The organism is Microcoleus sp. AR_TQ3_B6, assembly GCF_036702785.1.
Lineage (GTDB): Bacteria > Cyanobacteriota > Cyanobacteriia > Cyanobacteriales > Microcoleaceae > Microcoleus.
In genome coordinates, this window is the sequence record NZ_JAUBVJ010000019.1 from 1 (window position 1) to 57,535 (window position 57,535).

The following is a 57,535-nucleotide window of genomic DNA, read 5'->3' on the forward strand; positions in this document are numbered from 1 at the left end:
TTTCTTGATAGTTGACCTTCATAAAATATCCCTTATTTTTCTGGCATTGTAGCACTTATTTGGCAAAATGGTATTAGTATACAGTGATTGAAGGGCTCCTTGGTATCAAGAAATATTAAGACTCTTGATTCGCTGCTCCTCGATCATCTAGAATCTGAATCAAAAGCCGTCCTAGAAGAACGGGGCTTTAAACCCAATTTTTCGGTAACTTTGGGTCAACCAGAGTAGAAATTAACTTTCAGTTGCAACCCCGTCCCTCAGAAGTGGCAGACTTAAGAAAAAAGTGCTGCCCTCCCCCAAAACGCTCTCCACCCACATCCGACCACCGTGCTGCTGCACGATACTGCGACAAATAGCCAGTCCCAAACCAGTACCTCCTTTCTGGCGAGAATCTGAAGCATCAACCTGTTGAAAGCGTTCAAACACCATCTCCAGCTTGTCTGCCGGAATACCCCGCCCTTTGTCTTTCACAGCAATCACGATGTACGACGAGCTCGTCCCTGGCAAGTGCGGATGGGCTGCAGCAGGCTCAGCAGACAACAAAGACGGAGACGACACCGACTTCAACCCAGCTTTTTCTGTCAAATCCCGATTGTGGGTCAACTCCCCGCTCAGCCAAACCGTAGCCCCGGAGGAAGAAAATTTTATAGCATTGCTGAGCAAATTTGTCAAGGCTTGAATGATCCGATCGGGAACAGCTTGCAATTGAGCGCCCACAGGTCTCACCGACAGAGTAACTCCCGCCTGCTGAGCCATTCCCTGCATCTCGTCAGCCGCCTGCAACATCAGCTCAGCCACATTGCAAGTTTGTTTGATGGCAGTGTTGTAACTCGACTCCATCCGCTCTAAATCCAGGATGTCGTTGACCAACCGCACCAAGCGGTCAGTATTAGTGACAGCAATCTCCAGCATCCGCTTGGCTTTCTGGGGGTAAGCGTCAAGCAGGCCGCTGTTGAGGAGGCCCAGGGCCCCGTGAATCGAGGTCATGGGCGTCCGCAGTTCGTGGCTGACAACAGAGATGAATTCATCTTTCATGCGCTCGACGGCAAGCCGTTCGGTGATATCCTTAAAAGTCACCACAGCTCCAATAATTTCGCCTTCTTCTCGCATCGGAGCGACAACGTACTCAACCGGAAAACTGCTGCCGTCTCGCCGCCAAAAAACCTCATCGGTGACGCGCCGCGCCTCTCCGTCTTCCAAGGTGGCTAAAATTTGAGAACTTACCCGAGACGGCAGCAGTTTGCCCGCCTGCGGTGCGGCGCAGTGCGGGACAAGTTCAGAGCCTGAATTGATTTGTGTTGCAGGTGACAGTTGATCGATCGCCTTGCAGCATTTTTCAGGTGAACGGTGTAAGCTTTCATAAACTGGTCGATCGATCAATTCCTTCGATTCGCACCCAGCCATTCTCACCGCCGCCGGATTGACAAAAGTTACTTTTGCCTCTTTGTTCAACCCGCAAATTCCTTCTCCGGCGGAAAACAAAATCATTTCTGTTTGGTGGCGGAGTTGTTCAAAGGCTTTTTCGACTCGCTTGCTGTCGCTGATGTCTCGAGCGATTGTGGAAACGCCCGTTAAGGCTCCTGTGGCGTCTTTAATCGGAGAAATAGTCAGGGACACATCTATCTGTTGGCCGTCTTTCCGCAAGTGCACGGTTTCGTAATGGTCGATGCTGGCTCCAGCCCTAATATTTTCCAGAATTTGGGGCATTTCCTTGGGGCGTTCGGGTATTGCTAAAATCTCGATCGACTTCCCCTTGATTTCCGCCGCACAGTAGCCGTAAATCTTCTCTGCTCCTGCGTTCCAGCTCTGAATTGTCCCGGTGAGGGTTTTGCCGACGATGCCGTCGTCGGAAGACTCGACAATCGAAGCCAAGCGCACGAGTTCGTCTCTAGTTTGCTTGTATTCCGTGATGTCGCGGCCCAAAATCACGATACTTTTGCGTCTGCCGTCCGGGTGAAATACGGGTACTTTAATCACGTCGTAGATTTTCACAGTACCGTCCGATCGGGGAATCATTTCTTCCCCCCTAGAAAGCTTACCTTTTGCCCACGCTTCTCGATCGCTGACCTCGCAAGCCTGTAGGGCCTCGCGGTAAAAACTGCTGAGTTCTCCTAGCTCAAAATCTTTAAGGCCGCGGTAGTCTATTTTTTCTAGCTCGAAAACTTCCAATATCGCTTGATTTGCCTCCTGCCACCTGCCCTCGCCATCTTTGAAGCAGACAATATCTGGCATGGCATTCATCAGCAAGTCGAGATAGGAGTTTTCTCGCCGTGCAGCTTCTACCTGTGCCCGCTTGGCGATTTCCCGTTGCAGGTTTTCGTTTGCCGTTTGCAGCGAGTCGATTAACAAACTTTGTTTAAAAGTCCTTTCTTTAATTACTTCCTGAAGTCTGTGGAGTTCTAGCGACAGTCGCCTGCGGGCCAACAAATTCTCTACCCGCAAGTGCAGTTGGACTGGTTCGGCGGGACTTACTATCAAATCGTCTATTCTGCCTTTGAGTTGTTTTGCCTGCAGCGAAAATGGCTGCTCAGAAAGAGCAGGCGTTGGGGATTTACTCAGAAGCAAAAACGGTAAAAATATCGGCTCGGCGGCAGCTTTTAATGCTTCTAGCAGTGGCCCGAGGCGATCGAAAGAAGCCTCGTCGAGAATGCACAAGTCAAAAGCGATTTGGGGAATGGGAAATTCCGAGCTGGTATCTAAAGCGGGATCGACTACGATCACCTCATGCTCGGTGTTGAGGTGTGCGATCGGCAAATTAGGTTGTTGGTGGCGATCGACCAAGAGTAAAATGCGGCTCATTAGTTTTTTTATTTCCCAATGACTAATGATATGATGTCCGGTAAGTTAAGCATGATCTGGTTTGTAGTGAGGACTAAGGTTCTCTTTTTTATGAGGACTTCAGCCCTCACTAAAAACAAATTTTATAGCGCTCGATCGACCGGATGCGATCGGAATGATGAAGGCCTTATACAGCCCGAGTAGAAGCCCCTATTCAATAAAAATTGATAATTATTTAATTGTTTGTTCCTTCAAAAAATGACTAATGACTAATGACTGTTGACTGATGACTGATGACTGATGACTGTTGACTAATGACTGTTGACTGATGACTGTTGACTGTTGACTGATGACTGATGACTGTTGACTGTTGACTGTTGACTGATGACTGTTGACTGTTGACTGTTGACTGTTGACTGTTGACTGATGACTAATGACTGTTGACTAATGACTAATGACTAATGACTAATGACTAATGACTAATGACTTTTTACGGCATTCCGATCGCAATCAAAGCATCTTCCGGCATAGAGGTAGAGTAACGCTCCCCTTCCGATAAAACTGCAATCAGCCTCACCTGCCAGTCCGGCATAATCTGCAAATCCGCCCAAGGCACTGCTAGCTCCAAACATTTATCCAATCCCACTTGGGCCCGGCTGAGGCGGGGCTGCCACTCATCGCCCTCTCCTGCTTCGTGAAAAGCAATCGATTTCGTCAGCAAATTAATCTCTAACTGATGGTGGAATCGGTAGTTTAGCGGTGCTTCGTCGGGCAAACCCGACAGCGGAATCAGACTGTTTTTCATCGTGCGATCCGGATAAAACCAGAACAAATTTAACTGTGGAGGGCAATCAATTCCCGGCCGCACCCCTGCCTTAAAGTCGGCGCGAATGTAAAAATTCAAGTGGTCAACCCCGTACCAAAGCCGCTGAATTGCCGAACTCCGGTGCATCGTACCCCTTGCTCCCCCAACTTCAATCCGGCCGGCTTTGTCCCAATCCTGTTCGTTGGCGATACCGTCAATCACCGGGTGAATAAAGCTCAGCGGCTGGTGGTCGCCTTGAACCTCATGCACCTCTACTTGCCGCCGCACTTCCGGGGGTACGGGCTCGCCAACAGCTTCGTAAATCCCCGCTACGTGTTCGCGAAATAGCTGGTCGAACATGGCATCTTGGTTCGACGTGTGACCCTCGCCAAACCACCAGAACCAGTCGGAACCTTCGGCCGCATAAAGCGCTTCCCAAGCTTCTGGGTTGCTTTCTTCTGTGGCCTCTGGATGGTTTGCCAGCATTTGTCTGGCGGGTCCTAATATATCCCAAGCGCGATTTTTCGCGGGGTCGCCGATCCAAGTTGTGAGGGAACCGTCCACCCAGGAACCGGTGTGCAGTTGGGCTGCGGGAATTGTTTCGGTTGCTGGGAACTGGTCGAGAAATTCTGAGACTGTGACTAATTTAATATCTGGATTATCGCTGAGAGTTTGATAGAGGGATTCTAAAAACGGTTTGCCGTCTTGGGGATAGAATTCCCAGCAGTTTTCGCCGTCTAGGGCGATCGTAACTAACCAGGGATTTTCTAAAGCTGTTTGGCCGTCGGACTGTCGGTGTTTGAGAGTTTTGCCGATCGCTTCTAAGTGTCCCACTAAATCTGATGCTGCTTTTTTCGGTTCCATCGAACCGTAAGTAAACCCGATCAAGTCGGACAATCTGTGGTCTCGAAATACTATTGCTAAATCGCCGTCAGGAGTTTCTAAACGGTAAGGGCGATATAACAATTCTGGTTCGCAGACATTCCCCGCCCCGTCGCGGTTGAAAAAGTGTTTAATTGTCCACCCCAACACTGCTTCGTCCGAGACTATCCATTTAAAGCCTTGTTTAGCAATGTAGGGCAAAATTTCCGGGCTGACTGCTTGTTCCGATGGCCACAAACCGCGCGGTTGGCAATCAAACCGGTCTTGATACATTTCCCAGGCTTTTCTCAGGTGTCGGGGAATATCTTCTTCCCACTGAAACCGGTGTTGTGGCAGCGTCATGTTGGGAATGGCTATGCGCCCGCCGTTGGTGTCGGCAAGCAGCGGTAAAATCGGGTGCGTGTAGGGGGTTGTGGTGACTTCCAACTGTCCCTCAGCTTGCATTTTACGGTGCTGGGGAATGATGCGAGCCAGGATTTCTTTTTGTTTTGAGTAGATGTTTTTTCTGTCTGCCAAACTAAAATTTTGTTCTTGTTTGAGCCACCCTGCAATCTCCGGGTCATCCCAAAACAGCGGGTCAATCCAAGCTAAATTGTGCCACGCCAGCAAGTCGCTAAAATCCTGCAACTTCCAGTTTGCCAAACACCACTGAATGCCTTTTTCCTGCCGCTGAGTGTAGAGTTGAGCGTAGCGGGGATGCGGCTGAATCAGGGTGTGGTAATTGGCGTCAAAGAAGTGTTCTAAAATAAACTCTTGTTCTTGGATGTTTAAAGTTTCTGTTGGCTTTAATGTCACCGCCAAGTAAGGATCTAATGCTCTGTCTGCGATGCAGTCTTCTATCTGCAAAATCAAGGACGGAACCAGGTTTACGGTTTGATGCAGTTTCGGATATTTTGCCAGAAGGAGCACTAAATCCAAATAGTCCTTGACTCCGTGCAAGCGCACCCAAGGCAGTCGGTAGTCGGGTGCTGCTGCGGTAGCTGATACTCGGGATTTGTACAGCGGTTGGTGTTGGTGCCAAATGAAGGCTACATAAAGGGGGTGAGGCATTGAATTTGGTACTTGGTAATTGGTAATTGAATTTGGTAATTGGTAATTGGTAATTGGTAATTAAATTTGGTAATTGGTAATTGGTAATTGGCAATTAAATTTGGTAATTGGTAACTGTCAACTGGTAACAGTCAACTGTCAAACGTCAACAGTCAACAGTCAACAGTTAACAGTCAACTGCCAATTGCCAACTGACTAATTACATTACCTGTTCGACTTCGGCAATTTCTGGGATGGCCTCGCGCAGGCGGCGTTCAATCCCCATTCTCAGAGTCATTGTGGAACTCGGGCAAGAGCCGCAAGCTCCTTGCAGCCTCAGGTGTACGACTGGGCCGTCGATTTCTACGAGTTCGACGTTGCCGCCGTCGGATATCAGGTAGGGGCGCATTTCATCGAGAACTGTTTCGACGTTATCTCTGGTTAGTGCTAGTGTCATATTTCGCCTCTGTGATGATTTATTGCAGTTGATGAAAGTTCGATTTGACTCAAGGACAGCATTCTCAACCGCGCGAGATTTAAGAAACCGGGTTGCTTGACAAAAGACTTGCGCACTCAGGTGAGCTGGCTGCAGGAAACCCGGTTTCTGTCACGCTGATGCTAGATCTGAATTCGGTGTCTGGTTCGATCGTAGCGTTACTTGCTGCCAAATCAAGTTGATTCTGATACGTTATCCAAAAAAACCCGTTTTATTTAAGAAATTCGGTTTTTTGGTTAGCGCTATACTACTGCTGGTTCTAGCAGTTTGACGTTGGAGTAGTTGAACTCGGTTGTTGTCAATTGACCTTTTTCTTTCGATCGAACTACTTGCTTGGTCATGACATAATAGTCGCCTATCTTGTCAAAGGTATCTTCAAATTCGAGTTCTCGGATGATTTCGTCGGTTTGGGGGTTGCGGAAAACGGCGTCGTAGTGAGTGGCCAAAGAACCCTCGGGTGTCTCTAAGCTGTTGTGCGTGTCAATTACGAAAGCCATGCGCCCCATCACCCGGCTGACTTGACAAATTGAGAGACCTCGGACTTTATAGTTAGACCCCATTGAGTCGCCGGACACTAAAATATCCACAGCGCCGGTGCTGTCCTTCTCGCCCAGGGTGAAGCTATTTTTGCCGTGAGATTTTTCAAATGTCGAGCGCTTGCGGTGGGTAACAATGTCCCGCATTTGGGTGTAAACGCTCTGCTGCACTTCCTCATCTTCAATGCCGCTGACTTCCACGCTCATGTCGGGTTTGATCCAAACATGACCCGTATATACTTCGTCGCCCTGTTTGAGTTCAATATCGGCACTGTAACCGGGAAAATTGGCATCCCAGGTGTAGCGGTGTTCGTAAGCAGCGCGAAACAAATCGCGAGCGTTGCCTTGCTCTGTCATAAATCCCTCTTTCTCTTGACACCCATCTAGTTTAGCTTAAGCGCGAGAAGCCCCACCTTCGCTGGATAGGGGAGTTACCCGCACTCAGAAGCGAGCACTTATACGGGGTGCTGCTGGGCTGGCAATTCGATGCCAGAAAAATTTACTTTCTGTATCGGTTGCTATGATCTGAAAATAAAGTCACAGAATGCATGGTGATTGAGATCGCGATCGGTCGATCGCCAGACACCAGTCTTAGTTATGGGTTATCTTGCAAAAACTTGTGTCCGCTTATTAGGGGTTGCACCCCCAGGCAACTATTAGATTCCGCCCTTACGAAAATGCTAGAAACTGTCTACAAACACTTAGAAACATTGCAGGAACAAGCTAGGGAATTGCCACCTCCGCAACAGGCAATTTTCACAAAAAGTCTGGAAGAATTATCAAATTCTTTGCAGGAAATTGCCGCAAAATCCGTCATTGAAAGCGCGACAATTAAGGCGACAAAGCTGGTTGAAATCGAAAATATTAATCGCCTCTTGCAACGCACTGTCGCGCAGCAAGCATCGCAAATCAGACAGCTACAGGAGCAGTTGGAAAAAGAAATCAGCCAGCACCGCAGGGACAATCAAGCATTAACTAAAAGCGAAGCAAAACTGCAAGCTGTGCTGCGCAATTCTCCGGATCTAATTAGCATTATCGGCTCCGACGGGCGAGTTCGATACCACAGCGAATCCCTACAGCGGGTTTTGGGTTACAACCCAGAAGAAAGAATTGGCAAGTTTCACGGCGAGTTAATCCATCCAGACGATTTGCTGGCTTGGCAGGCGTATTTTAGCAAGTTGTTAGAAGCTCCCGGAATTGCTGGAACGATCGAATATCGGCAACGCCACGCTGACGGTTCTTGGCTCTACATGGAGTCGATAGGTAACAGTTTGCTTTACGATTCTAGCGTGCAGGGAATTCTAATTAATTCGCGGGAAATAGGGGAACGCAAGCAAGCAGAAATCGCAGTCCGGGAGTCGGAACTGCACTACAGAGTGATGTCGCAAATTACTTCGGATTTTGCCTATTCTTTTAAGGCACTGCCAGACGGCAAGTTCGTCTGCGAGTGGGCGACAGAAGCTTTTGAGCGCTGCACCGGCATCGTTCCTGAAGAGTTAGAATCCTTTGGTTGGTGGAACTCCCAGCTCGTTCATCCCGACGACCGGGAAATATTAATGAAACAATTAGAATGCTGTAGTTTCAGCCACACGGGAGCCAACGAGTATCGCATTATTAATCAAAAAGGCGAGGTGCGCTGGGTGCGGGACTACTGGCAAGTGGTGTGGGACAAAACTGCTGAACGGGTTGTCCGTTTGTGGGGCGCTTGTCAGGAAATTACCGATTGCAAGCAAGTAGAATTGAAACTGCAACTCGTTAACCAAGTTTTGCAAGCCCAGATAGCATCGGCGCCGCTGCCGATTAACTGTACCAGCAATGAGGGCAATACCGTTGTGTGGAACCGCGCCGCCGAAAATTTTTTTGGGTGGACTGCGGCTGAGGTTTTAGGGAAACCTTTACCGAATATTCCTTTAGGCCAAAACCAAGATTTTTACGCGCTGCAGAAGTCTGCGTCTAATGGCAAACCGCAAAACGGTTTGGAAGTATCTTTGTTGAAAAAAGACGGTAGCTCGATCGATGTTTGGCTTTGGGCCGCACGCGTGCGAGATGCGGGCGGCCACACTGTCGGCAGTATCAACATATTTTCTGATATTTCAGAACGCAAGCGCCTAGAGGAAGAGCGCCAAAAACTAGCAGCGATGAAAAAAATGGAAGAACCTTTTTGGGCTCGCTATGTCAGCCCTCCACACACCCATAAAAAACATGGCGATCGCTAATCTCATCAAGCACAAGTTAAAAGCATTAAAAGTGTGAAAAGGTTAACAAACTACACAATCAAATTCAGCAGCACGGAGAAGCCGATCGATGGGGTGTAGGCAATTGGATACTCAAAATCTCCGAGGCTGTTGCAGTCGAAGATTTACAGATTAGAAACATGATGAAGCGGTATCAGCCGATTAAGTATGAGGCTGGGAGATTTTTGTCTAATGGTCAATCAGCCAAATGTGGTTTGAACTGTTCAACGGCAGATGCTAGGTGGTATTCTTTAACTCAAAAGCTTGAATATCTGGCGGCTAGCGTCAGGAAATAGGCTTTATAACGTTAAGCAGAAGTAGACCAGCAAAACTTCCAGTAAGTGCAAGCACGTTGATAAAGATAGTCCTAATGGTGAAAAGTTTGTTTGCATTAATTGCGGACATATCGACGATGCCAACTTGCAAGCCGCAAGGAATGTAAAAGTTAAGGCAATAGAGGCTTATGGCTTGAATATTGTTAATAAAATTAAATCAAAAATGGTACGGGGGGACTCCTAGAAACCAGTACAACTAAGTCTTTTTGAGATTGAATTGTACGAAGGCTTGTCAGATAATACTAGGCGCCCAGAAGGCTCTGGGGCTTGTGGGCAAGAACTCAGAGAATATTCAATTGTCTCTCTGGGATATTAAGGGCGAAATCTCTTAAGAAGCCCATCCCCTACTGGAGTGGGAGTGTCAACTTTATTCACGAAACGGAACTCACGGATAAACAAATATAGCAATTTTTCAGTGAGTAAGGTACAGTTTGGTAATTGGTAATGGGTAATTGGTAATGGGTAATAAAGCTGGCGAGTACCTCACGAAAGTTGAGAACCGAAGAAGCTGTTTTTTTCCTAATTCCTGATATCAAATCCGTTAGAATCGGAATAGTAAATTCGAGTTGACTGTTGACGGTTGACTGTTCACGGCGTCAACAGTCAACCGTCAACCGTCAACAGTCAACCGTCAACATCACGGACGGTGTAACCGGAAATGATATGATTCCTGATTCCCTCTGGCTTCTTGCTTCTTGCTTCTTGCTGATTACTTCAAGGTCCCGATGATTGATGACCGATGGTTAATTTTTAAATAGTGGTTCTTGATAAAGCGGCACAGTAAAAGTAACAGTAGATCCGAGTCCTTCCCCCATACTGTAAAAATTTACTGTACCCCCCATTGCTTCTACCAGTTTTTGAGAAATAGCCAATCCCAAACCGGTGCCGCCGTATTGCCTGGTACGATCGCCGTCCACCTGAAAAAACGACTCAAATAATTTATCTTGCTTGTCGAGAGAAACCCCAATGCCAGTATCAGCGACTCGCATTTTTACCATTCCGGGGAACTGCTGGTTGTGAACAGTCACCTTTTTCTTAATAACTTCGGCACTGATGCGAATTCCCCCTTCCCCGGTAAATTTAATGGCATTGCCCGTGAGGTTCAAGATTACCTGAAGCAGGCGTTGGTAGTTGCCATACAAAATAATATCGCCCTCCACAGCGGGTTTTTGGATTTGAAATTGCAATCGCTTTTGCTGGACTTGAAGCCGTGTGAAATCCTCAACTTGTTGCAACAGTTCGCCGAGTTTGACGGGAGCGAGGTCTAACTGCATTTTGCCAGCTTCGATTTTAGCGACATCCAAAAAATCGTTAATCACATTCAACAAATGTACTGCAGAGCGGTAAGCTTCTTCGATAAATTGGTGCGCTTCTTCGGGGTCATCTGCCATGCCGTCCACAACCAGTTTCAGGAAGCCGAGGATGCCGTTGAGGGGGGTGCGGAGTTCGTGAGAAGTATTGGCAAGCAATTGACTTTTAAGTTGGGAAAGAGCTACGGCTTCGGCGCGGGCCTGTTCTAATTCTTGGTAAAGTGTAGCGTGGGCGATCGCACTGCCAACTTGAGCGACTAATTCGTGGGCGAATTCGAGTTCGAGAGGGCTCCATTTCGGGGAACTGCCACAGCGGTGCAAACAGATCAGTGCATTGGGTTGGTCTTCATAGGAGGTAGCTGCTACGATGACGGAATGGCGGTGGAAGGGATCGCCGATGGGCGAGGTGTAATCGATTGCTACTGGTTTTAGGGTGGCTAATGTTTGAATCCACCCTGGCTGTTCGGCTGCGCGCAGTTCTAATCCCAGCATAGAAGAGTAAGGTTCTTGGCGGTATTCAGCTACTACTTTTAAAGTTTTCGAGTGGAGATTTTTGATTTGAGCTGGGGAAACCGGGGGCGAGCAGTCGCTGGCAATTGACTGTTGTAATTCGGCTGCTGCGGCTGAATAATTTTGATGGTTTTCCGAGGCGAGGAAGGAGGAGACTTCGAGATTTTTGCTGTCTTTTTTGTAGGAACAGATGATGCAGCGACTCGCGTTCAAGACTTGACCCAAGCTGTTAGCTGTTAGCTGCCAAATTATCTCTACGTCGAGGGTTTTGTGCAGGTTTTGAGCGATTTGCGAGATGGTTTTGCGGTCGATTTCCGAGTAGGGAGGGAGCGATCGACCGGGGATGCCGCTCGCCGAAAGCACCATTTGTTGGTGGGCGTCCGAGGGGGATGGCAAAGCTCGATAGAGCATGAATTCTGGGGAATCTGGCGGTCTGTCTGTGGGTTTGTCAGACAGCAGCCTTCCCATAACTAAGACTTTTGCAGCTTTGCCGTTTGAGTCGATCGCCGGAGTGAGTGTCAAATCGAAGAGAAAATATTGTCCGGCGTGGCAAAATGGATAGCTGAACCGTTGCGGTACGAGGGTTTCGAGCGCCCGCTGCAGGATATCGAGATAAGGCGCAGGGGCGATGGGTTGCAGGGTTTCGCTGAGGGGGCGATCGACTATTTGTTCTGCTGTGAGGTTGTACTCCTCGGCTTTTTGCCAGTAAAAAGATAGATATCGACCCCTTGCGTCTTGGGTAAATACTAATTCTGCCCCTAACTCTTGAAAAAAAACTGTAGAGGCGAGGCTCGAGCTCCGGAAATCTGTGTTAGAGTCCATCAGAGTAGAGGATGAAAGTAGTTCTGATTTTGGAGTTTTGAGTTTTTAATTAAAAACTCGAAACTCCAAATTGTTTTGGGCTTCGACCGTTAAGTTGTGAGTTATTAATCAACTAAAAATTTGTGGGATTTTTAATTAAAAATTAACCGATCACAACTCACCATTCGCAAGTATTTTATGCTTTTACCGATTTTTGAGTTATTAATGAACTCAAAAAATATTAATTATTTAATTCTGAACTAAACTCTAAACTCAAAACTATTTGTTGTCAGCCGTTTTGGGTAATTTAAAAATAACAATTAAAATTTAGGAGTTAGGAATCTGCACAGATTAACAATCGAGTTTGAAAATTACGCCAAAATCTGAGGCTGGCAACAACTCAAGTCGGGGACTGGCGATCGCATTTTTTCCTTCACCTTAAAGAGTTCCGAGGTTGTGAGGCGAGCCTAGTTCGCTCCGAACAACCTGTAGCTTTCGCCGCTTCATCTGCAGCCGATCGCGCGGGCGATCGAAAATGTCACAGCCAGAAAGTTTACAGCCAGAAGATTTGCGCCCGCCGTCTCCTACCCGGGAACCTCAGTCGTTCCACTCACCGCGGGGCGGGACTGGGGGGTTGCGGCGCAAACTTAGAGCCAGCTCGTCTTCGCGGCGCTCGCCTCTTAGCCATTGCTTGATTGCTGTTTCAATGACTTTGCTGGGGTCATTCGTCAAGTGCTTAATTTGGTCTAGCAGTTCCGAATCTATATGGATAGATAGTTCCACTTTTTCTGACGAACTGTGGGAGGGTATATGCGATTCGCTCATAGTTAAAAAATCCTAGTTTTAATTCTTAAGTTTCAATTCTTTTGATGACAACCAGTCCGACTAGATATTTGAAGTCCCTGATTTGCACCCAACCTTTCCTCAACCGCTTAACCGCTTTCTGTACAATGAGAGAGAGAAAAGTTTTTTCCTTTTGGGTGTCCGGGCTCGGTCGGACACTTGAAAGGCTAATAACTGATACTCTTGAGGTTTGCCTCAGTTGTGGTTTCATCTCAATCCCCAGTAAGAGGTTGAAGTAAGCACTCTACTCTTGCTTGTGTAATCATACAACAAAAAGTATCCCTTGCCGATTGGCTCTTCGATAAAAAACATGACTAACGTCCCTGTATCTCGCATTCGCAATTTTTCGATTATTGCTCACATCGACCACGGAAAATCCACCTTGGCCGATCGCCTGTTGCAGGCGACTGGGACTGTGCAGGCACGGGAGATGAAGGAGCAGTTTTTAGACAATATGGATCTCGAACGCGAACGCGGCATTACGATCAAGCTGCAAGCGGCTCGGATGAATTACACTGCCAAGGACGGTCAGGAGTACGTGCTCAATCTGATCGACACTCCCGGACACGTGGACTTTTCTTACGAGGTGTCGCGATCGCTCGCTGCTTGCGAAGGGGCGCTGCTGGTGGTAGACGCATCTCAAGGCGTGGAAGCACAAACCTTGGCAAATGTCTATCTTGCTTTGGGAAACAATTTGGAAATTATTCCAGTTTTAAATAAAATTGACCTGCCGGGGGCAGAACCGGAACGGGTAAAAGGGGAAATTGAAGAAATTATCGGTCTCGACTGTAGCGGGGCGATTGAGGCTTCGGCTAAGGAAGGAATTGGTATAGATGAGATTTTGGAGTCGATCGTGGAATTGGTGCCGCCGCCGCAGGATACTGTGGACAAACCGCTGCGGGCGCTAATTTTTGATAGTTATTACGACCCTTATCGCGGGGTAATTGTGTATTTCCGGGTGATGGACGGAAGTGTCAAAAAGGGCGATCGAGTTTTGTTGATGATTTCGGGTAAGGAATATGTCATCGATGAATTGGGCATACTTTCACCGACTCAAGTTCAAGTAGACGAACTGCACGCGGGGGAAGTTGGTTATCTGGCCGCAGCAATTAAAGCCGTAGCTGATGCTCGCGTCGGCGATACGATTACTTTGGTCAAAAAGCCTGCACCGGAGCCTTGGCCGGGTTATACAGAAGCAAAACCGATGGTTTTTTGCGGCTTGTTCCCGATCGATGCTGACCAATTTCCCGATTTGCGGGAAGCTTTAGAAAAACTCAAACTCAACGATGCGGCGCTTTCTTACGAACCGGAAACTTCGAGTGCGATGGGGTTTGGTTTCCGCTGCGGTTTCTTGGGTTTGCTGCACATGGAAATTGTGCAAGAAAGACTGGAGAGAGAATACAATTTGGATTTGATTGTTACGGCTCCTTCTGTGGTTTATCAAGTCACAACAATTAAAGGGGAAGTGTTAACAATTGACAATCCCAGCCACTTGCCCGATCCTCAGTATCGCGAGAAAATTGAGGAACCTTATGTGCGGGTAGAAATGCTGTCGCCGGAAACTTATGTGGGCGCGCTGATGGAACTGTCTCAAAGTCGGCGGGGCATTTTTATGGATATGAAGTATCTGAGTCAAGGCCGAACAACGCTGGTTTACGAGTTGCCTTTGGCGGAGGTGGTGACGGACTTTTTTGACCAGATGAAATCGCGATCGCGCGGTTATGCGAGCATGGAGTATCACATAATTGGCTACCGCGAAAATCCGTTGGTGAAAATGGACATTTTAATTAATGGCGATCCGGTTGATGCTTTGGCGATGATCGTACACCGGGATAAGGCTTACAATGTGGGCCGCGGGTTGACTGAAAAACTCAAGGAGTTGATTCCTCGCCACCAGTTTAAGGTGCCGATTCAAGCGACAATTGGCGCGAAGGTGATTGCTTCGGAGCACATTCCGGCTTTGCGGAAGGATGTGTTGGCGAAGTGTTACGGCGGTGATATTTCGCGGAAGAAGAAGTTGCTGCAAAAGCAGGCGAAGGGTAAGAAGCGGATGAAGTCTGTGGGTACTGTGGATGTGCCGCAGGAGGCTTTTATGGCTGTGCTGAAGCTCGATCGAGATTCGTAATCTGTGTGGCTTTTTGTCAGGAACAGGCTTCCCTAGCCTGTTCCACAAACAGTCATTTTTCTTGTCGGTTCTAGGAACCGGCTTTCCGGTATGTTCCATAAATGAGGTTCTAGGAACAGGCTTTCGGGCCTATTCTACCTGTTGCAGATTAAGGGCGATTCCCTACGGGATAGCTGCGCTTCACGCTCTTGACCAAAGAAATTGGTTGAGCTAAACTAAAACTTAGTTTAAATTTCTTATAGTAGATGCACATAATCAGCTACAAACGGGTGCGTGAATACAGCGAAACTCATGCTGATTGCGGGGAAGCTTTGGATAACTGGTTTAAAATTGCTAGCAAGGCTAAATGGTCTAACTTAATTGAGGTACAATCTGTTTTTCCGAAAGCCGAAGCTGTTGGGGGGTTTACAGTTTTTAATATCAAAGGTAACAACTATCGATTAATAGTTAGTATTGATTATGAGAGCAAATTAATTTATATCAAATATATTCTCACCCATGCTGAGTATGATAAGGAAAAATGGAAAAATGACCCTTACTTTTAATGCAGATAAATACAAAGAGTTATTGTCTCAGTACCAGCCGAAAATAATTAGAAATGAAGCGGATAATGAGAAGGCTCTGGCTATGGTGGAAGAGTTGATGCACCGCCGCGATCGCACTCCTGAAGAAAATGAGTTATATGAATTGCTGATTGCATTGATTGAAAAATTTGAGCAGGAATATTACGCACCAGGAACCACAGCAACGCCTCATTCAATACTGCTGTTTTTGATGGAACAAAGAGAGTTACAACCTGCTGATTTGGTAGGAGTTATTGGGTCTGAAAAAAGAGTGTATGAATTGGTTAATGGTGAGGGAGATATTGGCAAAGAGCTGGCATTGATTCTGGGAAGTTTTTTTCATGTAGAGCCGAGTTTGTTTGGTAATTAAGGGAAGTAGAGTATAATAGAAAAATAAGAAGTTGAAATGAGTGAAATTAGGGCAGCAGCGTGAGGGGCGATCGCCCGCTCGCATCACAGCTTACTACAACTTAAACAAGAATGCTTTGTTGAAACTCGTGCTGAATTTCATCTACAACTTTGCGATCGCTCAAATCGCGATGCCACCAGTGGCTACAGCCATCTTGACAATATTTGCAGTACCTGCGCCCATCGGCAATTGCCAATAAACTCATTAACAGGAAAAAGGTTTTGATAGATTCTGAGGGCGGCAGTTTCAAAAGCTTTGCCATTTGTTCTTTTAATCGCCCTCTACTCAGCAACACACAAGGGGTGTAAGTTGGGCGAAGTTTTGATTTGGCAATAGCTAGGGAAACATCTTCTTCTCGCGCCCCTGCTTGGAGGGTAATGTAGAATAGCCGCTGTAATATTTCCTGCTGGTATTCGGTTGGGAAGCTTAAAAACCAGTTTTTTGCATCTTCGTGGCTAATTAATTCTTGTTGAATTTGATTGATTCTAATTTCATCGGCTAGATTCATTGGCCTTTCCTAAGTCTGGCTCAAATATAACGTGAGGTTCTCCTTTTAGTTTCAGCCATCTGTTGATTTGAGCTTGCCGGATGCTTTTGCTCGATCAATCGCCTCTTGAATCAGAAGGTAGACAAAGTTGGAGATCGATCGCTTTTCGATCTCGCACAACTTTTCGAGATCCTTTTTAGCCTGTGTTGGCAAAACCACTGAAATCCGCTCGCTGTCGCTCATGCCTTGCAATCTGTTGGAAGTTTCCCCTATTGTGCCACCTCGCCCGTCCAGGTCGTGCATCCACAGTCAGCTTTATGCTTACTTATGCACACTAATGCTTACTTTGTGTTATTTTTATGGGTAATGTCAGAAGCCAGCGCATCCACCGACCAAGTTTCTGCGCTGGCTCTGGCTCCGTTTAGCAATGGAGACTCCTCTATTATGAAATACGAAGGATACTTGAAGCCGTGGGCAGTTGCCCGCTTGCTTCCCAGCTTGCAATGGGCGATCGTCGGTCGCTATCGCAGCCGATCGGATGCGGAGGGACATCTTCAGTTGTTTCGGCAACGAGTGCCCAACATCCGCTTTCAAGTGGTGTTTGATTTACCCTCTCGCCGAGGATAACTTTTTTGAGGGACTGTTTTTGATAATTTAACAGTCAAATTATCGAGGGCGATCGCACTTTTGGAGCAAAAGGGCGATCGCTTTTCAATTTAAAGGGATAGGTGAAGGGGCAACCCACACTCATAAAGGTGAATCAAAACACCCATTCATGGTCTGGATCATTAAGTGCAGCTTTTACTGATGCTAAGTTTGCAAGGTCTTGGAAAGGACTCGACTTAGCTATTTCTGTAATTGAATGTAAAGCTAATGCTAACTGTTCATTATTGCCAGTAGCTATTGCCGAATCCACTACGCTAAAAAGATCGCGAAAATTTTCTGCACGCTCATCAAATGAGCGATCGAGGTACTCCATCATCCAATCGCTCTGGGCTTTAATCTGAGCGATGGTTGTTTTCTCCCATGCATCAATTTCACGCCGTTTAGTCTGCTCCTGCTCTGCCACCATCTTGTACTCAGTGTAAGCTGAGACAAGTTCCTGTAAGCATTCAGCAGGACTGGTGATTTTTGAGAGGCCTCGCGAAACTTCTTTTGCTATCATGTCAACTTGCCTCAAATAGTACCGTATTTAGCTTGGATTTTAGCAGTCGCAGGGTTGAGGTTTCCTTCGCTATCTAAGACAGGGGTCTTCATAATTTCTGCAAGCGATTTTACCAGAAGCGCTACCTGTTGCAACTTACGCACATCTGCATTTTGATTTCGCTCGAATGCCTGGGATTCAAGTTCGTTAAGTCCGAGAACAGCACGAGAGTTCAAGTTATTCACCACATAGTTAAGTTCATCAATCCGTCGCTGGACTCTTTCCAAAAAGTCTTTAGCAGCATCAATTTTAGCGATTTCTGTATAGACCTTGGCTTCATATTCTCGTGCTTTTGTCAAAGCTTTTTCACCTTCACCAGCAAGCATGAAGCCACCAATTGCTAAGGCTGGATCAACCATAATACCTCCAAGTACAACTGTACCAACTGCCATGCCACCGCCACCAGCAGCCAGAGAACCACCTCCCAGCCATGCAAGAGTCGCATTCCAAGCTGCTGCACCGCTGAGCCCAGCGATCGCAGTGCCGGTACTTGCTGTCCCAAACAGTCCGATCAAGCCAACTGCACCTTGACCTGCCGCTACTGCTGCCCCAGCAGCTTTAAAACCACCTTTGACAAATTGTTCTGCTTCTAAAGCCGCAGCTTTGTACTCATTAATCTGCTGAATAGAAATGCCTTCTAATCCCTCCAAAAACTGCTTGTCGCTTAGAGAACCACGCTGACCAATACGCTCAATAAATTTGACAAATCGCCCAATTGTACGAATTTTGATATTTAGTTGCAGTTGACCGTACTCTTCTGCAAGATTTTGAGTGCATTCCCATTCGTTTTTCAAACGATTGCAAGCACGTTCATGCTGTTCTTGAGCGCTCTTGCCCATGTTCTTTGCATCGTTCATGTCGGAAACACCTGCAATACCAGCTCCAATACCAAGAGCGGAAGCAGCTATAGCAGCAGCACCCAAAATAATCGGGATTATAAAAATCATAAAATTGTCCTCAAAACTAATGATTCAGCAATGCTCAATGAGTCTAGTTATTAGCTACTTCAAGCTAGCTCTCTCGTCATTTTGACTCATTGCACGTAGATCGGGATATTCTACTTATAATAATCTAACTAACCATAGCTTTTATCTTACACTCATCAGTAATTATGTTAGACTTATATCAGGAATTTTCACCCCACTCCGCTATGCCGCCAGCCGACGAGCAATTTACCGAAGCCGCAAACCACTGGGACTTAGAAAACCTCTACGCAGACCTGGCCTCAGCCAAGGGAAAACGCCTCACCCCGAAAAGCTTCACCTGCGGGGGCTTCTGTGCGGTCATAGTCCCGGAGAAATAGCGGAAAAACGCCAAAAGAACCCCAAGGGAGTGGAAACTGACCTATGCGCTACCTTATATAAGTACGTCAAAAGTCTGGTGGGTAAAGGCGTTGAAAAAATAGAAAATTGGAGAAATATTGCTGAATGGCTTGAGGATGCTGGATATAAAACTAAGCCACCTACTAAATTCCCTATTCAAGACGGTGTATCTGAAAATAGTAAAGTTAATGTAACTAATATAACTTTTGAGAACAATCAAATAAAAATTGGTGTATACCTACAAATAACTGTACCGCTACCTTCAGAACTCTCAATACAAAATCTCGACATCAACGATAACAACGGTAACTAAAATTTTGCCACTATTCAACAGATTGGTAGCGTGAAGCGACTAAAATCAGGAATCGCGATCGCACCTTTACCCGATCGCGCGGGGCGATCGCACACTGCATTTCTCACAAAAGGGCGATCGCACTTCTATTGTGCTAGGATTCAATGAGAGCGTCAGTCACTAAAAAACATGGCAACAATTACCCTTCAAATTCCCGACGAACTGGCTCAACGTCTAGAACCTCTGCAAAATCGCTTGCCAGAATTGCTTTGGCAACTTCTAGAACTAACTAAAAAGCCCACAACTATCGAGCAGGAAATCACTACTCCTAGTGGGGATATTCCTACAGTTTATCAAGAAGTCCTTGACTTTTTGATAAAGAGTCCAATTCCACAAGACATTGTTAATTTTAAGGTTTCACAACAGGCTCAGACACGCCTCCAAACTTTGCTTGACAAAAACCGCGAATCGACCATAACTCCAATAGAAATAGCAGAATTAGATGTTTACGAACAGCTAGAACATCTGATGATTTTACTAAAAGCAAGAGCCTATTCAGCGATTTGATAAATGACTTCTAGTTTAATTCCTGCTGAACTCCGCAGATTAGTTATTGAAAGAGCTTCAGGACACTGTGAATATTGCCTGATTCATCAAGATGTTTCAATCTACAGCCATGAAGTAGACCATATCATTGCCTTAAAACATGGGGGTAAAACTCGTGCTGATAATCTCGCTCTTTCTTGTTTATCTTGTAACCGCTATAAAGGTTCCGATCTAGCTACTATAGACCCAATTAATGACGAAATTGTCCCTTTGTTTAATCCACGCCGTCAGGTATGGGACGAACATTTTCTTCTTAATGGTGCCAGAATAGAAGGCATCACTCAGATTGGTCAAGCTACTTCAAGATTACTCAAACTCAATGCTCCAAATCGCATACTTGAGCGTCAAGTTTTGATTAATCAACGACGGTATCCTTAAACATTGAATTTGAGTTATAAAATTTTGAGTAAAAGTTGAACTACAATTATGCCAAATATTTACATTATTGGCGGTTATAACGGTTCAGGTAAAACTACAGTTTCTCTGAGATTATTACCCGATTTTTTAGAATGTTTTGAATATGTAAATGCAGATGCGATCGCGGCCGGAATGTCCTAACTCACTGCCGAGTCAGTTGCATATCCTCGCAGGACGCTTAATGATACACAGACTGCGAATTTTATCATACTCTGCCACCTATTCCGCCTCCCTTGACAACTTTAGCCGATCGCAACTTTGCTCGATTCTTGAGAAACTGTAAAACTCAAGGCTACACAATCAACCTGATTTACTTCTGGCTGCAATCTCCCAAAATCGCAATTGAACGGGTGCAACGCAGGGTTGAAAGTAGCGGACATTCTCGTGGCGAAATCGACATAACTTCTCTCATATTGCTTTTGAAATAAATCGACCCTTGTTTTTTCCAACCAGCCCGTCAAGCGCAGATATTCCGTAGGGCATCGCCCAACCTCACACCGAAGTCATCAAGTAACCACAAACCACAAACCAATAACTGAACTCTTGTCAACAGTATTTTTTCGGAAATATTGAAGCTTAAATAAAAATTGCTAGCTGATATTTGCGAATTATAGCACTTTGTTCAAAGTCTGGGCAAATGCTAAGTAAATTAAAGATTTTATGAAGTTGAGGTATAAGTCTTTACATTGTCGATCGCAATTTTGTTATTCTATAGAGTAAGTTTCATGCGAGCGACTGAATTTTTCTACCCCAGTCCTACCCCTAAACAGAACGGCAGTTTCCACAATGAGAATTTTAGTCACAGGCGGTGCAGGTTTCCTCGGTTCCCACCTAATCGATCGCTTAATGGCCCAAGGACATGAGGTAGTCTGCCTCGATAATTTTTACACCGGGACTAAACGCAATATCCTCAAATGGCTGGACAACCCGTATTTTGAGCTGATCCGCCACGACATCACGGAACCGATTCGGTTAGAGGTAGATCAGATTTACCATCTGGCTTGTCCCGCTTCCCCCATACACTATCAGTACAACCCTGTCAAGACAATTAAAACAAACGTCATCGGCACGATGAATATGCTGGGGCTGGCTAAACGGGTGAAAGCAAGATTCTTTCTGGCTTCCACTTCCGAAGTGTACGGAGATCCTGACGTACATCCACAAACAGAAGATTATCGTGGCAACGTTAATTGTATCGGCATAAGATCGTGTTACGACGAAGGGAAGCGAGTAGCTGAAACCTTATCATTTGATTACCACCGTCAAAATGGGGTAGACATTCGAGTTGTGCGAATCTTCAATACCTACGGTCCCCGGATGTTGGAAAATGACGGCAGAGTAGTGAGCAATTTTATTGCTCAAGCTTTGCGAAACGAACCGCTGACTGTATACGGCGACGGTTCCCAAACACGGAGTTTTTGCTACGTTTCTGATTTGGTGGAAGGATTTATTCGCTTGATGAATAGCGACCAAATCGGGCCGATGAATTTGGGTAATCCCGGCGAATACACTATCTTGGAATTGGCACAGAAAATTCAAAACATGATTAATCCAGAGGCAGAAATTATCTTTAAACCGCTGCCGCAAGACGATCCGAAACAGCGACAACCGGATATTACTCGTGCTAAAACTTGGTTGGGGTGGGAGCCAACTGTGCCGCTGGATAAAGGTTTAGAGTTGACTGTAAAGGATTTTCGCGATCGCATCGAGGGAAACCAAAAGTAGAGACCCATAAAGGAGGAGACTGGGAGAGGGGGAGACTGGAAGAGTGGGGGAGGGGAAAAATCTTCCGAATTCCCAATTTTCGATTCCCAATTCCCAATTCCCAATTCCCATCTGATTGATTTACCAACTTTGAGGACATTTGTATGCATGTTTGCGTCATCGGTACAGGATACGTTGGTTTAGTCACCGGCACTTGCTTAGCCCACATCGGCCACCACGTCATTTGCGTAGACAACAACGAAGAAAAAGTGAAATTAATGAAGTCGGGACACTCACCTATTTTTGAACCCGGACTGTCTGAATTAATGTCTTCTGCATCTGAATCTGGCAATCTAGAGTTTACTTCGGATTTAGCAGCAGGAGTGGCTCACGGGGACATTTTATTCATTGCCGTGGGGACGCCTCCTTTGCCTACTGGGGAAAGCGATACTCGCTACGTGGAAGCCGTTGCTCGGGGAATTGGAGCTCACCTCGAGGGCGATTACAAAGTAATCGTAAACAAATCGACAGTACCCATCGGTTCGGGGGATTGGGTGCGAAGAATTGTACTAGACGGTTTAGCAGAACGTCAAAAACCTCACAGCGGTGACGAGGTTACTGGTGAGGAAGTAGCAGCAAAAACTGGTGTGGAATTTGATGTGGTTAGCAACCCGGAGTTTTTGCGGGAGGGTTCTGCTGTTTACGATACTTTTAATCCCGATCGCATTGTTCTCGGCAGCAATTCTCAGCGGGCTATGGATATGATGCTACAGTTATACAAGCCGATTGTCGATCGCAAATTTGCAGAAGATCCGTCTTTGCCTGTAGTGCCTGTGGTGATGACTGATATCAGTTCAGCGGAGATGATTAAGTACGCAGCTAATGCTTTTTTGGCTACGAAGATTAGCTTTATTAATGAAGTGGCTAATATTTGCGATCGCGTCGGTGCAGATGTTAGTCAAGTAGCCCGAGGTATCGGTTTAGATTCGCGGATTGGCAACAAGTTCCTGCAAGCTGGCATAGGTTGGGGCGGTTCTTGTTTCCCCAAAGATGTCTCGGCTTTAGTTCACACTGCTGACGATTACGGCTACGAGGCACATTTGCTGAAAGCGGCGGTGGAAGTTAACCAACGCCAGCGGTTGATTGCTATTGAAAAATTGCAGCAAGTTTTGAAGATTCTCAAAGGTAAAACTGTCGGACTTTTGGGTTTGACTTTCAAGCCGGATACTGACGATTTGCGGGATGCCCCGGCTCTGAATTTAATCGATAGTTTGAATCGCTTGGGAGCGAAAGTTAAAGCTTACGATCCGATTGTTTCTCAAACTGGGATGCGTCACGGTTTGTCGGGAGTTTTGGTAGAAACTGACCCGGAAAGACTGGCTGATGGTTGCGATGCTTTGGTGTTGGTGACTGACTGGGAACAGTTTAGCAATTTAGATTACCAGAAAATGGCGAAGTTGATGAACCATCCGGTGATGATTGACGGCCGTAATTTCTTAGACAAGAAGGTTTTAGAAGCCGCTGGTTTCCAATATGTGGGGATTGGAAGGTAAAGAAGAGTTTTGAGCAGATTCTCTATCCCGTAGGGTGCGCGGCGGGTGCGCACCTTACCAAAAACTTGGGTAAAAGCCCCGTGCTTCTAGGACGGCTTTAATTTAAAAATGCTTGCTCAACTTGCCGAGTCTTATCCTTCTCTATGGTATGGTGCAGTAATGATACAGGTAGAATACCCGCCGATACACATGGTGAAAATCCTTTCGACAGGTCCCAAAACAACAATATCTACGCTCGTGGCGAAAACCAGGAATTAAAAAAGCTAGGCAATCTAATAGATGCCAAAAACCAGAAACCTTAAATCTTAGCCGATTTCGTACCCTAGGCATAGGGAAACGCAACGCTTGGGGAGATATCGCCCTCTGGGATTGTTTAAATTAGGCTCGATGCTTGGTTCAATTGAACGGGTATCTGGTTTAAGTATTGCCGCCAGGATAGACAATTTTAAGGCAGGTTGCTGAACCAAGAATCCCCGCACCTTGATAGTCGGGGAGTGTCAAAAACTAGAATCTCTATCCCGTAGGGTGCACCGCGCGTGCACCTTACATTTGCTGGCGACTAACAATGGCGGGTCGGTCCGCCACGCCTGCTTTAAAAATTTTCCATCAAGGTTTTTTCTTGAGCGTAAACATCTCGTAGCTGTTGCAGCGCTGAGGCAGAAATTACCGATTTAACTGTAGCGACTAATTTACCCCACTCAAGCAAGCGGTCAACTGACACAGCCGCTTTGAAGTTGTACGTATAGAATTTAGTCCAAAATTCAGGTGCTTGTGTGCGTTTCCAGCGTTTGTACCATCCCACAAAATCTTGAGAACAGGGCCGTTTTACTTCTAAGATTGGGGGGAAATCGGCGTAGCTGACAAATCGACTGAGGCCTTTGGCGTGTACGTACACCATGTTGTGACAGCATTCGATCCGGTAAATTTGGTGGGGTGAGATGTTGAACAGCAATGCCACTGTTTCTTCTGTGACAAATCTCGATCGCGGATTGACTCTAGACGATTTGTGAATAATTTTTGATTCGCCGATCGCTGACGATCTTAACTGATTCTCTGATATCATTGTAGTTGAATCTGGTGGTGGTAGGTACATCTATCTGCTAGGTGCGATCGACAGAAATTATCGGTCGGGATTAATTATAACTGGCGATCGTCTTTAGTTTCGTTGACTCCGCCGCAAAACGGAGACAAGCCCCGACTTCTGCCATGAGAGGCGCAAAATTTTAGACCAACGTTCAAGCTCCCAAATACATCTTTAGAGTCAATCTAAAATCTCAAATCTCAAATCTCAAATCGCATGACCGGGGCGATCGCTTTTTGATATATTATACTAAATCCAAAATTTTGTAAATAGTGAATATGAGCAAAGGCTTAGTCAGATTGCGGGTTCGAGAGTTGGCGGCCCAGAAGGGATGGACGCTCAAGGAGGTTGCGGAGCGATCGGGCGTGGGCTACAGTACGATTAGCAATTATGCCCGTTCTCAGGGGATGGCAATGGTTGACTTTGCAGCAGTGCACAAGTTGGCTCGCACTTTTGATGTGATGATTGAGGATTTCGTAGTAATCCTAGAAAAATAGTTGAACGTCTTGCCTAAATTCAATGTTGTAGCGATCGACTTTTGATGTGACGATCGAGGATTTGGTGGACATTATAGCAGTTTTAAATCGGATAAACAACCGTCCCAATATTTGGAGAAGGCAGTGCCGTTTTCCTACCCGATATTTGGAGAAGGCAGTGCCGTTTCCCTACCCGATATCTGTTGAAAACCGCTATATTGAAGAATCGCCCTCCGCCAACCAAACTCGATCGCCTATCATTAAAGTAACTCCCTTGCAGCCTGAAATTAGGAGAACCGTCAAATGCTAGATGCTGGGCTATTGGGATATCTTCTCAAGGTCGCTTTCGATGGAATAGTGGGTACTCAAGCCAATGAAGCAGTCAAGCACCTGTGTGTGAAGCGGATAAAAAGATTCTCACAAAACGGTAAAATTGTCAATTACGATTTAGAAAAAGCGCTGAAACGTTCTTTGCTGAAAGCTCAGCAACAAATCGCCTCAGAATGTTATGAAGAATTGGTTGAGCCGTCTCGCAGGGCTTCTAAAGCACTCCTGATTTACTTGCCTCAAGACCGTCCTTATTTAGAATGGCTAAAGAAGAAGATTAAGCAGTTAAAATCAGAATTAAAGCAGGTTAACAAATAAACCGCGCCTTTAGGTCTTCCCCGAGAAAGTTTAGATGAGATATAATTGCTGCTAAGTTGCCGCCACAAGTTAAGCCAAAATCGATTGCAAGAAGTTGAAAATAAACTGCTAGAAGTTGCCCTCAAAGATTGTGATGTCACACTTTATAAAGCTAAATTAACCTAAATTTTTTTTAGCAAAGTATCTGCATACTTTGCCGAGGAAATCAAGGACAATGAAAAGGTGTTCCAGATTTTTACAGCGCAAAGTTTAACGCGGAATGATACCCAAACCGCCGACACTCACGCTTTGATGGAACAGCTAAAGGCTTTGCTTGAGGAGATAGTTGAAAAGATCCGCATTGCTTACCGACCGATTGACTGGCAAACTATTTGCCAGCAGATTTTAGAGGAGAAATAACAGCAGCGGCTTAGTAGCAATCAGCTAACTTTTGGCAACCATCAAATAGATGATGTTTATGTGCCGCTGAGATTGGTGGAACGGCAGAAAGTGACTCAGCGATGCGAGGATGTTGCGGCTGAGGAAGGTTCGGATTTGTACCGGGAAAAAGAAGTTGCTCAAAAATTTTAACACACGAGTTTATTGAACAAGTTATCCAGCAAGGAATTACCTCGAAAAGCAATGACAAACGGTTAGGAATTATTTGGGAAGCGGGGGCGGGGAAAAATAGACCAAAATAACCCAGTGGCGATCGCATATTTAGTCGAGTTAATCGGCAATTCAGGTGATGAAGATACCCGGAGAAAAGCGGCAGATAGCTTAGGGGCAATAGACAAAGATAACCCAGTTGCGTTCTCGGCTTTAGTCGAGTCTATCGGTACTTCTCAGGAGAACAATAACCGGAGGCAAGCGGCAGAAAACTTAGAGAAAATATGCCAAGATAACCGAGTTGCGGTCGTCGCAGTCTCAGGTTTGAAAGATTGCCTAACTTCCGAAATCTATGAAAACGATTTTATTCGCTATGAAATCTGCTACCAAGTCATCTGGGACTGGGCCCAAAATATGACTTATCCAGACTTTGATCGAGCATGGCACACTCAACCCACCAATTCCCCAATACCCAACAACCACCCACAAAATACAGATATCCCCACACTCCTCAAACAACTCCAACCCACAGATAAAACCTTCCCCGTTCCCCTCAACATTCGCGCCCTAGAAAGCGAAACCGATACAAGCGCCATTGCCCAAGAACTCTGTACCCAACTATATCAAGCAATCTTCCCCGCAGATGCAGACATTCCCGCAATTCGCAACGCCCCCGAATTCAAGCGATTAATTCCGCAACTCAAAAATCGGCTGCACAAACAGCACATCGCCTTAATTTTGCACTTTTGTCCCTGCTGCGATGCGCTTTCATCTTTCACCCACAAACTCGCCGACACTCAAATGGGAATTCATATCGCCTGGATTACCGATACACCGCTGGAATTGCCCTTAACAGGTTTTCCGGTGGAGCGAGAGGATTTGTTGGATGCGGTACAGAATTGGCTTGGGGGGATTGGTTCGTGAGATTGGGGCCGGACACGGCAGTGCCGTTTCCCTACGGATATATTACAAAAACGTGCGATCGACCAAAAGCAGATGCGAACCAATCCTTTAACCTACAATACTATTTCTAGAGATGCCATCACCGAGCCTCCCAAAGACTCCCTCAAACCATGCCCAAGCCAAAAAAGACCCCCCCCAAAACCTACACTGAAATCAACCTCAGCGACCCCCAATACTACTTCAACCGAGAACAAAGCTGGCTAGAATTCAACAACCGCGTGCTCCACGAAGCCCTCGACCCCCGCACGCCCCTCCTCGAAAGACTCAAATTTCTCGCTATTTTTAGCTCCAACCTAGACGAATATTTCATGGTGCGCGTCGCCGCCCTCAAACAGCAAGTACAAGCAAAAGTCAGCAAATTGACTTCCGACGGCCGCACTCCCCAAGAACAGCTAGATGCCATTAACAAGCGGCTTTTGCCGATGGTTACTCAGCAGCACTCATATTTTGAGCAAACCCTGCGGCCGAAACTAGCAGCAAGCGAAATCTACATTCTCGACTACATTGACCTCAATCAAGAACAGCGCAATTACTTGCACCGCTACTTCAAAGAACAAGTATTTCCCGTACTCACTCCCCTAGCAGTTGACCCCAGCCACCCATTCCCCTACCTTTCCAATCTCAGCCTCAATTTAGCAGTAGTAGTCAGAGACCCCGACACGCGGGAAGAATTATTTGCCCGCGTCAAAGTCCCGCAGGTTTTGCCGAGGTTTTTGCCCCTACCGGGGGATTTGCAGTGGCAGCAGAGGGGCAAATCTCCAGTTTGGACCGGCGTGCCCCTAGAACAGGTGATTGCCCACAACTTAGAAGCTTTGTTTCCGGGGATGGACGTTGAAGAATATCACCCCTTCCGCATTACTCGCAATTCCGATTTGACCGTGGAGGAAGATGAGGCAGAGGATTTGCTGCTGGCAATAGAACAGGAACTCCGCAAGCGCCGGTTTGGAGGTTCTGCAGTGCGGATGGAAATTCAAGCGAGTATGCCGCCTGCGCTGCGAGATATGCTGATGGATGAGTTGGAACTCGGCGAGCAAGATGTTTACGTCGTAGAGGGGCTGCTAGGCCTCAAGGATTTGATGTCTTTTGTGGGGCTGCCAGTGCCGGAACTGAAAGACCCGCCTTGGACTCCGGTTGTGCCGCCGCGCTTGCGGAACTTGGAATCGGCAAGGATTTTAGAGAAATCGATGTTGGATGCTGAGGAGGGTCAGGATATTTTCACCGCCATCCGCCAGGGGGATTTGATGCTGCACCATCCCTATCACTCGTTTGCGGCGACGGTGCAGCGGTTTATTACTGAGGCGGCGCACGATCGCTCCGTGTTAGCGATTAAGATGACTTTATACCGCACTTCTGGAGATTCGCCGATCGTCAGCGCCTTAATTCAAGCAGCGGAAAACGGCAAGCAGGTAGCCGTTTTAGTAGAGCTCAAAGCTAGGTTTGACGAAGAAAATAATATTAATTGGGCTCGCAAGTTAGAACAAGCTGGAGTCCACGTAGTTTACGGTTTGGTGGGACTCAAAACCCACACCAAGATTGTCATGGTAGTGCGTCGCGAGGAGGGGTACATCCGCCGCTATGTCCACATCGGCACCGGCAATTACAATCCCAAAACAGCCGGACTGTATACAGATGTGGGTTTGTTGAGTTGTCGCGAGGATTTGGGATCGGATTTGACGGATTTGTTTAATTATTTGACTGGTTATTCGCGGCAGGTATCTTATCGAAAATTGTTGGTGGCACCGGTCAATATGCGCGATCGATTTTTAGCTTTAATCCGCCGCGAGGTCGAATTCTGCCGCTTGCAAGCCGAAGGCGGCAACGGTAGCTGCGGCCGCATTGTCGCTAAAATGAACGCTTTAGTTGACCCTCAAATTATTGTTGCTTTGTACGAAGCTGCCCAAGCGGGAGTTAAAATTGATTTGATTATCAGGGGAATTTGCTGTTTGCGTCCCGGCGTTGAAGGTGTTAGCGAAAATATCAGAGTTATCAGTATTATCGGCCGCTTTTTAGAGCATTCTCGGATGTTTTATTTTTTCAACGGTGGCGACGAAGAGGTATATATTGGTTCTGCTGACTGGATGCAGCGCAATCTCACAAGACGGGTTGAGGCCATAGTTCAGGTGGAAGACCCGACAATTGCCAAGGAATTGCAAGAAATTTTGGGGGTAATGCTGGCTGACAACCGCCAAGCTTGGGATTTGCAGCCGTCCGGACACTACTCTCAGCGGCGGCCGCCTGCTAATTGCCCGGAAGTGAGCTCTCAGCAAATTTTGATGGATATGGTGATGAATTAGTCATTGGGAATGGGGCATGGGGCATGGGGCATGGGGCATGGGGCATGGGGCATGGGGCATGGGGCATGGGGCATGGGGAATTGGTTATTAGCTATCTGTTATTGGTTATTAGCTAAGCTGTTGTGCATTTAAAATGCGTATTTCAGAGGTTGAAACCCCATACTTGCTTAGAGAGCCTCGAAAATTTAAATGATGAACAGCTTATCTGTTATTGGTTATTAGCTATTAGTCAACAGTCAACAATGCCCAATGCCAATGCCCAATGCCCAATGCCCAATGCCCAATGCCCAATGACTCCTAACTGTTAAAAGTGCGCTTGAATTCTTCTAAGAGATCGTCAATTTCTTCGATCGCCTGACTCACATCTATTCTCAGAGCTCCCAAGTCCGATCGATCTAACAGCCGCACGAGGGATTCCCGCTTGATCTCGATCTCTGCTACGCGCTCTTTGATTGTCTGTGCATCCATTGTTTTTTTGCCTTTGCTAGTATTAACAAAAATATTTGACATTCCCCCCCGAGAACAGACGGGGATTCTTAATTCACCGACATACCTTTCTGGGCAAATCCTTCACTGTTTTTATATTAGAGGTGATGAACGTGCTCAGGGTTTTTTGGTCTGTGTTATAGTTTGATTGTACATCAAAACTTTAGCAAAACTTCAGCCAGATTTCAGCGCAAAAAAGGCGGACGTTTGGTCTCTGCGGGTTTATTTTTCATCATTCCAGCTAAAAATCGCTTCAGGGCTTTCTCCCGGTTTTTCATAAAAGCAGCCCAAAATCCCGGTTGATATTCATCCATTGTCTTGGCTAGGGCCCAGACATCGATCGCTAAGATATTATAAAGCCTTTCATCTTCGCGTTTGAGCGAGTTAATCTGCTCCAGAACCGACTTGCTTGCTCCCGCAGTTTGTTTGTCTTCGTCTTTAATCATGTCCGAAAAATGGTTGAAAGGGCAAGAGTGCCGATCGCGATCGCCACTCTGTATACTTTGATGATACTGCCGATCTCGATTGCCTTCTAGAACCAACGCCGCGCAATTAACACGGATATTTACCCCGAACGCGCCCGGGCGAGTCCGGCTGGATAAGCTTCTGAAGCTATAGACAAGACTGTGGATGCACACCGCGAGCGCGCTCATAGATGCTAGCAGTTTTTGCAGGTCTTTTGGCAAAAAAACTAAATTTATTCAAGACTTTTTGACAGATAATAATTAAAGTATCTTGTTGATTCGAGCTAACTACCTCACTAATATGTTACGTAAAATTTCTTTAGCAAACCTAGCCTTAGTTGTGGGCGGTATTATAGCAGCAGTCGGGTTCGCAGCCTACTTCACAGACAAACCAACCCTCAACCTAGCCGGTTTTTTTTATGGAATTCCCCTGTTGCTGGGAGGTTTGGCGCTGAAAGCGGCCGAACTCGAACCAGTGGACTTTACCGAACCTACCTCTGCTGAAGTTCTCCTCCTTCGAGAAAGTCAGGCTACAGATACTCAAAACCAAGTCCGCAAAGATATCACCCGATTTCGCTACGGTCAACCCGCGCACTTAGATGATGCTTTGGAACGCTTGGGCCTGGCCCCGACAGACGAGGAACGGCCCCTCCTGCAAGGGTTGCGGGAAGTTGATGTTGATGGTGCTTATGGGTTAATTTTAGAGTTTTATTCGCCACTAATCCCGATCGAAGTCTGGGAAGAAAAGCAAGACAAAATAGCTACTTTTTTTGGACCTGGTTTGCGCGCACAAGTGAGTCACAAGGCTGGTGACAAAATTGAATTGGCTCTCATTAAAAATACTCAAGCTTAAAGTAGTCTTAAGTTGGGAGTTCGTGAACTTTGGGCCAATTAATAATTAATCCTGCATCGGCCCAGATACTGATAATAGCTGCAGGTTTCAAGCTGTTGCTATTATCAGCAAAATCTCAATCCGCAATAGAGCGATCGCCCCTATTGGATTTTCCTTAATTACAATAGTGTTTGAGAACCGATCGGCAATCTTAAATCAGGAGAAGCACTAATGCTTTCGTCCCAGAGTAGGATAGGTATTATCGGCGCCGGAGCATCAGGAGTTTAGCTGGCAATTTTGCTGATTCAACAAGGATTTCAAGTTACCTTGTTTGAAAAAGCACCCCATCCGCGCACCGATGGCGGTGGTATCACGATCGTGCAAGCAGGTATGGAAGCGCTGCATCAAGGAAACCCTCAAATTAGCCAGAAAATTATTAACTCAGGCGCTGCGGTTAAATTATTCGAGTTTCGCAACCTCCGCGGCGATGCGATCAATTCTGAACCCGTCACCTATGAGGAAAATGAACTCCCAGGAATGCTGGTACCCCGCAAAGCTATTTTAGAAGCACTCCTGGAGGAGTTACCCCCTTACACTATTAATTTTAATGCTGAATTATTGTCGATCGCCCAAACCGAGCATAGCGCGATCGCGCACTTTAAAGATGGCAGCCACTGGGAAGGAGATCTGTTAATTGGTGCCGATGGAATAGTTTCTAAGGTTCGTCAATTTGTTGTTCCGGGTGTAGAATTGTGTTATTTAGGTGATCTAGTATGGCGAGCAATTGTAACAGATAATAACTTCTGTCCAGAAGGAAACTATTTGCTTTATGTACGCGACCGAGGAATTTATGCCAATTTCGTTAATCTTGGTGCAAATCGTACTCATTGGGGTTTCTTTCTGGAAAAGGATCTGGTCGATTTTGAAGTAGGCACACTACAACCAACTAATATCATTATTCCTCCCCAAGAATTGGCAAAACTCCCAGAGGATGCGCGAAATGTGATTGAGTCAACCCCTTTGGAAAATATTGTCTGTCGTTATTCCTATGACATTGAACCCCTGCCTCAACTATATGATGGCCGTGTTATCTTAATTGGTGACGCGGCTCACGCGCAAAGTTCCACACGCGCTAGAGGTATGACTTCCGGCTGGGAAGACGGCCTGTCTTTAGCGCAACATCTCGTCTCCCGTGGTAGCATTGCAGAAGCATTAGAGAATTTTCACACTGAAAGATTGCCGATTGTCCACGAATATCAGCGCACTAGCCGTGAAATGAGTCTAAAAATAAGTCGCCGCTAGCCAAATTTCAATCATCCTGTAGGGAGGGGTTCGCCAATAACTTTAAAGAGTGCAGACAGGTTAAAAAAAAACGCCCCCACCCACAAAAAAGCCCTTTTAAGTTTGGACAAATTTTTTAGATAAACCGGAGGCTAATTAATGAAGAACGATTTGGGAATTCATGAATATACCGTCAACTCTCTACACCCTCCTGATTTAGAGAAAGTACCGGAAATTTTCACACGTAATCTTGGTACTTGGAAAGGCGAATTTATTAAGACTGATACTCGCGGACATTTTTTTCGCAGCTTTTTGTCTACTGTAAGCCTCTGGATTGAGGGGAGTCACTACCGACAAGTTAACAACTATGAATACTCAGATGGTTCTCGCATTCAGCTAAATTTTCAAGGTGAATTTGAAAATCGGATGCTGAAATTATTTTCTAGCAGTTATCCTGATTTTTCGGCAGTCGCGTGGGATGCGGGTCAGGACATTATCTGCTATCGGTCAACAAAAAGTGAGGATAACGCACTGATTACTTTGGCGGAAACAATCACTTTACTGGCAGACAATCACCGAGTTCGTAGCACTCAAATTTTTAAAGATGGCATTTTTGACAGCATTGCATTTATTGAGGAAATGCGTATATAAGTAAGCCCGCATAAAAAATACCCCGATTGCCGACTTCTTTAAAAAGTCGGCAATCTAACATATCTCGCTTTTTCAAGAACTAATTAATCAGCATTAACAAACAAGCGAGAACGAGTAATAAAACGCTCTCCATCCGGCCCTTCCAGGGAAAAATCGCTGCCTCCAGGTCCCGATGCCACGTCTATAATTAACTGCGTGTGCTGCCAATATTTGTATTGCTGCGCTGCAATATAAAAGGGACAACCGCCTATTTCGCCCAGCAATATGTCACCATCACCGATTATCAATTCGCCATCGGGAAAGCACATGGGGGAACTACCGTCGCAGCAGCCGCCGGATTGGTGAAACATCAATTCTCCGTGTTGACTTTTGAGATGGTTTATTAATTTTAAAGCGGCTTCTGTTGCGGTGACTTTTGCGATCGTTTCCATTTTATAAGTAGGAAGGTGGAAGATGGAAGATGGAAGATGGAAGCTCGACATCTGCGTGAATCCGCGTCAATCCTTTGTCATCTGCGGTTAAAATTATTTTTTTTTGACCGCAGATGAGGGCAGATTAACACAGATTAACGCAGATGGATTAGATCGATTCCAGTTGTACGGGATTTGATGTGACTTAGAAGAAACCTAATGCTTTGGGGCTGTAGCTGATTAACAAATTCTTAGTTTGCTGGTAGTGATCTAACATCATTTTGTGATTTTCGCGGCCGATTCCAGATGATTTGTAGCCGCCGAATGCTGCGTGGGCCGGATAGAGGTGATAGCAGTTTGTCCACACGCGGCCGGCTTGAACGGCGCGGCCTATGCGGTAGGCGGTGTTGATGTCGCGTGTCCAAACTCCTGCACCTAAACCGTAGAGGGTATCGTTGGCAATTTCTAATGCTTCGGCTTCGTCTTTGAAGGTGGTGACTGCTAATACTGGGCCGAAGATTTCTTCTTGGAAAATTCGCATTTTGTTGTTTCCTTTGAAGACTGTTGGCTGGAAATAATACCCCTCTTGCAAGTCGCCTCCTAAGATTTTTCTTTCGCCACCAATCAGGCATTCTGCGCCTTCGGCGTGACCGATTTTGACGTATTCGGTGATTTTTTCCATCTGGTTGATGGAGACTTGCGCGCCGAGGGCGGTTGTCGGATCTAAGGGGTTGTCTTGTTTGATTTGGCGGATGCGATCGATCGCCCTTTCCATGAATCGATCGTAGATTGACTCCTGAATTAAGGCGCGGGAGGGACAGGTGCACACTTCGCCTTGATTGAACGCAAACATGACTAATCCTTCGACTGCTTTGTCGAGGAATTCATCATCTTGGGCGCAGATATCTTCAAAGAAAATGTTGGGGGATTTGCCGCCTAGTTCTAGGGTGACGGGGATGACGTTTTGGGAGGCGTATTGCATGATTAGCCTGCCGGTGGTGGTTTCGCCGGTGAAGGCGACTTTGGCAATCCGGGGACTGGTGGCTAGGGTTTTGCCGATTTCGGCGCCGGGCCCGTTTATGACGTTGATTGTGCCGTCTGGTACTAAGTCGGCGATGATTTCCATCAGTACCAAGATTGAGGCGGGGGTGGGGCCTGCTGGTTTGAGGACGACGCAGTTTCCGGCGGCCAGGGCTGGGGCGAGTTTCCAGGCGGCCATTAATATCGGAAAGTTCCAGGGGATGATTTGTCCGATGACGCCTAGGGGTTCGTGGAAGTGGTAGGCGACGGTGGTTTCGTCGAGTTCGCCTAGAGACCCTTCTTGAGTTCGGATGCAGCTTGCGAAGTAGCGGAAATGGTCGATCGCCAGCGGTATGTCTGCGGCGCGGGTTTCGCGAATTGGTTTACCGTTGTCCCAGGTTTCGGCTATGGCGAGGCGATCGAGGTTTTCTTCGATTCGATCGGCTATTTTGTGTAAAATCCGCGCCCTATCGGCTGGGGAAGTCTTACCCCACTTGTCTTTCGCAGCGTGGGCGGCATCCAGTGCCAATTCTACATCTTCGGCGCTCGATCGGGGGACTTGACAAATTGATTTTCCTGTTATTGGAGAAAGGTTTTCTGAGTATTTCCCTTTCACTGGTGGCACCCACTTGCCGCCGATAAAGTTTTCGTAGCGAGTTTTAAAAATCGACTGACTGCCGGATTGAACTGGTGCTGCTATTACCATTTTCTTACCTAATTAAATTTTATTTTTGCGGACTATCGAAATCTGTTGATTATCAACTATCGTCTATTTTCTGGCACTTGTGTTCTTTAATATACAAAATTTTACATTTTTCAAATATTTGAAATCAAGGTTGTTTTTAGGTTTCGGGGTCTGGCGGGTAGTTAATAAGATTTTTTTTTATTAACCGCAGAGTACGCAGAGTACGCAGAGGAAGAAAAGGAGGAGATCAGAAAAAGATCGTTTTACAAATTATTTAAATCTGCTAATATATAGATATAAACTTGGCAATTTATCAAAACTACCAATCAAATGTCTGCCTTAAAGACTGTTGTTTTTTCTGCTGATATTGAGCCTGGGTCAAAGCATTTAGACGCTGCTAAAATCCGGTGGTTTCAACGCCGGTTGAAAGCTTGGGCCCGGCAGAATTTCCGCGATTTTCCTTGGCGGCGTACCTGCGACCCTTACGCGATTTTGGTGGCGGAGTTGTTGCTGCAAAAGACTGCTGCCGCTACAGTGGCTCCGATTTATCAAGAATTTGTCGATCGATATCCGACTCTCTCGGATTTAGCGGCCGCGCCTGCTGCGGAAGTTGCTAGTTTGTTGCAGCCTTTGGGTCTTTTTTTTCGGGCCCAAAAGCTGCGGGAATCGGTGCTGGTTATCTTAGAACATTATCAGGGAAATGTTCCCCGCACGGAAGCTCAGTTGCTGGAACTTCCCGGAGTTGGCAAGTACATTGCGCGATCCGTTTGCGCTAATGCTTTCGGACAGCCAAAAGCCGTGCTCGATACGAATGTTGCTCGGATTTTGCAGCGTTTTTTTGGGATTGACGGCGGTAAGGTAAAATCGCGTGAAGCGAAGCTATCCCGCAGGGAATCGCCCGAACTTTGGAAAGCCGCAGAACGAGTCGCTCCCAAACAGCAAGTCGGGCCGTGGAATTTAGGACTGCTGGACTTTGGGGCGGCAGTTTGCACTGCAAAAAACCCCCGCTGCAGCGAGTGTCCGCTGCAACGGCAGTGCGAGTACAACATTAGCAGCGAAATCAATTCTCGGCTCATTGCTGAACTCAGTTGACAAATATTCAACCGCATTTGTAGGGGCGGGTTCGCCAACAATCTCTAGCTAAAACCAACAATCTCAAAAACCCGCCCCCACCCAACTGTAAATACAAATGTACCAGCATTCAAAGGAATAAATTTTATCATAAATTTATCCTTCACACCGCCATCTGATATCATTTCCGGTTACACCGTCCGTGATGTTGACGGTTGACGGTTAACAGTGAACAGTCAACAGTCAACCGTCAACAGTGAACTCGAATTTACTATTCCGATGAAGGGCGGATTTGATATGACTACTATTAATTAACTGTGACGCAGCGGGATTTCTATCCGAAATATAGTACCTTTACCCGCTTCAGAAAAACACTTTAACTCTCCTTTGTGCTGCTCTACAATTATCCGATAGCTGAGAGCCAGTCCCAAGGGGATGGTGGGTTCGGCAGGTTTTGCCACCAAAAATGGATCGGAAATTTGCGCTGTGATATCTTTGCTGATTGTCATGTCGTTATCAGCAATCTCAATACGAATCCGCTGAGCATCGACCACCTGAGTGCTAATCAAAATCACAGGCTTAAATTGGATTGATTCCAACTCCTCCAAGTCTTGAGCCGACTCTTCCAAAGCATCGATTACGTGATTGATAATATTCAGAAAAGCTTGATTGAGCAGACCTGCATAACACTCAATCTGTGGCAAATTGCCGAATTCTTTCATCACCTTGATGTCTCGCCTTCCCTCGCGAGCCGGCAAGCGGTGCTGCAACAACAACAGAGTATTTTCTAAACCGTCGGAAACATCGAATAACTGCCAGCCCGATCGATCGCTGCGGGAAAAATCCTGTAGCGACAAGATTAATTGGCGGATGCGATCGCTCCCGGTTCGTATGGAACTCACAATTTTTAATAAATCGTCGAGCACGAATTCCACATCCATATCTTGCTGTTTTTGCAGAATTTTCGGGCCGGGATTGACTAGCTCTTTTTGATACAAGCGCAGCAGTTCAATTAAATCGGTAGCGTAGCTTCGGACGTGAGTTAGATTGCTGTAAATAAAAGTAATTGGGTTGTTAATTTCGTGGGCGATACCAGATACCAATTCGCCTAAACTAGACATTTTTTCACTTTGCAGCATTCGATCGCGCGACAGTTGCAATTCTTGCTGGGCGAGATCCAACTCCGCCCTCAACTCGCGCGCTCGCTTAGACGCCCGCACCCGCCCCAACAATTCCTGCTTAACTATCGGTTTAAACAGAAAATCGTCAAAGGGCGCGTCCAATTCTTGCGCTTCTTCAAAGCGCGAGGCTGTGGTCAGCACAATAAAATAGGCTGTGGCTAATTCTCGATCGGCTTTCACCAGCCGGCACAGATCCAAAAAGTTGATTTGAGGCGAAGTCCCGTCGCAAATTATCACATCCGGCGAAAATTCCCTCGCCAAGTCTAAACCCTCCTTACCGTCGGGAGCGACTCTCACCTGATGTCCCTCCCTCCCCAGCAACTCTTGCACGACTTCAACAGTCACAGCATCCCCGACTATCGCCTGAATCTTTGCCATACTTCTACCAACTGCACAATTACTTTTTAGGATACAACCGCCTCAATTGCGCCGACATATTTAAATTTCCCAAATAGTTCAATCCCACAAAAAACAGCCCATCCCAGTTCCCTCAAACGCCAAAATAGCTCGGTAGAAGGTATAATTTTAGACGAGCCTGCCAAAAAAGCCAAATCTCGCCTTCGTAATTGGGCTTTTACATCACAGCTTTCTGGCGAATGACTGCTGGCAACTCTCCTAAATCTTCCTCAAATTGGGCCCGGAAACAATAAAAAAACTTTAAAATTAATCAATCAATACTTCGGACAGTTTTATGGCCCGCGTCCACAGGCGAGAAACCCGGTTTCTACGAGTTTGGCGACAAGTCACGAGAAATTTACCAAGAAACCCGGTGCGAGCAAGGTTCCGAGTCCGCACAGTTGAACTTAGGTTTTGAGGCAAGTAGTCAGCGTTGTCCTGTGCAGGCATATTGCGCTGGAACCCTCACTCTACTGTTGACTATCAAAAATTATCCGAAGAATTGATCGATAGTATCGTCTAATTAACCTTCTAGGTCAGCGCCTGGGAATGCCAATTACCAACACCACCTCAACTTTGATTCAATCCGAAACACTAGAACTATTAGAATGGCCGCGCCTGTGTCAGCACTTGGCTACCTTCGCTGCGACCAAACTCGGCGTCGCCGCCGCCCTCGAACTCCAAATCCCGGCAACAATAGCTCAAACAGCAGAACTCCAGGCCCAAACTCAGGAAGCTTATCAGTTAGAGAGCCGCGCTGGCGGTGCTTTGAGTTTTGAAGGAATCCAAGACATCGGCACTTCCCTGCAGCGAGCTGAACTCCAAGGTTTGCTCGGCGGCGAAGAATTGCTGGCAATTGCTACTACCCTCGCCGGAGCAAGGCAATTGCGCCGGATAATTGACTTTCAGTCAGATGTGCCGGCGCTCAAAGAACTGGCAGCCCAATTGCGGACTTATCCCGAACTAGAGCAAGAAATCCATCGCTGTATAGACGATCGCGCTCAAGTAGCAGACAGAGCTACTCCTAAATTAGCAGGAATTAGAGTTCAAATGCGACAGTTGCGCGATCGCATTTATCAAATATTGCAGGGGATTTTGCAGCGCCAATCCAACGCCGTACAAGAACAGCTAATTACCCAAAGAAGCGGACGCTTTGTCATTCCCGTCAAAGCTCCCCAAAAAGATGCCATACCGGGCATCGTTCACGACTCCTCGGCCAGCGGCGCCACACTGTACGTAGAACCCCACAGCACAGTCAATCTCAACAACCAAATGCGGCAGTTGCTCCGGCAAGAACAAGCTGAAGAAGAAGCAGTCCGCCGCGCCCTCACGGAGCAAGTCGCAGCAGTAAAACCCGATTTAGACAGATTGTTGGTTGTAGTTACAACTTTAGATTTAGCTGCAGCTAAAGCGCGTTATAGTTTTTGGTTGCAAGCAAATCCGCCGAAATTTATCGAATTGGGAGAGCCAGAATTAGCACCCAAAAATCCCGAAACAGAAGATGAGGAAAAAGAAGAAAAAGAAAATGAGGAAAACTCAGAAAACAGTCAATTATTAATTCGCAACCTGCGATCGCAAATTACCCTGCGCCAGTTGCGCCATCCTTTATTAGTTTGGCAGCAACAGCACGAGCAAGGCTTTCCAGTCGTGCCGATCGATTTAACCATCGCGCCACACATCCGCGTCGTCGCCATCACCGGCCCCAACACGGGCGGCAAAACAGTCACCCTCAAAACCTTGGGCTTGGCAGCTTTAATGGCGAAAGCAGGAATGTTTGTTGCCGCCCGCGAACCCGTAGAATTGCCTTGGTTCGACAATATTTTGGCCGATATTGGTGACGAACAATCTTTGCAGCAAAGTTTGTCTACTTTCTCCGGCCATATCCGCCGCATCAGCCGCATTTTAGAAGTTTTACACAATAAATCGCAGACCCAAAGGGAAGAAAATTCAAACCTTCCAATTACTAATTCCCAACAGCAAGACCGAGAAGCCCCAGATACACAGAACACTGTTTCTGCTGTGCCAATTCTCAAACCTAAATTACAAATTCCCCAACCCGAAATCCCAATTACCAATTCCGAATTACCAATTCCCAAATCTTTAGTCTTGTTAGACGAAGTAGGAGCGGGGACAGACCCCTCAGAAGGCAGTGCATTGGCGATCGCCCTGTTGAAATACCTCGCCCAACATTCCCTATTAACAGTTGCAACTACCCACTTTGGCGAACTCAAAGCCCTCAAATATCAAGACTCCCGCTTTGAAAATGCCTCAGTAGAATTTGACGACAATTCCATGCAGCCAACCTATCGCTTGCTGTGGGGAATTCCCGGACGTTCCAACGCCCTCACCATTGCCAAAAGACTCGGTTTGCTAGCATCCATAGTCGAAGAAGCTCAAACCTATGTCGGGGGAGCCTCTCAAGATGTCAATCAAGTAATTGCTGGACTCGAAGCACAGCGCCGGAAACAGGAAACCAAGGCCAGAGAAGCAACTCAACTGCTACACCAAACCGAAAAACTGCACAGAGAAGTTTCTCAAAAAGCAGCCGCTTTGCAAGAGCGGGAGCGAGAACTAAAAATAGCTCAGGAAGTGGCAGTAAATGAGGCGATAGGGTCGGCAAAATCAGAAATTGCTCAAATCATTCGTCGCTTGCAGTCGGGCAACCAGACGGCTCAAAATGCGCAACAAGCCACAGAAACCTTAAATCAAATTTCCCAAAAACACCTGCCCTCTCGCCAACAACCGGCTAAACCCAAACCGGGTTTTATGCCGAAAGTGGGCGATCGCATCCGCATTCCCAGCTTGGGCCAAACCGCCGAAGTCCTCAGCGGCCCCGACGCTAACGAAGAGTTGAGCGTTCGGTTTGGGATTATGAAAATGACTGTCAAACTCGGAGAAATTGAATCCCTCGACGGTGAAAAACCCGAAACTAAAGCTCAATTAGCCAAGGTAGCAGCCCAAGCACAAGCACTCGCTACCGCTAAAGCTAAGCAAGCAGCGGCGGAACCTGCAAAACCCAATCCCGAAATTGCCATTCGCACTGCTAATAATACGATTGACCTACGGGGCGCGAGAGTCTCAGACGCAGAAATCGAAATAGACAGAGCTCTTTCCAAAGCCATGGAATACGGAGTCCTGTGGATAATTCACGGCAAAGGTACGGGACAGTTGCGGCGCGGCGTTCACGAGTTCCTCGCGAATCACCCGCAGGTTTCCCGCTTTGAACTCGCCAGTCAAAAAGAAGGAGGTGCAGGTGTGACGGTGGTTTATTTGAATTGACACTCCCGGGCCTAAAGCCGAGGGGATTCTTGATTCGCAGAATCAACTTGCCGATGCAGAATTACTTCAACATCGGTAGCGGTCAATTCTCCACAAGCGTTCGGATCTAAAATCCAAGTTCCGGCGTGCCCCACCGTACTCAATCCCCGACTTAGGATGTTTCTAGCTGCGTTCCAGTCACGATCTAATACGCATCCACACCGACAAGCGTGGGTTCGCGTTGATAGACTTTTCTTAACAATTGTTCCGCAGCTAGAGCATTCTTGACTTGTTCCGTTAGCTGGTACGGCAATCGTAATTCTTCCGAATACTTTGCCGAAATACTCCAACCAAATTCGGAACATATACCAAGATGCGTCGTTAATCGATTTTGCTAGACAGTGATTCTTCACCATATTTTTGATCCTCAAGTCTTCGTAGGCTACACAGTCGTTAGACTGGATGACGCATCTTGCCAACTTCACGGCAAAATCTTTACGCTGTCTACTTATTTTGAGGTGGCGCTTTCCTAGAATCACTCTAGCTTTTTTTCTGTTTTCTGAACCTTTGACTCGCTTTGAGAGCCGTCTTTGGGCTTTCTTTAATCGGCGCTCTCCTTTGCCCAGAAAACGCGGATTTTCGACGGCAACGCCATTGGAGTCTGTGTAGAACTCTTTGAGTCCCACATCTAATCCAATAGCATTGCCTGTAACTTCAACCTTCTCGGAACGCTCAACTTGAACGCAAAACTGGATGTAATATCCATCGGCTCGTTTGACTAAGCGCACTCGCTTAATTTGGCTAAGCTGATAGAAATGTAAGTCTCGCGTTCCTTTCAGCTTGAGTTTTCCGATGCCTTTTTTATCGGTAAAAGTGATAGATTTTCGGTCAGTTGCCATCCGCCACCCGGTCGTTTTATATTCGACCGAGCGATTGTCTTTCTGAAACTGCGGAAAACCCTTTTTTCCTGGGATTTTCTTTTTACAGTTGTCGTAGAATCGGGCGATTGCCGACCACGCTCTTTCTGCGCTTGATTGTCGAGCCATGCTGTTGAGTTCATCGCAAAACGTCCATTCTTTAGCTAAAACAGCACTGTACTTATTCAAGTCATACTTGTTGACTTTTTCGTTTTCCATCCAAAAGCGCAATGCTTTGTTACGGATGAATTGCACTGTTCTGATTGCTTCGTCTACAGCCTCAAATTGCTGCTTTTTTCCGTAGGCTTTGAACTCAAAAACTAGCATGACTTCGACCTCATCACGATGTTCCTTATGCTACCAGCATCAGCTTAAGGTTGCCAAAGTTGTTCACAAAGCTTTACATAGTTGCACCCTAGGTCGTAATCCTGAAATCTAATGAAAGATGCTGGGAGGCTTTAGCCTCCTTCTCCCTTTCATCCCCGTGACTTTAGTCCGGGGATGAAAGCTCGCGGGAGACTAAAGTCTCCCAGTCAAATCCTTGCTTCATCAGAAAAAGTGGCATAATTAAGAGTTGATTTCCCACTTGAAAACTGCCTGACTAATGAAAAAAACTCCCTCAAATGAAGTTTTGGTTGGCGACTGTCGTGAAGTGATGAAGACCTTGCCAGAAAATTATATTTCTGCCTGTATCACTGACCCACCTTATAATTATGAATTTATTGGTCATAAATGGGATGACTCAGAAATTCAAAGGCGTATTGAAAGAGTCAATGGCAAGAAAAATAAAACCCTTGTTAAAAACATTCCCTATGGCAGCGGTTTAGCAGGTGGAGTCAGAAACGAAAAATGGTATCAAAGGAATCGTAACAACACTCTGGATTATGAAAAGTGGTGCTTTGAGTGGGGTGAGCAGCTTTTTCGGATCTGCAAACCGGGTGCGACAGTTTTAGTTTTCAACAGCACGCGGACTGTTGCTCACGTACAAGTTGCACTTGAAACTGCTGGTTTCTATGCGAGAGATATTCTTGTTTATAAAAGATCCAGCGGTATCCCTAAGGGTGTCAATATCAAACAACAGTTAGAGAAGAAAGGATATGAAAATCCTGAAAAATGGGATGGTTGGCACAGTTGTCTGAGGAACGAATGGGAAGCAATCTGCGTACTTCAAAAACCACTGGTCAATAATTACTTGGAAACTCTACAGGAGTATGGTACTGGTCTATTTTATACTAAAGATCAGTTCGGTGGTTTTCAGTCCAATATTTTAGAAGGTATACAGCGTGAGAAAACCGAGGAGTTTAACGTCCATTGCACAGTTAAACCAATAGCTCTAATGAGAAAGCTGGTCGAAATCTTTGTACCGCGTTTGGAAAATTCTATTCTAATCGATCCTTTCGCAGGCTCGGGAACTACATTGCTGGCGGCGCAAGAATTTGGCATTAGGTATGTTGGCATTGAAATAGTACCTGACTACATAGAGATTATCAACAAGCGCCTTGATAGTTTCAGCGGTATACAGGGAATTCTCCCACTTTTTCAATAAGAAATGACTTTAAATCAAACCCGCTTATTGTTTGTATAAACTCAAACGAATCGTCCCCAGTGTAAACTTTCCAAGTCCCTACTTTGCACGCTGTAATAGCTGCGGGCAAATTATCTTGTCTAAGAATTAAAAAGACGGGTTCGTAATTAAGATTACGAAGTAGTTCGCCATAAGATTTGAACTTCTTCAGTGTTCCCAAGTCTCCTGAGCCAATACGATATTTTGTATCTATTGCGTACCCATCAACAATCAGATCGCACGGCTCATCGCTTTCAACTTTCAATGCTGGCTTAAAACTACTGCAATATGTTTTACACGTTTCAGTAACTAAGGATTGCCAACACATACCTAACTCTTCCAATATTGCCTATTTTCTTTTTTTTTATTGGAGAAATACCAAGCACATCCATTAAAATATCGTGTTCTTCATTCTCTTCTGCATAAATTTTTTCTGTAAATGATTTTTGGTATCTTGCTAAAATTTGCTCGAGTCTTCTTTCAGTCATCATCAATTACCAGATCGGCTAGACTAACGGATAATGCCTTGGCTATTTTGCTGGCATTAAGTAGCGTTATATTCCTTTCACCTCGTTCAACTGAACCAATATAGGTGCGATGTAATTCAGATAGTTCTGCAAGCTGATCTTGGGAAAGATTTCTGAGCTTTCGGAAATGTCTAACTTTTTTACCAAATTGCTCCGTAATATCCATAGATGGCGCCAGATGAAGCAACGACAACTATAATCTGACAGACTATAAGTAGCGACAGACTATAAGTAGCATTCGAGAACGCTAGGATATTGGCATTGATATAAGTCCCGATAGTTTCAAAGCAGTGATTTGATTTCGGTCACTCTGCGGCGTAGCATGGTTAGGGGTAAAAATCTATGGGTTTTGCCGATCGCGATCGATCTTCCTGGAAACCGCAACTTTTCACCCGCAACTCCGTCCAGCAGATAGGATTGCCGGAATCAAAGCAACGAGCTATGGAGACAAATTAACAGATGTGCTGTTGCCGACAGGCTGCAAAGCTTTCATCACTGCATACTGTTTGATATCCTGCCTCAACCTGTCTTAATTTCCCGTGCTGAAGCCATGCGCTCGACCGTAAAGTCCTCCGCTCCCACAAACGAAAGGGGCCCATCTCCCAACTGGGAAGAATTGACCCGAAAAGCACCAGAACCTACCCAGTTGGACAACATTAAAGCCCAACTGGATTTAGTGCTGTTAGCCCTAGAAGCACTGGCCGAAATAGGCTCAGAAGCGATGCTCAAGGTAGCAGCCGAACTGAATTTAGAGCCAATGGTAGCCGATCGGGTAGCTTTGTGGCGGCTGCGCCAATCTAACCCGCTGCGGAAAGGCCAGGGAGGGCGCAAAAAACTCGATGTGGAGGAAGCTCGATCGCTCGTTTTGATAAGCTGTCATTTGGCCTGTCAGCACCAAGCTTTAATCCGCCGCGCTGTGGCTTTGCTCGAACAAATGGCAGAGCAAAACCGCGAACCTCACACAATCGCTTTGTTGGGAGATTATATTGACAGGTTCAGCAACACTTATGCCTCGCGCATGGAAGATGCAGAAAATTTATCAGCCCGAGAACTAACTAATTTGGCCCTCAAACTCCTGATCGATTTGCTATTTTACAGCAGTCCCGGCGGCCACCGCCGCCTCTGGCTGGCTCTTCTAGACCGCGCTAAAAATTAAACAACAGTCATCAGTCAACAGTCATCAGTCATTAGTCATTAGTCAACAGTCAACAGTCAACAGTAATCAGTCAACAGCCAACAGTCAACAGTCAACAGTTAACAGTCAACAGACTTTCTGCTATGGTTCTCAAACGGTACACGCCCCCCACTTGCACGCTGGAAATTACAGCCAAAAGTTCGCCTCTATCTCGCTGGGCGGGCCAACCCGTGTTTAAATCTTTAAGTTTTGAGCTGCGACTCGACGACCCCAGGCTCCCAGATACCCAACACGTTACCCTTAGGGGCGATCGAATTCAACTCGAAACCCTCCACGAAGCTGTTAGCACCTACGTCCAAAACTTGCTCGGCGAATCCCGCGATTGGGAAAGCAACCTCAACTCTCAAATCGATCGTACCGCAGCAGGCCCAGACTCGCCAGAAGCCGCGGGTAACACCCTCATATTCGATAGAGCCGTCAACACTTCCGAACTAGCAACCTCCGCCCCGAACACTTCCTACCTTCCAGTTCCCCCCCGCTTAGAGCCCCGCGGCTTGCTCGCCCACAACTTGTTTTTAGGCTCTTTGACCGCTGCAGAATCCGGGCCAGTAGTTCCCTTGAGCACCCTGCAACTGTTTGACTTAGCCACAGCACTAGATAACTGCGCCGCCGAAGTGATGGCGCTTCCCAACCTCAACCGCGAGTCCCGACAACCGCTGTCCTCACCCTGGCTCAAGGTGGCAGCATTGCTAGTCGCCAGCGCCGGCCTGACGACAGGAACTATCAAAATGCTCCATCGGCCCGCCACCTCCCCGCAAATCGCCACAGCCCCCGCCGCCGCCCCCGCTCCAGGAAACCCCCCGCTAGCTGCCGGCGTCTCCCCCAGTCCAGTTCCCGCCCTACCGACACCCCCAGCACCAACACCCGCAGCCACACCCGGTTTACCGCCCCTGCCGCCCCCGCCCATCAACACCGGGACTTCCGCCAGCCCCAGCTTGCCCCCCATCGCCCTCGCCCCAACTCCCCCCACCAACAAACCCAGCCCCATCCAGCAGCCACCCCTGCTATTTCCCGCCAACGGCAGCGCACCCAGCGCCCAACAGAGCCCCCCAGCATTACCTCAAGGGCAAACAATCACTATTCCCGCCCCCGAAGAACCGCCCCGGGGCGGTCCCCAAGCACCCGCACCAGTACCCTACCTGCTGCCCCCACTACCGCCCAGACTAGCTCCCGCCGTACCGCCCCCCCTGCCGCCCTCCCTGTCTGCTTCCCGATTTCCCGTTCCCGCGCCGCAACCCTTCCCCCGCCCCATCGAGCCGATTGTCCCCCCCGCCAGTACCGAACTCCCAGCCCTTGAGGACCCTCAACCAACCGCCGAATCCGAGGATAACAACCAGGCCGCGGCGAGCAAAAAAAACAGCACTTTATTTGATACAATTCCTCAGGTTTCAGAAGCTAGAACTTACTTTGAGGAACGCTGGAAGCCTCCTGAAGGAATGGAACAAACTTTGGAATACAGCGTGCTGATCGATGAAAATGGGTCAATTCAAAGTATTGTCCCGATGGGAAAAGCAGCAGCAGATTATATCGATCAAACTAATATGCCATTAGCCGGCGAGCCCTTTGTTTCTCCAGTTTCTAATGGAAAAAACCCTAAAATTCGAGTTGTTTTGAGACCAAACGGTCGAGTACAAACCTTTTTGGAAGAGAGTAATTAAACCCTCTTAAACACATTGTCGAGATGGGAAATCCCGGTTAATTGCTAATCTTAAACAAGTTCAAAAAAAATCAAATTTTAACTGCGGCAGCAGCAGGCAGCGTATTGACATTTACTCGTAGTTGACTGTTGACTGTTGACTGTTGACTGTTGACTTCCAAGCTCTACCTGATAACGCAGATTCGGAGGCTGTGCCTCCAATTTCCCTCCGCAATTGAGGCTCTTCCTCGCTTATATCGCATAGCGAGGCTCGACCTCGAAGTTCAATCTAAAATCTAAAATCTAAAATCTAAAATCGATTGACTGTTGACGGGCGGGTAAAAAAAATGAAAATTGCGCGAATTATTTGTTGGCCACTTGATGAGACTTTACGCCCGACTTTTGAAGCAAGGATTTGATATCATTCCGGCGCAGCCGGAATTGATATTACCCGTGCGGGCAGAGTCACCATTGACACAAGTTGCTGACACTCGTCAACCGGCGCGCATTGCGCACCCTACAAACCTCCTTCTTTCTTCTTCCTTCTTCCTTCTTCCTTCTTCCTTCTTCCTTCTTCCTTCTATATCATCAATACCCTTTTTTTCTATCCCAAACTTCTCCAATCCCATAAAAAACAGCAATCCCGCAAAAACTAAATAAAAAATCTTCAATACTAGCAGTACGATTTGGTAAAATCGCTTGCAGCATTTCTTCCGCAGCAGTGAAAATAGTAAAAATTGCGGGTCCGAAAGGAATTAAATAATTCAACAAATTCATATTTTTTTTGCCAGTTGCTTTATGGCACAAAAAAGATGCTATTCCGTACAAAACAAAGTGGCCGAGTTTGTCATAAGGCGGATGAGCGAGAGGAAAATTGACTAATTTCCCCGTATCTGCTAAGAGCATGATATTGAGAAGAATTAAAAAGTACAAAAAAACACCAACAATCCAGAATTTTTTTGATAACTTCATCTTGTTTTTTGCCAATACCGACTAGAGACAAACTAAGTCCGCGTAACGTGAAACTAATATCGAATCTGGTTAATTACGTATTGTATTTGTAGGCATCTGCCTAGTAGTAGCAGCAGCTCAAATTTAATTTGTTTTCACTGTCAAAACTTGCGGCGGCGACGCATCGGGCGGATAAATAAAATCCACTTCTACAAGTCGCTTTTCTCCCGATTTCATCTCTAGTTTTACCAAAGGTTCCCCCTGCTGTCCCCGCCGCTGGACTAAATGCACGTAGCGAGTTTGAGGCACTTTACTGTCATCAGTATAGCGCACTCTGACCGTCCCCCTAAAAAAAGTTTGAGGTGCCGGAGGTTCTAAAAAACTAAGTCCTCCTGAAGTTAATTTGTCTGTCTTAATAGGAGTTTGAATCGCGACAGTTACAGTTTGATTTTTGCTGGTAGAATTGTACAGCGGCAAGCTGAGATTGTATTGAATTCCGTAATTGCCGTGGGCGCGGTATGCTGTATCTGGGTAGCGGACTAACATCCTCGCACTTTGCACTTGATTTGTGCCCAGCATTCCGCGCGGGAGGGTGCTTAATGGGTAGGAAAATGCTGTTCCGGGTTGGGGAATTGCTAGGTTTAATGTGGCTTGGTTGTCTGAGATAAGTGCTCGCCATTGTGAACCTAATGCTACACCGGAAACTCGGCCGTAAATTACTTGACCTTCGGTGATTTCCGGCGGTGTGGGAGTTCGATCGCGCGGCCCGGCTATATTACCATTGTCTAATAAGTTTTGCCATTCTGTCTGGTCGGGCGATCGCTCGTTTCCCTGTGCGTCAACTCGGGCAAACATCGCCAGACTGGCAACATAGACTATACCATCGCTGCGCAACCGCATCAAGGTCGATCGACCGTTTAGCGGCGGTACCAATCCCCGCACCGGTATCGGATGATTCATCAACAATTGGCTTTTTCCCGGTGGAATAATTAATCCAGGTTCAAAGTCAGCCTGTCTCCTTCCTCTCAGAATATCATTCACAGCGCGACTTCCCGGCCCCGCATAAATATTACTGTTTGAATTATCGACTTGCGGCGGCAATTCAATAAAAGGTGCATCGGGTTGACTGAGATAACTCGCAGCTTGCAATATATCTAATGTTACAGGTTTATTGCCCGGATTATAAACAATTACTCCTTGATACAATGTTCGCAAATCTTCCGGCGAAGGTGCGCGGGCTATGTGGTGGGCAAATATGTCGAAACGTCCTTGAAACGGAAAGTTTAAATGTGCCGCCGGAAATCTTTTACCATCCGGGGGAAATGTCGAAAGTAAAATTCCTTCTTGCAGCACTAATTCGGGACTGTTGCTGTTAAATACTGGTATGTTGTCTAACTGTCCGGGGAGAGGTCGCACTTCTTGGATTTGGACAATTTCTGGAGGTGCGGGAGGGGTTTGGGCTAAGGGGATAATTGATAGGATTGGCAGCATTTTTTGAGGCTTTTCATTTTTGAGATGAGTTTTTTTTACCGCAGAGGGCGCAGAGGGCGCAGAGGAAGAGAGGGAAGAGAAGAGCACGTAAATATTCGTACCATGGCGGGTTTTATACGGAAATTTTGCTCGCTTCTAGCAGATATGGTGATTTTTACCTCGCCCACTGTTGTAATATGTAATTGTAAAATTTGGCTGTGTCTACTTTATCCATTGCTTGAATTTTTCGCCCTCCTATTTTAAGTTTTGTGCGTCCTTGGCTGATACCTTCGGTAATAATTTCTGTTTCCCACTCTCGCAGCTGGTAAAATTCGGGATGCGCTAAATAAGCGGTTGCCAAAATGTCCCAAAAATAGTAATCTTGAGATATTGCTAGGGCATAACACTGTCCTGCCAAGTCGGAAATTGGATATTTGCGCTGTTTTGCTAAGAGATTGGAAAATTCTACAGTCAGCGGTACATTATTCGTGATATCTAAAGGACACATGACAACCGGAATTTGGGTTTGCCAAATTCTCTCGATTGCTATCGGATCCCAGTAAGCATTCCATTCCGCCGACATATCTTGTCCGGGTTCCATATCTTTGCTAACATTGCCGATAACATTGAGGGCCCCTCCCATCCAGACAATTTCTTGAATTTTGCTTTCAATTTCTGGCGCGATATCTAAAGCTTGCGCTACTGTTGTTAACGGCCCCGTTACCATTAATGTGACTGGTACGGCTGCATCCCGCAAAACTCGCACCATAAAGTTTTGTCCGGGTTCTGATATTAACGGCGTGTCAATGGTTCCTTTTTGATTTAGAATGGGAAGTCGATCGCACGCAAAGGAATCTCGCCGAAATAACACCGGAAATGGGTTGAGTCCCCGCACCGTACTCGCCGCCACCGGAACTTCTGAACGCCCCATCAAATCGAGGATTTTGCGCGTTGCACTCACCGCCGGTTGAATGTAGCAGTCCGCAGGAGTTACAATTACTCCCAGAGTTTCCACTTCCTCCATTGTCATCAGCAACACAACTGAGAGATAGTCGTCAACTGCACCGTCGTGATCCATGAGTACAAGTTTTTTCGACATTTTGCTTCCCCGGTGACTGAATTAGTGTAAAGTACAAATATAAAATTATTTATTCCCACAAATACCACTGTCTCAACTATAACAAGCCTAAATCATCTATAAACCCCTCTCTTTCTTATATTCCTTTGTGTCCTAGCGCTTGCGCGCGGCTTCGCCTAACGCGCCGAAAGCGTTCGTAAAAAAAGCCTCATTCACAAATCATTGAGTATTCTATATGACCACAGTATCACCTTACGGCTCTTGGAAATCACCTATTTCTTCCGATTTAATTGTTTCTGGAACTGTCGGACTCGGACAAATTGCTATTGACGGCGATGATATTTACTGGGTTGAGGGAAGGCCTTCGGAAGCGGGAAGAAGCGTCCTCGTGCGGCGCACTCCTGACGGTACAATTAACGACGTGACACCCCATCCTTTTAATGTTCGCACTCGCGTTCACGAATACGGCGGCGCTTCCTTTGCAGTTGCTGGCGGTGTTGTCTATTTTTCTCATTTTGCCGACCAACGTATTTATTCTCAAGCATTAGATTCTCAGCCCCAACCTCTGACACCTGCTGCTAATTCTCGCTATGCAGATGCGATAGTTGACAAGCAGAGAAATCGCCTGATTTGCGTGCGCGAAGACCATGCCGATGAGGGCGAACCTGTCAATACTATTGTTAGCATTAATTTAGATAACGGCGAAGATATTCAAATCTTAACTCAGGGCAATGATTTTTATGCTTCCCCTCGTTTAAGTCCCGACGGTTCTCTACTTTCCTGGATTTGTTGGAACCATCCAAATATGCCGTGGGATGGCACAGAATTGTGGGTGGCACAAATTAATGCTGACGGTTCTTTGGGGGAAAAATACTTAGTTGCTGGCGGGGTTGATGAGTCGATTTTTCAACCGGAATGGTCGCCAGATGGAGTTTTGTATTTTGTTTCTGACAAGTCTAACTGGTGGAATTTCTACCGCTGGCAATCTAGAACCCCCCTCAATTCCCCCTTGGTAAAGGGGGAAGCCGAATTAGAAACCAGCTTGTGCGAAATGGCGGCTGAATTCGGACTTCCCCAGTGGGTTTTTGGAATGTCTACTTATGCCGTTGTCTCGGAAAGCAAAATTATTTGCACCTACACTCAGCAAGGCAAGTGGTATTTAGGGAGTCTCGATTTAACGACTAAGCATTTGACAACAATTGAGACGCCTTACACTGATATTTCGTCGGTCAAAGCGCAGGGACAAATAGTGGTTTTTCTGGCAGGGTCGCCGACTGAATCGACTGCTATTGTACAACTGAATTTAGCAACTAATCAACTAGAAATATTGCGCAAATCGAGCAATTTAAGCATCAATCCTGGTTATCTTTCTGTACCGGAACCTATCGAGTTTCCCACGGAAAACAATTTGACTGCTTTCGGTTTCTTCTATCCCCCGAAAAATCAAGATTTCGCAGCACCTGCAGGTGAAAAACCGCCGCTTGTCGTCAAAAGTCACGGCGGCCCAACTGCTGCTACTTCTAGCAGCATGAATTTGAAAATTCAATATTGGACGAGTCGCGGTTTTGCTGTACTCGATGTTAATTACGGCGGCAGCACTGGTTACGGCCGAGAATACAGAAAAAGACTGCAAGATAGTTGGGGAATTGTCGATGTTGACGACTGCGCTAACGGTGCTAAATATTTAGCTCAAAAAGGTTTAGTTGATGGCGAAAGAATGGCGATCGCCGGAGGCAGTGCAGGGGGGTACACTACTCTGTGCGCTCTTACTTTCCGCGATGTGTTTAAGGCCGGTGCGAGCTATTATGGAGTTAGCGATTTGGAAGCTTTGGCAACGGATACTCACAAATTTGAAGCGCGCTATCTGGATGGATTAATCGGGCTTTATCCTGAAAGAAAAGATTTGTATGTGGCTCGTTCGCCGATTCATTCCGCCGAACGTTTATCTTGTCCCGTTATCTTTTTTCAAGGATTAGAAGATAAAGTGGTGCCGCCCAATCAAGCGGAAATGATGGTAGACATATTGAAAGCTAAAGGTTTGCCGGTGGCTTATGTTGCTTATGAAGGGGAACAGCACGGTTTTCGCCGCGCTGAAAATATCAAAAGAACTCTTGACGGCGAATTTTATTTCTATTCCCGGGTGTTTAAGTTTGAGTTAGCTGAACCTGTGGAGGAAGTGCCGATTTATAATCTTTAGAAGAAATTAAGTTGGCAGTTGCTCTGTCTTGGCTAAAACCAAACTGCAAGTGGTAGCATAATTCGTACATATTGAATGTGATTTCGTTCACAAAATTTGCTTTTAACTATCACACTTTTTTGCTGTTTATGGTCACCGCTTTTAAGGCGATCGCACGCTAAAATCTGAATGTGCGATCGGCATAGGCTACCGCAAAACGTCCGATCGCGCTATCTTCGAGTGAGAGAGTCAATTACTATGCAAAGTCCTGTCAATCTGATTCCATCTGCTTTGGGCGAGCTGTTTGCCGAAGTGAATCATAATGGCTATATTACTCTAGCCGATCGCTACGGTCTGATGGCTGCTATTTTTGACGAAACTTTGAGTGAGGAAGACAAACGCTCGATAGATAGGCTGCTGCGCTCTGTGTGCCGGGGAAAGATCAAATTAGTTAACGAATTGTCTATGATCAGGTAAGTGCGGATAATTTCGTTGACTCTAATTTTAAAAATCTCAACAATGAAAAAAAGTCCTAATTGTATCGTAATTGGGACTTCGAGCGAGGAAACTCCTTTTAATTTTTCATAGACTTAGCACTAAGGCAAAAATCAGGTTTGGCGCGCGACTTTATAGCGGTAGGGTGCGCAGGGCGCACCTTACATATAGAAGTTTTGCCTAAGTGCTCCACAAGTTTAATGTGCCGACATAGCTGTAGCCAACTGCAACTTGCTCACACTTTCTTCAGGCTGAACATCCATCTGATAGCTGAGTGCCGCAGGAATCCCGAGCACGCAGCACGGAAAATCATTGCCTAGTTCCCTAACCAGCGAGTGGTTGCCGGAATCGCAGCCCAAGAACAGTAAATTTGCTGATTCTAATTCAACCACATTTCTCAGTTCTGTAGCAACCCGCCCGATGCGCAAATGAGCTTTGAATAAACCGCGCCATTCCTCAGCCAAACAGCGCGCTTGCCACAGCAACCTATCTGCTACCTCGTACTCATTATTTTGACCAAAAATTGCTGGGAAATAAGGCGGCTCAATCCAATTTTTTCGCTGCGATAATGATGAGATTTCTGTCGGAGGTAAAGCGATCGCAGGCGCTGCACAATTCAGAACAAATGTTTCTTCTAAATCCGACACTTTCGCCTTGGCAGCCAAGGCATTTGCCACAGCAAATTTGCCAGTATCTTCGCCGTAAGTTTTGGGCGCTTCGTCAATCACGTAGACGACTTGAACTGTGACTTCTTGAGTTGTTACTAAACGAGTTTGATGTGCAATCCAAAGGGTAATGTCCAGAGCTGTTTGACTTTTGGGAGAACTGTTGTAACCAACAATAAAATTGATTGTTTTTGCCTGTTTTGTAGCTTTTGATTTCTTAGCACTTTGCCCTTGTGGCTCCGGCAGCAACACCATTTCTTCTGCTAAGTTTTGGTATCCCAATGCACTTTCAAAACGTGCTAACATTGTTTTGAGATTCACAGGCTTGACCTCTCTTAAGTAAATTGTTTTGTCTGTCCGTCGGGCGTTATTCGTCTTGGGTAAAGTAGCGATCGAGAAAATTCAAAGCATAGTTGCGCAGTTCGTAATAATCCTGAGATTCCCGCAACTCCTGGCGATCGCGCGGGTGCGCAAAGGGCACTGACAAAATTTCACCTATCGTCGCAGCCGGACCGTTTGTCATCAGCACAATGCGATCGGACATATATATAGCTTCATCCACATCGTGAGTAATCATCATTGCAGCTTGTCTGCGATTTTCCCAGATATCCAGCACCTGTTTCTGCAACTTGCCGCGAGTCAGAGCATCCAGCGCTCCAAACGGTTCGTCCATTAATAACATTTTCGGTCTAATCGCCAAAGCTCGCGCAATCCCAACCCGCTGTTTCATGCCTCCTGAAATTTCATCTGGATATTTGTCGGCTGCTGCTGTTAAGTTTACCATTGCTAGGTGTTCGTTGACAAGACTAATCTTCTCGGAACGGCTGAGACTTTGCAAAACTTCATCAACTGCCAGCCGAATATTTTCCCGCACCGTCAGCCAAGGCAGCAATCCGTAGTGCTGAAATACCATCATGCGATCGGCTCCCGGTTTGCGAATTTCTTTTCCTTCCAGTGTCACCAGTCCGTCGCTCTGTCTTTCCAAACCTGCCACTATTTTTAGCAGCGTTGATTTGCCACAGCCAGAGTGACCGATTACCGAAATAAATTCGTTTTCTCCAATACTTAAATTGATATTTTCCAAGACGCTAAATTCTGTACCGTCACCATTTTTGTAAGACTTGAACAAATTCTCTATTTCCAGAAATAGACGATCGCTCTTGACGGAATTTTTGGGACTGGTAGAAGTAGAGGTGTATTGACTCACGGTATTCTCCTAAAAAGTAGTAAAGTGTTAATTGACTTTTCTGGCTATTGCCTAAATCCTAAAATTGGGCAGTCGGTTTCAACCGACTTTAGCTATTAGCCAGGGACTTAAGTCCCTGGCGGGACATTAGGAAAAGCGCAACATCTCAAACATTAAGACTGAAAAAAAGACTGAGGGCGGTTGGCTCGAATTTCAAAACTCTTCAAATAACCCACCAGATCGCTAGGATCGAATGCCTTTTTATCAATGAAATGTTCTGCAGGTTCCACTTTGTAATCCTCCTGGGGACAATCGATTCCCATTTCGGCAACAATCTTGCGGTAAAGGTCGGTTCTCCAAGCTTTTTTAGCTAATTCCTCAGCATTTTTTGGCACTTCCTTAATCTGTCCCCAGCGCGCGGCTTGAGTCATCAACCACAGACTTTGAGACTGCCACATAAATGTTGAATGATTTCCCGGTATTTGAGGCAAATTATTAGGAATGTCATAGAAAATAGTTGCATCGGACGATTGTAGGGTGCGGTCTTTTCCGTCAAACCCTCCATAGTTGTAGTCGCCAACTATTGCCGGTCGCGTAAATTTGTCGATCGCCCCTTTTTTCGGTTTCGCCCCCGTAAACGACCGCTCAGTCAGCAGCGCCGATATTTCACTGCGATTTTCCGGCTTGCTGCAATACTGACAAGCTTCCACCATTGCCTTAACTAGCGAGGAATAAGTCTTCGGATTTTCCTCAATGAAAGATTGCATTACTCCCAAAAGGCGATCGGGATGTCCCAGCCAAACTTCTTTGCCTTGCACGAAGGTAAAACCCACTCCCAAATTGCCTTGAATTGCCCGCGTATTCCAAGGTTCGGCTACCATGTAAGCCTGCATGGCGCCAATCCTGATGTTTGTTACCATCTGCGGCGGCGGCACAATAATTACCCGAAATTCTTTGAACGGATCGACACCGGCAGCCGCCGATATGTAGCGGACAAAGTATTCGTAAATCGCAGAACTCAGAACCACTGCCCAAACCCTGTTTTCCGCTGGCTGACTGTCAAAAAAGGCTCGAAATTGTTTGCCAAATTCTTCCAAATTGCCGCTGTATTCGTGCCACGGGCGCAAACCGAAATCCCACATAGCTTTGTTCATGGTCATGGCGTTGCCGTGGCGGTGAATTGTCATTGCCGCGCACAGGGGTGCGTGCCGCGCTCCTTCGGCGCCAATTCGGGCGTTTGTGACGGCGCCGGATACGACTGGGGAGGCGTCGAGGCGGCCGAAGATGATGCCGTCGCGGGAGGTTGCCCAGCTTGCTTCGCGGTTGAGTCGGACGTTTAAACCGTATTTGCGGAAAAAGCCTTTTTTCCAGGCGATCGCAAATGGCGCACAATCGTTAACCGGCACGTATCCTACGGTTAAATTTGGTTTTTCTAAGGTTCGGGAATCGACGATCGGCTTTACGGCTGAGGCTTCTTCTGTGAGTCCTTTTGCCGATCGATCCGCGCTAATTGCACAACCAGATAAAGCCATTCCCGCCGCCGCCATTCCGATTCCTTGCAAAAACTCTCGGCGGTTCCATTCATTGGAAAAGTTGTCACTCATACCATTTTAGTTTTTAGATTGGCAATGACTAATAGACGAGCTATTGCATAAATCTTTGCTCGATAGAGCAACCGCAGATTTAAGGCAGATAAACACAGATAAACGCAGATAATTTCAAGAGATGAGGATGACTGATGACTGATGATTAATGGCTCTTGATCGATCTATGCGTTACTAATTCCTGAACTTTGTCCACTGCAGCGTCGAGCAACAATCCAGTTAAGCCGATTACAAACACCGCTAAAAATACTGAACTCAGATTCAAACGGCTCCACTCATCCCAGACAAAAAAGCCAATTCCTACACCGCCTGTGAGCATTTCCACGGCCACAATCACCAGCCAAGCAATCCCCAAACTAATCCGCAAACCTGTAAATATGTATGGCAAACTCGCCGGCCAAATTATCTTGGTAATCCGCCTCCAGCGCGGCATTTCTAACACTCGCGCCACATCCAGATAATCCTGGGAAACGCTAGAAACTCCCAAAGCTGTGTTGATAATTGTCGGCCACAAGGACGTGATGAATATGACAAAAATTGCTGACGGCTCTGCTAAATTAAAAATTGATAGAGCTATGGGCAGCCAAGCTAGCGGGGACACCGGTTTGAAGATTTGAATCAGCGGATTGAGCGCCATCATTGCCGGTTTCGACATCCCGATGAGAAATCCCAGGGGAATCGCAACTGCTGCACCCAAGAAAAATCCCACCAACACCCGGCGCAAACTCGCTAGCAGCAGCCAGCCAATGCCTAAATCTCCAGGCCCGCGCTGGTAAAATGGATGCAATATGTAATCAAAATTAGCTATTAATGCCTGATACGGAGTGGGTATCAAATCGCTGTTGAAGCTGGCAACAATCCACCACAAGCCAAGAATTCCTAAAAAACCCGCAGCAGGTAACAAAACAGCATCTCGGATCACCACGGGTTTTACACGCTTCCACGCTGCAACTCCTGCAAGTGCGATCGCAGATAAATTAAGCTGTATTAACATTTCAATCTCCTTCAGAGTCAGGGCAGGTACAAGAATCTTGAACAATACCAACCT

55 protein-coding genes and 1 pseudogene are annotated in these 57,535 nt (G+C 46.4%); 29 read left to right on the top strand and 27 right to left on the bottom strand.

Annotated elements, in window-relative coordinates; genetic code table 11:
- Positions 1–231: 231 nt before the first annotated feature.
- The 4 genes from QUB56_RS11865 to QUB56_RS11880 all read right to left on the bottom strand — a co-directional run bounded on the left by QUB56_RS11865 (position 232) and on the right by QUB56_RS11880 (position 6,883).
- Complete coding sequence (locus tag QUB56_RS11865; RefSeq protein ID WP_332955353.1) at positions 232–2,799, bottom strand: PAS domain S-box protein; 2,568 nt, start codon at positions 2,797–2,799, stop codon at positions 232–234.
- 469 nt (positions 2,800–3,268) lie between these two features.
- Positions 3,269–5,515 (bottom strand): glycoside hydrolase, encoded by a 2,247-nt coding sequence (locus QUB56_RS11870; protein ID WP_332955354.1) that lies wholly within the window; start codon positions 5,513–5,515, stop codon positions 3,269–3,271.
- 199 nt (positions 5,516–5,714) lie between these two features.
- The gene (locus QUB56_RS11875; RefSeq protein ID WP_006632519.1) at positions 5,715–5,951 is read right to left on the bottom strand and encodes a NifU family protein; all 237 of its coding nucleotides are present in this window, start codon (positions 5,949–5,951) and stop codon (positions 5,715–5,717) included.
- Positions 5,952–6,232: 281 nt separating this feature from the next.
- The gene (locus QUB56_RS11880) at positions 6,233–6,883 is read right to left on the bottom strand and encodes a DUF3386 domain-containing protein (RefSeq protein WP_332955355.1); all 651 of its coding nucleotides are present in this window, start codon (positions 6,881–6,883) and stop codon (positions 6,233–6,235) included.
- Positions 6,884–7,203: 320 nt separating this feature from the next.
- On the opposite strand from QUB56_RS11880, the gene QUB56_RS11885 reads away from it, so the two are divergent.
- Complete coding sequence (locus tag QUB56_RS11885; RefSeq protein ID WP_332955356.1) at positions 7,204–8,742, top strand: PAS domain S-box protein; 1,539 nt, start codon at positions 7,204–7,206, stop codon at positions 8,740–8,742.
- Between the two features lie 387 nt (positions 8,743–9,129).
- Positions 9,130–9,279 (top strand): annotated as a pseudogene (locus tag QUB56_RS37170) (hypothetical protein); the annotation flags it as partial.
- A gap of 559 nt (positions 9,280–9,838) precedes the next feature.
- Here the strand turns inward: QUB56_RS37170 and QUB56_RS11890 are convergent.
- A complete protein-coding gene (locus QUB56_RS11890) occupies positions 9,839–11,737 on the bottom strand; it encodes an ATP-binding protein (RefSeq protein ID WP_332955357.1) in 1,899 nt (632 codons plus the stop codon).
- Between the two features lie 576 nt (positions 11,738–12,313).
- A complete protein-coding gene (locus tag QUB56_RS11895) occupies positions 12,314–12,541 on the bottom strand; it encodes a type II toxin-antitoxin system CcdA family antitoxin (protein ID WP_332955358.1) in 228 nt (75 codons plus the stop codon).
- Positions 12,542–12,869: 328 nt separating this feature from the next.
- Between QUB56_RS11895 and lepA the strand changes: the two genes are divergently transcribed.
- The 3 genes from lepA (at position 12,870) to QUB56_RS11910 (ending at position 15,617) form a co-directional block, all read left to right on the top strand.
- Positions 12,870–14,684: a translation elongation factor 4 gene (lepA, locus tag QUB56_RS11900; RefSeq protein WP_332955359.1), complete on the top strand. Its 1,815-nt coding sequence runs from the start codon at positions 12,870–12,872 to the stop codon at positions 14,682–14,684.
- Between the two features lie 245 nt (positions 14,685–14,929).
- Complete coding sequence (locus QUB56_RS11905) at positions 14,930–15,229, top strand: type II toxin-antitoxin system HigB family toxin (protein WP_332955360.1); 300 nt, start codon at positions 14,930–14,932, stop codon at positions 15,227–15,229.
- Positions 15,213–15,617, top strand: coding sequence for a transcriptional regulator (locus tag QUB56_RS11910; protein WP_332955361.1), 405 nt, complete (start codon positions 15,213–15,215; stop codon positions 15,615–15,617). The genes QUB56_RS11905 and QUB56_RS11910 overlap by 17 nt, the downstream gene beginning before the upstream one ends.
- A gap of 100 nt (positions 15,618–15,717) precedes the next feature.
- On the opposite strand, the gene QUB56_RS11915 is transcribed toward QUB56_RS11910, so the two are convergent.
- Positions 15,718–16,164, bottom strand: coding sequence for a DUF5958 family protein (locus tag QUB56_RS11915; protein ID WP_332955362.1), 447 nt, complete (start codon positions 16,162–16,164; stop codon positions 15,718–15,720).
- 51 nt (positions 16,165–16,215) lie between these two features.
- Positions 16,216–16,446, bottom strand: a complete 231-nt coding sequence (locus QUB56_RS11920; protein ID WP_332955363.1) for a ribbon-helix-helix domain-containing protein — start codon at positions 16,444–16,446, stop codon at positions 16,216–16,218.
- 63 nt (positions 16,447–16,509) lie between these two features.
- Between QUB56_RS11920 and QUB56_RS11925 the strand changes: the two genes are divergently transcribed.
- Positions 16,510–16,770 (top strand): hypothetical protein, encoded by a 261-nt coding sequence (locus QUB56_RS11925; RefSeq protein ID WP_332955364.1) that lies wholly within the window; start codon positions 16,510–16,512, stop codon positions 16,768–16,770.
- A gap of 133 nt (positions 16,771–16,903) precedes the next feature.
- Here QUB56_RS11925 and QUB56_RS11930 read toward each other — a convergent pair whose 3' ends face one another.
- Positions 16,904–17,308, bottom strand: a complete 405-nt coding sequence (locus QUB56_RS11930) for a hypothetical protein (protein ID WP_332955365.1) — start codon at positions 17,306–17,308, stop codon at positions 16,904–16,906.
- Positions 17,309–17,319: 11 nt separating this feature from the next.
- Positions 17,320–18,294, bottom strand: coding sequence for a hypothetical protein (locus tag QUB56_RS11935; protein ID WP_332955366.1), 975 nt, complete (start codon positions 18,292–18,294; stop codon positions 17,320–17,322).
- Positions 18,295–18,458: 164 nt separating this feature from the next.
- On the opposite strand from QUB56_RS11935, the gene QUB56_RS11940 reads away from it, so the two are divergent.
- The 7 genes from QUB56_RS11940 to QUB56_RS11970 all read left to right on the top strand — a co-directional run bounded on the left by QUB56_RS11940 (position 18,459) and on the right by QUB56_RS11970 (position 23,241).
- The gene (locus tag QUB56_RS11940) at positions 18,459–18,650 is read left to right on the top strand and encodes a hypothetical protein (protein WP_332955367.1); all 192 of its coding nucleotides are present in this window, start codon (positions 18,459–18,461) and stop codon (positions 18,648–18,650) included.
- Positions 18,651–18,679: 29 nt separating this feature from the next.
- Positions 18,680–18,982, top strand: coding sequence for a hypothetical protein (locus QUB56_RS11945; protein WP_332955369.1), 303 nt, complete (start codon positions 18,680–18,682; stop codon positions 18,980–18,982).
- Positions 18,983–19,150: 168 nt separating this feature from the next.
- On the top strand, positions 19,151–19,528 hold the full coding sequence (locus QUB56_RS11950; protein ID WP_332955370.1) for a hypothetical protein: 378 nt from the start codon (positions 19,151–19,153) through the stop codon (positions 19,526–19,528).
- 3 nt (positions 19,529–19,531) lie between these two features.
- On the top strand, positions 19,532–19,945 hold the full coding sequence (locus QUB56_RS11955) for an HNH endonuclease signature motif containing protein (RefSeq protein ID WP_332955371.1): 414 nt from the start codon (positions 19,532–19,534) through the stop codon (positions 19,943–19,945).
- A gap of 48 nt (positions 19,946–19,993) precedes the next feature.
- Positions 19,994–20,125 carry a hypothetical protein gene (locus tag QUB56_RS11960; protein ID WP_332955372.1) on the top strand — a complete coding sequence of 44 codons (132 nt, stop codon included), beginning with the start codon at positions 19,994–19,996 and terminating at the stop codon, positions 20,123–20,125.
- A 645-nt stretch (positions 20,126–20,770) separates the two neighbouring features.
- The gene (locus QUB56_RS11965) at positions 20,771–21,709 is read left to right on the top strand and encodes a UDP-glucuronic acid decarboxylase family protein (protein ID WP_332955373.1); all 939 of its coding nucleotides are present in this window, start codon (positions 20,771–20,773) and stop codon (positions 21,707–21,709) included.
- 143 nt (positions 21,710–21,852) lie between these two features.
- A complete protein-coding gene (locus QUB56_RS11970) occupies positions 21,853–23,241 on the top strand; it encodes a UDP-glucose/GDP-mannose dehydrogenase family protein (protein ID WP_332955375.1) in 1,389 nt (462 codons plus the stop codon).
- Positions 23,242–23,833: 592 nt separating this feature from the next.
- On the opposite strand, the gene QUB56_RS11975 is transcribed toward QUB56_RS11970, so the two are convergent.
- Complete coding sequence (locus QUB56_RS11975; protein WP_332955376.1) at positions 23,834–24,304, bottom strand: hypothetical protein; 471 nt, start codon at positions 24,302–24,304, stop codon at positions 23,834–23,836.
- A 296-nt stretch (positions 24,305–24,600) separates the two neighbouring features.
- Here QUB56_RS11975 and QUB56_RS11980 point away from each other — a divergent pair, with 296 nt between their 5' ends.
- The 6 genes from QUB56_RS11980 to ppk1 all read left to right on the top strand — a co-directional run bounded on the left by QUB56_RS11980 (position 24,601) and on the right by ppk1 (position 29,288).
- Positions 24,601–24,819, top strand: coding sequence for a helix-turn-helix transcriptional regulator (locus QUB56_RS11980; RefSeq protein WP_332955377.1), 219 nt, complete (start codon positions 24,601–24,603; stop codon positions 24,817–24,819).
- A gap of 46 nt (positions 24,820–24,865) precedes the next feature.
- Entirely contained in the window at positions 24,866–25,108 is a 243-nt protein-coding gene (locus QUB56_RS11985) for a hypothetical protein (RefSeq protein WP_332955378.1), read from the top strand.
- Positions 25,102–25,443 (top strand): hypothetical protein, encoded by a 342-nt coding sequence (locus tag QUB56_RS11990; protein WP_332955380.1) that lies wholly within the window; start codon positions 25,102–25,104, stop codon positions 25,441–25,443. The genes QUB56_RS11985 and QUB56_RS11990 overlap by 7 nt, the downstream gene beginning before the upstream one ends.
- Before the next feature lie 222 nt (positions 25,444–25,665).
- On the top strand, positions 25,666–25,842 hold the full coding sequence (locus tag QUB56_RS11995) for a hypothetical protein (RefSeq protein ID WP_332955381.1): 177 nt from the start codon (positions 25,666–25,668) through the stop codon (positions 25,840–25,842).
- A gap of 285 nt (positions 25,843–26,127) precedes the next feature.
- A complete protein-coding gene (locus QUB56_RS12000) occupies positions 26,128–26,955 on the top strand; it encodes a HEAT repeat domain-containing protein (RefSeq protein ID WP_332955382.1) in 828 nt (275 codons plus the stop codon).
- Between the two features lie 149 nt (positions 26,956–27,104).
- Complete coding sequence (gene ppk1, locus QUB56_RS12005; RefSeq protein ID WP_332955383.1) at positions 27,105–29,288, top strand: polyphosphate kinase 1; 2,184 nt, start codon at positions 27,105–27,107, stop codon at positions 29,286–29,288.
- Positions 29,289–29,585: 297 nt separating this feature from the next.
- Here ppk1 and QUB56_RS12010 read toward each other — a convergent pair whose 3' ends face one another.
- Positions 29,586–29,756, bottom strand: coding sequence for a hypothetical protein (locus QUB56_RS12010; protein ID WP_194061315.1), 171 nt, complete (start codon positions 29,754–29,756; stop codon positions 29,586–29,588).
- A 203-nt stretch (positions 29,757–29,959) separates the two neighbouring features.
- Positions 29,960–30,220 carry a hypothetical protein gene (locus tag QUB56_RS12015; RefSeq protein ID WP_332955384.1) on the bottom strand — a complete coding sequence of 87 codons (261 nt, stop codon included), beginning with the start codon at positions 30,218–30,220 and terminating at the stop codon, positions 29,960–29,962.
- A gap of 319 nt (positions 30,221–30,539) precedes the next feature.
- On the opposite strand from QUB56_RS12015, the gene QUB56_RS12020 reads away from it, so the two are divergent.
- The 3 genes from QUB56_RS12020 to QUB56_RS12030 all read left to right on the top strand — a co-directional run bounded on the left by QUB56_RS12020 (position 30,540) and on the right by QUB56_RS12030 (position 33,002).
- Positions 30,540–31,091 carry a DUF2854 domain-containing protein gene (locus QUB56_RS12020; RefSeq protein ID WP_332955385.1) on the top strand — a complete coding sequence of 184 codons (552 nt, stop codon included), beginning with the start codon at positions 30,540–30,542 and terminating at the stop codon, positions 31,089–31,091.
- 276 nt (positions 31,092–31,367) lie between these two features.
- The gene (locus QUB56_RS12025) at positions 31,368–32,372 is read left to right on the top strand and encodes an FAD-dependent monooxygenase (protein WP_332955386.1); all 1,005 of its coding nucleotides are present in this window, start codon (positions 31,368–31,370) and stop codon (positions 32,370–32,372) included.
- A 138-nt stretch (positions 32,373–32,510) separates the two neighbouring features.
- Complete coding sequence (locus QUB56_RS12030) at positions 32,511–33,002, top strand: DUF3598 family protein (protein WP_332955388.1); 492 nt, start codon at positions 32,511–32,513, stop codon at positions 33,000–33,002.
- Between the two features lie 83 nt (positions 33,003–33,085).
- Here the strand turns inward: QUB56_RS12030 and QUB56_RS12035 are convergent, their stop codons facing one another.
- Both QUB56_RS12035 and exaC read right to left on the bottom strand, forming a co-directional pair.
- A complete protein-coding gene (locus QUB56_RS12035) occupies positions 33,086–33,484 on the bottom strand; it encodes a DUF779 domain-containing protein (RefSeq protein ID WP_332955390.1) in 399 nt (132 codons plus the stop codon).
- Positions 33,485–33,617: 133 nt separating this feature from the next.
- Positions 33,618–35,138: an acetaldehyde dehydrogenase ExaC gene (gene exaC, locus QUB56_RS12040; protein ID WP_332955393.1), complete on the bottom strand. Its 1,521-nt coding sequence runs from the start codon at positions 35,136–35,138 to the stop codon at positions 33,618–33,620.
- 309 nt (positions 35,139–35,447) lie between these two features.
- Between exaC and QUB56_RS12045 the strand changes: the two genes are divergently transcribed.
- Complete coding sequence (locus QUB56_RS12045) at positions 35,448–36,209, top strand: A/G-specific adenine glycosylase (RefSeq protein ID WP_332955396.1); 762 nt, start codon at positions 35,448–35,450, stop codon at positions 36,207–36,209.
- Between the two features lie 290 nt (positions 36,210–36,499).
- Here QUB56_RS12045 and QUB56_RS12050 read toward each other — a convergent pair whose 3' ends face one another.
- On the bottom strand, positions 36,500–37,747 hold the full coding sequence (locus tag QUB56_RS12050) for a response regulator (RefSeq protein ID WP_332955397.1): 1,248 nt from the start codon (positions 37,745–37,747) through the stop codon (positions 36,500–36,502).
- Between the two features lie 594 nt (positions 37,748–38,341).
- On the opposite strand from QUB56_RS12050, the gene QUB56_RS12055 reads away from it, so the two are divergent.
- Positions 38,342–41,044, top strand: a complete 2,703-nt coding sequence (locus QUB56_RS12055; protein WP_332955474.1) for an endonuclease MutS2 — start codon at positions 38,342–38,344, stop codon at positions 41,042–41,044.
- Positions 41,045–41,055: 11 nt separating this feature from the next.
- Here the strand turns inward: QUB56_RS12055 and QUB56_RS12060 are convergent, their stop codons facing one another.
- Positions 41,056–42,267, bottom strand: a complete 1,212-nt coding sequence (locus QUB56_RS12060) for a transposase (protein ID WP_332955399.1) — start codon at positions 42,265–42,267, stop codon at positions 41,056–41,058.
- Positions 42,268–42,544: 277 nt separating this feature from the next.
- Between QUB56_RS12060 and QUB56_RS12065 the strand changes: the two genes are divergently transcribed.
- Positions 42,545–43,486: a DNA methyltransferase gene (locus tag QUB56_RS12065; RefSeq protein ID WP_332955400.1), complete on the top strand. Its 942-nt coding sequence runs from the start codon at positions 42,545–42,547 to the stop codon at positions 43,484–43,486.
- Positions 43,487–43,806: 320 nt separating this feature from the next.
- Here the strand turns inward: QUB56_RS12065 and QUB56_RS12070 are convergent, their stop codons facing one another.
- Both QUB56_RS12070 and QUB56_RS12075 read right to left on the bottom strand, forming a co-directional pair.
- Positions 43,807–43,995 carry a hypothetical protein gene (locus QUB56_RS12070; RefSeq protein ID WP_332955401.1) on the bottom strand — a complete coding sequence of 63 codons (189 nt, stop codon included), beginning with the start codon at positions 43,993–43,995 and terminating at the stop codon, positions 43,807–43,809.
- A complete protein-coding gene (locus QUB56_RS12075) occupies positions 43,985–44,197 on the bottom strand; it encodes a helix-turn-helix domain-containing protein (RefSeq protein ID WP_242715747.1) in 213 nt (70 codons plus the stop codon). The genes QUB56_RS12070 and QUB56_RS12075 overlap by 11 nt, the downstream gene beginning before the upstream one ends.
- A gap of 384 nt (positions 44,198–44,581) precedes the next feature.
- On the opposite strand from QUB56_RS12075, the gene QUB56_RS12080 reads away from it, so the two are divergent.
- Positions 44,582–45,187, top strand: coding sequence for a DUF3038 domain-containing protein (locus tag QUB56_RS12080; RefSeq protein ID WP_332955402.1), 606 nt, complete (start codon positions 44,582–44,584; stop codon positions 45,185–45,187).
- Positions 45,188–45,309: 122 nt separating this feature from the next.
- Positions 45,310–46,884, top strand: coding sequence for a DUF4335 domain-containing protein (locus QUB56_RS12085; RefSeq protein ID WP_332955403.1), 1,575 nt, complete (start codon positions 45,310–45,312; stop codon positions 46,882–46,884).
- 472 nt (positions 46,885–47,356) lie between these two features.
- On the opposite strand, the gene QUB56_RS12090 is transcribed toward QUB56_RS12085, so the two are convergent.
- The 4 genes from QUB56_RS12090 to QUB56_RS12105 form a co-directional block, all read right to left on the bottom strand.
- Positions 47,357–47,491: a hypothetical protein gene (locus QUB56_RS12090; RefSeq protein ID WP_332955404.1), complete on the bottom strand. Its 135-nt coding sequence runs from the start codon at positions 47,489–47,491 to the stop codon at positions 47,357–47,359.
- Positions 47,451–47,834, bottom strand: coding sequence for a VanZ family protein (locus QUB56_RS12095; RefSeq protein WP_332955405.1), 384 nt, complete (start codon positions 47,832–47,834; stop codon positions 47,451–47,453). The genes QUB56_RS12090 and QUB56_RS12095 overlap by 41 nt, the downstream gene beginning before the upstream one ends.
- A gap of 123 nt (positions 47,835–47,957) precedes the next feature.
- Positions 47,958–49,304, bottom strand: coding sequence for a DUF3370 domain-containing protein (locus QUB56_RS12100; protein ID WP_332955406.1), 1,347 nt, complete (start codon positions 49,302–49,304; stop codon positions 47,958–47,960).
- Positions 49,305–49,458: 154 nt separating this feature from the next.
- Positions 49,459–50,382 carry a nucleoside hydrolase gene (locus QUB56_RS12105; protein ID WP_332955407.1) on the bottom strand — a complete coding sequence of 308 codons (924 nt, stop codon included), beginning with the start codon at positions 50,380–50,382 and terminating at the stop codon, positions 49,459–49,461.
- Positions 50,383–50,596: 214 nt separating this feature from the next.
- Between QUB56_RS12105 and QUB56_RS12110 the strand changes: the two genes are divergently transcribed.
- Both QUB56_RS12110 and QUB56_RS12115 read left to right on the top strand, forming a co-directional pair.
- Entirely contained in the window at positions 50,597–52,558 is a 1,962-nt protein-coding gene (locus tag QUB56_RS12110; protein ID WP_332955408.1) for a S9 family peptidase, read from the top strand.
- 237 nt (positions 52,559–52,795) lie between these two features.
- Positions 52,796–53,014 carry a hypothetical protein gene (locus QUB56_RS12115; RefSeq protein ID WP_332955410.1) on the top strand — a complete coding sequence of 73 codons (219 nt, stop codon included), beginning with the start codon at positions 52,796–52,798 and terminating at the stop codon, positions 53,012–53,014.
- Between the two features lie 215 nt (positions 53,015–53,229).
- On the opposite strand, the gene QUB56_RS12120 is transcribed toward QUB56_RS12115, so the two are convergent.
- From QUB56_RS12120 to ntrB, 4 genes are all read right to left on the bottom strand, one after another.
- Positions 53,230–54,018: a universal stress protein gene (locus QUB56_RS12120; RefSeq protein WP_332955413.1), complete on the bottom strand. Its 789-nt coding sequence runs from the start codon at positions 54,016–54,018 to the stop codon at positions 53,230–53,232.
- 46 nt (positions 54,019–54,064) lie between these two features.
- A complete protein-coding gene (locus QUB56_RS12125) occupies positions 54,065–54,904 on the bottom strand; it encodes a nitrate ABC transporter ATP-binding protein (protein WP_332955414.1) in 840 nt (279 codons plus the stop codon).
- Positions 54,905–55,056: 152 nt separating this feature from the next.
- Entirely contained in the window at positions 55,057–56,487 is a 1,431-nt protein-coding gene (locus QUB56_RS12130; RefSeq protein WP_332955416.1) for an ABC transporter substrate-binding protein, read from the bottom strand.
- Between the two features lie 145 nt (positions 56,488–56,632).
- Positions 56,633–57,481 carry a nitrate ABC transporter permease gene (gene ntrB / locus QUB56_RS12135; protein WP_332955418.1) on the bottom strand — a complete coding sequence of 283 codons (849 nt, stop codon included), beginning with the start codon at positions 57,479–57,481 and terminating at the stop codon, positions 56,633–56,635.
- Positions 57,482–57,535: the final 54 nt, after the last annotated feature.

Coding starts and splice junctions, on each gene's coding strand:
- QUB56_RS12085 (WP_332955403.1), top strand. CDS start 45,310: ATGGTTCTCAAACGGTACACGCCCCCCACTTGCACGCTGGAAATTACA.
- QUB56_RS11925 (WP_332955364.1), top strand. CDS start 16,510: ATGTCAGAAGCCAGCGCATCCACCGACCAAGTTTCTGCGCTGGCTCTG.
- QUB56_RS11990 (WP_332955380.1), top strand. CDS start 25,102: ATGCTAGATGCTGGGCTATTGGGATATCTTCTCAAGGTCGCTTTCGAT.
- QUB56_RS11950 (WP_332955370.1), top strand. CDS start 19,151: ATGGCAACAATTACCCTTCAAATTCCCGACGAACTGGCTCAACGTCTA.
- QUB56_RS12050 (WP_332955397.1), bottom strand. CDS start 37,747: ATGGCAAAGATTCAGGCGATAGTCGGGGATGCTGTGACTGTTGAAGTC.
- QUB56_RS11965 (WP_332955373.1), top strand. CDS start 20,771: ATGAGAATTTTAGTCACAGGCGGTGCAGGTTTCCTCGGTTCCCACCTA.
- QUB56_RS12110 (WP_332955408.1), top strand. CDS start 50,597: ATGACCACAGTATCACCTTACGGCTCTTGGAAATCACCTATTTCTTCC.
- QUB56_RS12035 (WP_332955390.1), bottom strand. CDS start 33,484: ATGTCGAGCTTCCATCTTCCATCTTCCATCTTCCACCTTCCTACTTAT.
- lepA (WP_332955359.1), top strand. CDS start 12,870: ATGACTAACGTCCCTGTATCTCGCATTCGCAATTTTTCGATTATTGCT.
- QUB56_RS11890 (WP_332955357.1), bottom strand. CDS start 11,737: ATGGACTCTAACACAGATTTCCGGAGCTCGAGCCTCGCCTCTACAGTT.
- exaC (WP_332955393.1), bottom strand. CDS start 35,138: ATGGTAATAGCAGCACCAGTTCAATCCGGCAGTCAGTCGATTTTTAAA.
- QUB56_RS12115 (WP_332955410.1), top strand. CDS start 52,796: ATGCAAAGTCCTGTCAATCTGATTCCATCTGCTTTGGGCGAGCTGTTT.
- QUB56_RS11885 (WP_332955356.1), top strand. CDS start 7,204: ATGCTAGAAACTGTCTACAAACACTTAGAAACATTGCAGGAACAAGCT.
- QUB56_RS11920 (WP_332955363.1), bottom strand. CDS start 16,446: ATGCACGACCTGGACGGGCGAGGTGGCACAATAGGGGAAACTTCCAAC.
- QUB56_RS12130 (WP_332955416.1), bottom strand. CDS start 56,487: ATGAGTGACAACTTTTCCAATGAATGGAACCGCCGAGAGTTTTTGCAA.
- QUB56_RS12020 (WP_332955385.1), top strand. CDS start 30,540: ATGTTACGTAAAATTTCTTTAGCAAACCTAGCCTTAGTTGTGGGCGGT.
- QUB56_RS11915 (WP_332955362.1), bottom strand. CDS start 16,164: ATGAATCTAGCCGATGAAATTAGAATCAATCAAATTCAACAAGAATTA.
- QUB56_RS11880 (WP_332955355.1), bottom strand. CDS start 6,883: ATGACAGAGCAAGGCAACGCTCGCGATTTGTTTCGCGCTGCTTACGAA.
- QUB56_RS11930 (WP_332955365.1), bottom strand. CDS start 17,308: ATGATAGCAAAAGAAGTTTCGCGAGGCCTCTCAAAAATCACCAGTCCT.
- QUB56_RS11975 (WP_332955376.1), bottom strand. CDS start 24,304: ATGATATCAGAGAATCAGTTAAGATCGTCAGCGATCGGCGAATCAAAA.
- ppk1 (WP_332955383.1), top strand. CDS start 27,105: ATGCCCAAGCCAAAAAAGACCCCCCCCAAAACCTACACTGAAATCAAC.
- QUB56_RS12030 (WP_332955388.1), top strand. CDS start 32,511: ATGAAGAACGATTTGGGAATTCATGAATATACCGTCAACTCTCTACAC.
- QUB56_RS11875 (WP_006632519.1), bottom strand. CDS start 5,951: ATGACACTAGCACTAACCAGAGATAACGTCGAAACAGTTCTCGATGAA.
- ntrB (WP_332955418.1), bottom strand. CDS start 57,481: ATGTTAATACAGCTTAATTTATCTGCGATCGCACTTGCAGGAGTTGCA.
- QUB56_RS11870 (WP_332955354.1), bottom strand. CDS start 5,515: ATGCCTCACCCCCTTTATGTAGCCTTCATTTGGCACCAACACCAACCG.
- QUB56_RS11980 (WP_332955377.1), top strand. CDS start 24,601: ATGAGCAAAGGCTTAGTCAGATTGCGGGTTCGAGAGTTGGCGGCCCAG.
- QUB56_RS12075 (WP_242715747.1), bottom strand. CDS start 44,197: ATGGATATTACGGAGCAATTTGGTAAAAAAGTTAGACATTTCCGAAAG.
- QUB56_RS12070 (WP_332955401.1), bottom strand. CDS start 43,995: ATGATGACTGAAAGAAGACTCGAGCAAATTTTAGCAAGATACCAAAAA.
- QUB56_RS12045 (WP_332955396.1), top strand. CDS start 35,448: ATGTCTGCCTTAAAGACTGTTGTTTTTTCTGCTGATATTGAGCCTGGG.
- QUB56_RS11955 (WP_332955371.1), top strand. CDS start 19,532: ATGACTTCTAGTTTAATTCCTGCTGAACTCCGCAGATTAGTTATTGAA.
- QUB56_RS11970 (WP_332955375.1), top strand. CDS start 21,853: ATGCATGTTTGCGTCATCGGTACAGGATACGTTGGTTTAGTCACCGGC.
- QUB56_RS12015 (WP_332955384.1), bottom strand. CDS start 30,220: ATGATTAAAGACGAAGACAAACAAACTGCGGGAGCAAGCAAGTCGGTT.
- QUB56_RS12095 (WP_332955405.1), bottom strand. CDS start 47,834: ATGAAGTTATCAAAAAAATTCTGGATTGTTGGTGTTTTTTTGTACTTT.
- QUB56_RS11865 (WP_332955353.1), bottom strand. CDS start 2,799: ATGAGCCGCATTTTACTCTTGGTCGATCGCCACCAACAACCTAATTTG.
- QUB56_RS12105 (WP_332955407.1), bottom strand. CDS start 50,382: ATGTCGAAAAAACTTGTACTCATGGATCACGACGGTGCAGTTGACGAC.
- QUB56_RS12090 (WP_332955404.1), bottom strand. CDS start 47,491: ATGGGATTGGAGAAGTTTGGGATAGAAAAAAAGGGTATTGATGATATA.
- QUB56_RS11940 (WP_332955367.1), top strand. CDS start 18,459: ATGTTAGACTTATATCAGGAATTTTCACCCCACTCCGCTATGCCGCCA.
- QUB56_RS12060 (WP_332955399.1), bottom strand. CDS start 42,267: ATGCTAGTTTTTGAGTTCAAAGCCTACGGAAAAAAGCAGCAATTTGAG.
- QUB56_RS11895 (WP_332955358.1), bottom strand. CDS start 12,541: ATGAGCGAATCGCATATACCCTCCCACAGTTCGTCAGAAAAAGTGGAA.
- QUB56_RS11960 (WP_332955372.1), top strand. CDS start 19,994: ATGCCAAATATTTACATTATTGGCGGTTATAACGGTTCAGGTAAAACT.
- QUB56_RS12100 (WP_332955406.1), bottom strand. CDS start 49,304: ATGCTGCCAATCCTATCAATTATCCCCTTAGCCCAAACCCCTCCCGCA.
- QUB56_RS11935 (WP_332955366.1), bottom strand. CDS start 18,294: ATGATTTTTATAATCCCGATTATTTTGGGTGCTGCTGCTATAGCTGCT.
- QUB56_RS12080 (WP_332955402.1), top strand. CDS start 44,582: ATGCGCTCGACCGTAAAGTCCTCCGCTCCCACAAACGAAAGGGGCCCA.
- QUB56_RS12065 (WP_332955400.1), top strand. CDS start 42,545: ATGAAAAAAACTCCCTCAAATGAAGTTTTGGTTGGCGACTGTCGTGAA.
- QUB56_RS12010 (WP_194061315.1), bottom strand. CDS start 29,756: ATGGATGCACAGACAATCAAAGAGCGCGTAGCAGAGATCGAGATCAAG.
- QUB56_RS11905 (WP_332955360.1), top strand. CDS start 14,930: ATGCACATAATCAGCTACAAACGGGTGCGTGAATACAGCGAAACTCAT.
- QUB56_RS11910 (WP_332955361.1), top strand. CDS start 15,213: ATGACCCTTACTTTTAATGCAGATAAATACAAAGAGTTATTGTCTCAG.